Source organism: Microbacterium sp. CH12i (assembly GCF_000685355.1).
Classification (GTDB): Bacteria; Actinomycetota; Actinomycetes; order Actinomycetales; family Microbacteriaceae; genus Microbacterium.
In genome coordinates, this window is sequence record NZ_JHET01000006.1 from 1 (window position 1) to 56687 (window position 56687).

A 56687-nucleotide genomic window follows, 5' to 3' on the forward strand; every position below is an offset into this window, starting at 1 on the left:
GGCACCAGCTCCGGCTCCTGCACCGCTCGCGCCGGCTCCGGCGCTCCCGGAAGCAGCCGCACCGCCGGACGCGGCAGGTGCCGCACTGGACGCAGTTGGTGTAGCCCCACCGGCGGAAGGTCCCGCACTGCCGCCGCCTCCCGCGAATGTGTCGCCGGCGCCATCGAGCACTTTCTTCGCCCCGTCGGTCTTCGGAGCGGACGGCACAGGGACGGGACGGTTGAGCGCGGACTTAGCTTCTTGCTCCGCGCTCAACGAGTGGTACATATCGAAACCGATGAACGTGACGAACTTGTACGTCATGTACGGAGCGAACGCGGCAATGAACATCAGCACGACCCCGGCGATCGGGTCGCTGATCGATGCCAGATCAAGCTCAATCGGAGCACTCACTTGGGTGATCGCGACGAGGAAGATCACCACCAGCACGAGCTTCGACAGGATCAGGGCGATCACGAACGTCGCCCACTTCCCGAACCAGCCCTTGGTCGCATCCCACGAGAACCCAGCGAGAGCAATCGGGGCGAACACGATCGCGACCAGCAGCAGGGCTTTGCGGATCAGGAGGGAGAACCACACGATCGCAGCCGCACTGATGGCAAGGCCGGCGAGGAAGATCGTGACGATCGCCCCGACACCGGGCGCGGCGATGTTGATCCCCGCGAACCCCGCCGCAAGCAGGGTGATCCGGTCGCCGATGGATTCCATCGTGTTCCCCGTGGCCTGCACGATCCCGACCGCGAGTTGATCGGTGATCTCCAAGAGCAGGCCGGTAAGACCGATGGCGACGAAGGAACCGAGGATGCTTTTCGCGGCTCCGAGGGCGGCGCGGGTGAGGGCGGTGGGGTCGCGGTGGATGAGGCCGGTGATCAGTTGCAGGCAGAAGAAGATCAGCACGACGAACACCGCGACCCCGAAGAGGATGTTGTAGACCCCGACGTAGCCTTCGTCGGTGACGTCGACGAGGGTGGTGGTGTCGAACACCGCCCAGACCGCCTCGAATAGCCACGCCGCCGCCCCGCCCATCGCCTGGGCGAGCCAGTCGAACGGGGCGGCGATCAAGGTCGCGGCGCCTTGGCCGACGGTGTCGCACACGGCCGAGATCACCGGCACATCACACACACTCACCGCATATTCCTTCCCTCGTACGCGATGGGGTTAGACGGCTTGGCCGACGCCCCAGAAGAAGTTGATGAGCGTCACCGCTGCACCGCAGATGATCGCCGCCCCGCAGGACACGAGGACGCCGACCTTCCCTCGCGACGCGAGGTGCGGGTTGGAGGAGTTCGCGCCGAAGCCCCACACGATCGCTGAGATGATCAGGGCGAGGACGGAGAGGATCAGGCCGACGGTCATGACCGCGCCGACGATGATGCGCAACTGCTCGATACCGGGAAGCCCGGTACCGTTCGGATCGATATCAATCACAGGGATGCTCCTTCGGCTGACAAGCCGGCACTCGCCGGACTTGTCAGCCAGGTGCACCCCGCGTCCCTCGATACGCTGTGTTGGATGGGGAATCTTGATAGATCAGTTCTTGTAGAGCGGAGTGACGGCTTCGACTACGGCTATGCAATGAACTGCGTCTGCGGGAGCGTTTCGGTTCTGTCAGCGGAGGACTATTTCGCCGAGGCAGATGGGGCTCACATGACGTGCGCGCACTGTGGCGCCAGCATCCACTTCGGGATCGCCGTTGCCGCACTCCGTGATCATGACGATCCTGCGCTTGATGATGAGGCGGTGACCCGCTTTGCCTGGTACCACACGAGCACTGAGCCGGAATGGCCGTCGCCGGACTATGCCCGCCGGTTTGTCGAGGAACTGGAACAGAACGACCATCGTCCGATAAAGCGGGATCACTACTCTCGTTTCACACGACGAAGGCGCTACACCTTGGCACCTACGAGACAGCAATTGAGAACATGCTCCGACGCATGCACGACGAGCACGACGGCGGTTCCCAGTTCTACCTTTACCGTGTCGCGATTCGACTCCAACCAGGCCGCATCAACCCGGGCTATCGAGACGAAAACCACGATGAGGCAGCGCAGCTGAGCATTAGCGACCTCGACAGCGACGACCTCGACGCCGTCCGGTACCTCAACGTCCACGAAGGAACAGGCGTCCTGTCGCTCGCAATCCGCCCCGAGACCATTGATGCTGTCCAGCGCATTGCTATCCCGCCTCATGACCTCACCTTGCCTTTGATCCCTCATCTCCTCGACCGAGATTTCAAGGATCTGGCGCATGCTAAGGGTGAGATGGAAGCAGCACAGGCGAAGGTCGAATCGATCCCGCACAGTCGTCGCCGGATGATGTACTTCGGCGTCTACGATGATCCGGGCGGTCTGGCGAAGAAGGCTGGCGATCTTGAACATCGGTACATCGATCTGTGGCATCAACTCGAGTGCCGACTGGCTGAAAACTACCTGCCGGGTGTATCGCCGTCCATCCAGCGGGATTTCAACGAAGCGATGGCCAGTTGGAAGAGCGCTAACCCGACCGTTGAACCCGAGGAATTCGCTTCGAGATATCGATCAATGACCGCTCTGCTCGAAAGGAGCGTCGACGTGATCGGTCAGGTCTCTCGCCAGCCTTGGCGAGACCTACGCGCTTCTTGACTCAACGGACATATCCAGCGGCCGTAGCTCGCCTCTATAGCGTCTCACCGACACCCAGGAGGAAGTTGACCCAGGCGACTCCGGCTCCGGCGAGGGCTGCGGTGCCGAGCGCCACCCAGACCCCGATCCGTGCTTTGGTGGCGGTGTGTGAGTTTCCGGTCGAGGATGAGATGGCCCAGATGATCGCGGAGACGATCAGCATGAGCACGGCGATGATGAGTACGAACATCAGCAGCGCGCCGACCACCGTACGGAGGTCGCGGGCGGCGCCGACGCCGCCGAAGTCGGGGAACACGTCCATCAGCGTCCACCTCCGCCCAGGGTGCAGGACGCACGGGAGGCGTTGCCGCCGGTGATGCCTTCGGCATCGTGGTCGGTGAGCCATTGGTCGGAGTCGATCGCGGGCTGCCCTTGACCTCCGGGCCGGATTTCGAGGTGGAGGTGGGGTCCGGTGGATTTTCCGGAGGAGCCGACATCCCCGATGTGCTGCCCTGCGGTGACGGTCATGCCTTCGGTGACGTGGATTCCGTGCTCCCACATATGCGCGTAATACGACGCGACACGTTCCCCGCCGACGGTGTGCTCCACGATGATGAGTCCGCCCCAGTTTCCGGTGTATCCGGCGTGGGTGACGATCCCATCAGCGACGGCGTAGATCGGGGTGCCGTCGGCGGCGGCGAAGTCGCTGCCGGAGTGGAAGGCGGACTCGAACGTGATGGGGTCGGTGCGCCACCCGAACGGGCTGGTCCGCACCCAGGAGGCCTCCGGCAACGGGAACACGACTCTGGTGGTCTCCGGCACCACCACCTCACCGCTTCCGCCGCCGCCTGATGGTGCGGGGCGGGTGAGGGCGGTGAGGATCGCTTCGGCGACCCGCTGATAGTTCTGATACCGGTCCGGGTACGCCGACACCTCGACGGCTTGGGCGGCTTCGCCTGGGTCGAGTTGCTGCCACCCCGGAATATCCAACAGCCCTCTCGGTGAGGGGTAGTTGGGGCCGGTGGGTCCGCCGTAGAACGCGCGGGCTTGGTAGTTCGGGTCCATGAGCTCGGCGACGGGGCCCCATCCGGCTTGCGGGCGCATCTGAAACAGACCGAGAGAGTCATGATCGGAGGCATCCCCATCGTTGGGATAGGTGCCGGATTCGGGGTAGGTGCCGGTGTTGGTGAGCATCCGCAGGTGCGACTCCGTGAGCGCTGCCATCAACGCGATCGCCACCCCTGCACGCCCCACCCCATCCGTCTGTCCACCGACGGTGATGATCGTGGCGGCGTGGGTGAGCTGCTGACGATTCAGCGTCACCGTCTCACCGTTGCGCGTGGTCGCGGTCAGTGAGTCCGGGATCGGCCCGACGATCAACGACCCCGGCGCGCACGCGGCGACGGCGGGGTTGGCGAGGACGGCGACGGAGAGGAGAACGGTCGCGGGACCGAAAAATGCGGCAGCGACGGCGAGGGCTGCGAGGAGCTTCTTGAGCATGGCCGGTCACCGCAGCGGGTTGTCGAGCTGCGACAACCGCAACAAGAGACAGGTGTCGGTGATCGGCTCAGCCAGCGATGGCGCGGAGGCGCGTTCGGGGGTGCAGGTGAGGAACACGGTGAACGCAACCGGGTGTGTTGTCGTGACCGGATCGGTGCCCCAGTAACCGGTGCGGTAGCGGGTGCCGGAGATCGTGTACGCGACCGCACCGTCAGGAATCTGCCCCGGAACAGCCTGCGCCACCGCGTCATCCCATGCGGCAGGGATTTCGATGGTGTCGATGGTGAGCCGCTGCCGGGTCTGGTGGGTGCGGAGCTGCGCCCACACCTCTGCCGTCGGCAGGTACGCGCGGACGTCGGATGCTGCGCCGTCTGCCTCGGTGTCGGCGGTGACATCGGCGAGCATCTGCGCGTAATCGGCAGGCCCATACCCGCTGGTCGTATCCCAGGTGAACAGCGCCTCGGCCACCGCCACCGCGAACTCCTCCGGCCCGCCGAGCGCGACCACCGGCTCCGGTTCTGCCGGGACGAGTACCGGGCTCGTTGCCGTCGGGCCATCGGTAGAAGTGGGTTCAGTGGGTTCGGTGGTCTGGGGTCCGCGGATGAGTCCGTAGACGCCGACGCCGATGAGGAGGAGCAGGATGAGGCCGCCGGCGATGGCGGCGATGAGCACGGCGCGGCGGCGGCGAGCGGTGGGGTCCATCCTGGTGTCCTTCCCGACGAGATTCGGATCACCAGACAGGTGCACCACAGCACTCAGGGAGACGGCGGAGGGTTCAGGCGGTTTCGCGGCGCACGTTTCGCGCGGTGCGGGCGGTATCGAGGAACGCGATGGTCGCGGTGACGGCGTTCTCGAACATCGCCCACTGCTCACCCGATAGGGCCGGGCCGATGGTTTCGGGGTTGTAGCGTTCGGTCCAGGTGGAGAGCTCGTCCCAGAGGTACACGAACGACCGCACCGGCAGGAACTCCCGCGGCTGCTCTTCGACAGCGTGGAGCCGTGCTGATGCGAGCTGGGCGGGGCGCTTCTTCGTCGCAGTCTTCGCACGCTCGACAGCGAGCACCGCAAGACGTTCCAGATCTGCCGGCCGTACGGTGTCTTCGAGCTCCCGGAGACGCGCCGCTCCTGCGGCTGCGGTGTCGCGGATGCCTGCCGGTTGGGCGGGGTCGCTGGCGAGGGTGTCGAGTTCGGCGAGGGCTTGTGCGGCGCGGATGCGATGCTGCGCTCCGGTGATCGACTCGCCCGCGTCGATCCGGTCAAGTTCCTCCCGTGCCCGCTGCTGTACGTCGTCGGGCTGCGCAGTGTCAGCGGCAAGGTTCTGCAACTCGTTGATGCGTTCCAGCGAGGTGTACGCGTTGCGGCCGGTGACCATGAGCGCGGCCTGCTGCCTGGTCTCGCCCTTTTGCGGTGCCGCCACGGTGGCGGCACCGTGTGACCTGGGGTTTTCGTGTTTCGAGGTGAACCGTGACGCTTCCTGCCGGCCAGTCGCATCCTCGACCATGAGGGATTTCAGTTCGGCGAAGAGGGTGGCTTCCTCGGTGCGAGTGAGAGGCTTGTGCAGGAGGTTGTCGTCCTGTTCGGCGAGGAGCTGCCCGAGGGTGGTGGAGATGCCGGAGCGTGCCCACACGTTCACCGTCTTCCACCCGAGTCGACGGATCGCGGCCAAACGTCTGGCACCGCAGATCAGCATCCCGTCCGGGGTGATCGTGATCGGCTGCAACAGCCCATCCCGTGCAATCGACTCCACCAGCGCGTCGAGGTCGCCGTAGTCTTCGCGGTGGCGGCGGCCGGCCCAGATCGAGTCCACCGCCCTCTCCAGCTCGATATGCCCCGACTCGGTCACGGCCGTCCCCGCATCACGCCGGGTGCGGCGATCGTGATCGCCACTTTCAGGTCGGCATCGTTGAACAGGTGCCGGAGGGAGTCGCCAATCAACAGCCGCAGCAACACGCCACGGCCCGCGTTCGTACCGGCAAGGTGCGCGTCAGGGGTGCCGAGGATGATCCGCAGCAGCCGGTACCAGGACGGTCCGGGGAGGTCGAGCAGGGCGCGGGCGTGCTGGTCGCGCCGCAGCGACTCGTACGCTCCCGCACGAGAGACGGACTCTGCGAGGCGGGCGCAGATGCACTCGACCGCCGCTCGTGCGACCTCTGGCTCCCACCCATACCAGCACAGCAACGCGATCGTGTCCTCGACCGCCGACTCCACCCCCGTCGACCCCGACACCTTCACGCGGTCGTCATCGCCGTCGTCGTCATCTTGTGCGAAGGGGTCAGCTCGGAATGCGGGGTGGTAGTCGGTGAGGGGGTTTTCGCGGTCGGAGAAGCGTTCGGCGTCATGGAAACTCGAGTACCTGGGCCTGCGGGCCTGATGCACGGAACACAGCAGCCCGTTGGCGCGGTTTTCTGCGATGCAGGTGATCTGCACGGCGCGGGTGATGACCGCCCACGGATCATCCGCGCGCCGCACCGAGGGCGTGCGCATCGCCTCAAACGCGGCAGCCGCCGCCTCCCACGGATCGAGGCCGTGCTTGCGGGCGAGCGCGGCGTACTTGTCGGCCGCGTGCCGCATGAGTACTGCTGCATCGGGGTCCGTCCGCCAGGCGTCGGGGCCGGCAGTGGTGAGGCGGGTGAGGAGCTCGCGGAGTCGTTCTGAGTTCTCGAACCCATGCCCGCGACCGTCACGGCGTGGGGTGTGGGGTTGTGACATGGTGGTACCTCCTGACAAGCAGGTGCGCACCGGCTCCCCACCAACCCCAATCCCGTCGCGCCACTGTCTTCTGCGCATGGCGGCTCACCCCAGCCCGATTCCAGATGGTCGCACCCACGACGGCGAGCGCGGCCGATCCTGCGGCTCGAACACATCGAACGACTCGAACACCGACGACCCCGCAGGTGCCGCTCGTTCCGCTCGGCGATCCCGGATGTCACGGGTACGGTCGCGGGTCATCCGGTAGGTCTGACCCGGCGCGCGGCGGGCACGGTGCGCGAGCTCGGTTTGAAAGTTGATGCCGCGGCCAGCGATCCTGGCGGTACTCGACGCGATCAGATCAGTCGGACGCACCCACGCGATCCCGCGCCCCACCCGCGAACCAGGGGCAGTAGCAGTTCCAGTGAGGGAGGGGTCGCGGTGCACGGCGAGCGCCGATCGCTCCGCCTCCCCACCCCCAACCATCTCTGGCCGCGTCTCCGGTAGTTCCGTGCGGCTCGTCTCTGCGTTCTCGTTCACGAGGTCTCCTCCTTGCTAATGGCCGGGGTGAACCAACGGCGACGGTCGAGGGATGCACGCCCAGATGCCGGGCGATCTGCTTGTTCGACCACCCCTCCACCTCCCGCAACTTGGTCGCCTCCGCCCGCCGCTCACGCACCGACTCCACCGGCAACACCACTGCCTGCGCCGGCTCAACTTCCGGCACGACGATCGGCCCCGAGGAAGTGGTGGCTTCGACCGGAGCATCCTCGATCGCGTTCGCGGCGCGCACGGTGGTGGGGCCGGTGAGGATGACGGTGAGGTGCGTGATCGCCAACAGCACCAGCGGCGGGATCGCAGCGACCGATGCTGCAAGAACCGCCGGTATGTCGGTGTCGGCGGCGATGATCGCGTGGATCGCGTTCGCCGTGACCGACACGACGGCGCCGGCGACGAGGAGCGTCCAGGGGTACCAGGTCGGGCGGGACTGGTTGGCGAGGGCGACGACGGCGACGGTCGCGACGACGATGATGCCGTCCACGATCAACGGCCACGCCCACGCCTGCCCCGCCTCGATCCCAGACCGTCGCGCAAGATCAGCCAGTGCGGTGAACGACAGCCAGAACGCGCCGGCCCCGATGAACACCGTGCCCGTGATCGCCGTGACCACCGCCAGACGGCGGCCCCGCGGCGAAGCAGCTCCAATGGCGGTCATGGCAGCATCCGTCCCGGTGATCCGCGCATCATTCGCCGCTCGTGGACCCCAGGTTCCGCTGTGGTTCGGGGCGTGGGGTGGGTGGTGCGGTAGGCGGAGCGGATCGTGGCCGTGATCTCCCGCGACCCCAGCCCTGCATGCTCCGCGGCAGGCCCCAATGCGTCGAGCGTTGCGTCGGGCGGGGTGCCAGCTTCGGCGAGGCGGCACGCGGCCCAGAACAAGCCCCGGTTCCGTTCACCCTCACCACGACCGGCCAACCATCCGGCGAGCACCTTCGCATCCGACCCCCGCCGGTCAACCCGAGCCGCACGGGTGCGATCAGGAGGCAACGGAATGTGGGGGTCAAGGAACGCGCGCAGGCCTGTCACATCCACCGGCGCGGGAGTGTCGCCAGAGGTGACGATCAGTCGATACCGTGCCCGCACTCCGCCGGGGCGCAGCACCCAGGAAGGCGGGGCGATGACGTAGCCGCCGTCGCCACGGAAATCGACATGCGCCCGTGCCGCCTGCCACGACGACTGCACACGATCCGGGGCTGATGGGTAATAGGCGTGCAAGCCGCCGGACGGAGTGCGCACGAGCGCCGCCCACCCCGCCGTATACCCTTTGCGGTGCGCTTCGCGGAATGCAGGGAATCCGGTGCCGGCCCGGTGCACGTCGACATCGACAACCTCGATCCCAGAGGCGGCACCGGTGGGAATGCCGATGTTCGCCGCCGGCCATCTTGACCACCACGCCCCGACCTGCCCCAGATCGATACTCGCGTCGTGGAACCCGCGGCGTACGAGAGGGCGCTTCTCACCCGGCACGCACGGAAACACTGGCACTCCAACCGAGGCGAACCGCGCGGCAGCATCAGCGAGCGTAATCCTGCTCACCTCAGCAAACACGTCGATCGCGCCCATCACAGACTCCTCACCGCGCTCACTGCGACACGATGCGGCTCCTCCGTCAGAGGGGCATCGCTGCGTGCTCGTTCAGGCGCAGCAGGCTTCCTGGACGGCGTATGGCGGCTCAAACCGGGAGGGTCGCCGTTGCCGACCTGGTCCGTGGGGAGCTGGTCGAGGATCGACGCGGCGGTCCTTCGGACGCGTTCGCCGGTGGCCTGCACCACTTCGACTGGGGACTTCTCCGGCACTGTCGCCGCCCACACCGACACGTAAGGGATCGTGTAGTCGCTGCTGTCCATGCCGTGGGCGGCGGCGACCATCAGCGCGACCGAGTCCGCCTCGACCTCTCCGATCCCGCGATGCGCAACACCGTCCGGATTCTCCGGCCCATGCAGCAGGACATGTGCGAACTCGTGCAGGAGCGTCTTCACCTGCGCCGCCTCGGGCATGTTCTCCCGCACCGCCACCGTGTTCGATTGGAAGTCGGTGAGACCGTTCGCGCCGTGAATTATGCCCTCGTGCGGCACCCGCAACACCGTGAACCCCTCCGCCTCCAACAGCGTGGCGACGCCCTCCCAGAGCCCGTCGGGCGCCTCACCTTTCAGCAGGCGCGGTGATGGAGGTGTGGGGATCGGGTCGCCGCCGGTCTGTGAGACATCCCAGACATAGGCGGGACGGGCGCCGACCATGCGAGACCGCACCGCCTCACCGGGCTTCGCCTTCTCGAACCGGCCGAGCCTGCGCCACGAGTCCGCTTCCTTTGGCGTGAACGAGGCGAACCGGCCGGTGACCGGGGCGAGGATCATATACCCCGGCTGGCCCTTCTCGACCTGTCGACCGAGCATCTGCCATTGCTTGAACCCCGCCACATAGGTCGGTACCGGCTCCGGCACGCGGCCCGACTCGAACGCCGCCTGATGCTGCGCGAAGATCATGAGAGTGTTGTTGAACGAGCGGGCACGGAACCGGGCCGCGAACTCCAACGCTCGTTTCCAATCCTCGCCCGACACCAACGACTGCACCGCGCCGGTGAGCTGTTCATGCAGCGCGTCGAGCTTCGCGTCCCGCGCCGCGTGCTGTTCCTCAGTGGTTGCCACCGTCGTCCTCCCTTCAGCAGGCACCTGCACACGGCGGGTGACCTCTGCGACCAGAAGGTGCGCGAAGGGACTCAGGGAACGCAATCGAGACGGACGACGGACAGACTGTGAGCGACCGTCAGGTGCATCAGTGAACCCGACGTGGTCAGCCCACCTCTACCTCAGAAGTAGCCGACCTGGTGATCCGAGCGCGGGATCATGGTCGTTTCGCCCGGAAGAGCGCGCGTTCCCTCGGGGTTCAACGACTACGGGGAATTGCGGCTGATTCGGCGATACTCGCTCGGAGTGACGCCGATGCTGCGGCGAAACTGTTGCGCCGCAAAGTCAGGATCACCCCACCCGACCGATGCCGCGATAACCGAGATCGGTGAGTTCGTGCCCTTGAGTAAATGCGCCATGTGTTCCGCACGTAGCATCGTCAGATACGCTATCGGCGACTTCCCGAACGCCTCTGTGAAAACGCGCCGCAGTTGTGAGGGAGATAGGTGTACCGCGCCTGCCAACTCGGGCACTGACCAACGGCGATCAAGCTCGCGTGCAAGGAGGTCAGCAGCCGTCCGAGCCTCTGCCCGCAGCGGTCCAAATGCACGTTGCCTGGGCACGGACGGCACGACCGTGCTTCGCTGCGTTGAGGTGATCCGATGCCCAGTGACGGCGAGGTGCGGGACCACGACATCGAGCACTGCGGAGAGGAGCGCCTGCGCCCGGTAAAAGTGCCGCGCTTGCAGGCCGTCAACGCTCAGCGCTGCGAGTTCGTCTAGCCACGGCATCAGTAGCCCGGCACGGTCCTCACCGATACGGACGATCTGCGCCGGTTCCGCGTAATTCGTATCGAGAAAGTCGCTGGCATCGAGGCGGTCCTTGAAGAATGCTGCGTACTGCCAGAACACTTGATCGATCAGATAGTCGCGATCCAGGTACAGAGTTGTCGTCGTTATCCACCCCTCGGGCTCGGCCCCACAGAGAGTGTTCGCCGCGAGAACGACGACGTCACCGAGGTTGACGTGAACGCAGCCGAACTCACTGAACAAACGGGCGCCACCGGCTCGAACGATAATGAACTTCACGCAATCGAATGCGATCGGCGCGACGGAGCGATGATCGCAACGAGTACGCGCGAGGATCGGCACGAAGATCTGCCGAGAATCCTCAGACTTATCGGTCTCCGCGGTGCCTGTCACTCGCTATTTCCTGCGTCGCGAGGGGCCAAGCGTGTTGCCGCCGTTGAGCACGTCGGAAGGCTGTGAATAGTCACGTCGTGCAAGCTTCACGACTCTGGGGTCGTGAACGATCTCTCGTAGGCCGTGATCCAGCGCTGCTGTTCGGCTGTGACTGGATGCGGTTCCGAGTAGACGTGCTCGAACATGCGCTCAGGTGAAGGGTCAGGGAGGGCAAGCAGCCGCTGCCTGATGTCCATCGCGTGTGCGGCGTTGTTCTCGTCGATGCCATCGAACACGTCCTCGGTGACGCCTTGCGCTGCGAGATGTGCCCGCAGGCGTGGGATCGGATCCCTAGCCAGCCAACGGTCGTACTCCTTGGCGGAGCGGTACTTCGTCGGGTCATCGGAGGAAGTGTGAGGGCCAAGGCGGTAGGTTTGCGCTTCGATGAGGGCTGGACCCCCGCCGTCGCGGACCCGGTTCATGACTTCGCGGGTGACCGCGTAGCTGGCGAGGATGTCGTTACCGTCGATCTCGTAGCATCACGAATACTGTCGCCTGATGATGAATCTCGACGAGCCGTGTGTCGCTCATATAACCGTGGAAGGTGACACGTCCGGCCAGCCCAAGGCGACGCGCTAAGTCCTCCAAGCGTGCCCGTTCGACACCGCTGCCGACGACGTCCAGGTGTGCGCGATGTCCCTGCGGGATGAGAGAAAACGCCGTCAAGAGGGTGCTGAGGTTTTTCTCAGGGTCGAGGCGTCCGACGAACAAGATCCGGTTGGTGATCGGGCGTATGGTTTTTGGGATGAAACGGTCGAGGTCGATGCCGCAAGACACCGGCAGCACGTGGCGCAGTCGTGCTTGCGTTTCGAGGTAGCGAGCGGCGGTGGGTGTGGGACTCGTGACGATATCTGCTCGTGAGTAGACGGTGTTGGCGAGGTTCCATCCGAACCGTGTCAGTCGAGGGTGGAGCCGTGCGGGAAGGCCGCTGAATTCGACAACGTTGTCGGGCATGACGTGATTGGTCGCGACGATGGGGACGCAGAGTCGGTCTGCTTCATAGGCGAGGCCGCGGCCGATGTCGATGTCGATGAACGATTGCAGGTGCACGACGGTGGGCCGCACCTCGCCGAGGATGGTGCGCACCTGCCGGCGCACTTCCCAGGGAGGTGTTACTCGGAGCCATTCGTGGAACGGCCACCGCAGGCTCCGCAGCCGATGCACGATGATCCGCTGCCCGCCGTAGATCTCGACACCGGAGGTGGAACGCATGCAGGAGGCGGGGGCGATGACGTGCACCTCGTGTCCGCGGCGGGCGAGTCGGACGGCGTGGTCTTGGGTGAACCGGGCGGCACCGTTGATGTCAGGAAAGAAGGTGTCAGCGCCGATCAGGATACGCGACGGGTTCAGGAAGGAGTCGTTATGCGGCACAGGACTGCTGGTCTTTCCATTCGGTGAGAGCTGTGCGCGCGGCGGCATAGCCGGCGTCAATGATTCTCGGGACATCCGCACGGGACCACTGGGAGGCTCCGTCAAGGTCCGGGCGGATCATCAGCACGTTCCGTGAGGACTCCAGGGTGGCAATGTGCGCCGAGGACGGCACCAGCGGAACGCGTTCCCACTCGGGGCGGAGGCGGACAGCGATCGTGAACGTCGCACCAAGGTGCTGGGCGGCTTCGATAGGGAGATTCGCGGCGAGCCCTCCGTCGACGAGGACCCGGTCGTCGATGACGACTGGGGAGAACACGCCGGGGACCGCGATACTTGCTCGCAGTGCGCGCCCCAAGGGACCGGCCGTCAGGTGGACCGCTCGGCGGCTGCGCAGATCGGTGGCGACCGCTGCGAAACGGCGTGGGAGTTCCTCAATCTGGGGCTCCCCTCCGAGACGGTCGATCGTGCGGAGCAGTGCGGCGCTGTCCAGCAGTCCCAGTCGTGGCGTGGGCCTCAACCAACCGAATGTGGACCAGTCGGCTTGCCGCACCGTCTCCTCGATCTGCGCCAGTGGAAGGCATGCAGCATACGCAGCCCCGACCAGAGCACCCGCGCTGGTGCCGGTCACTACTCGCGGTGAAAGCCGCAACTCCCGCAACGCCAGCAGCACCCCTACGTGCGCTGCCCCCAGGGCACCGCCGCCGCCGAGAGCGAGACCGAGCACGGCCCGCTCACGCGTCGCGAGTCCTGTCACCATCTCGAGCATCTCAGACAGAGGGAAGGCGCTGGGCGGCGGCAGGGTTCAGGCTGTCCAGTAACAGGCTGAGGTACCTGCGGCGCTGCGGACCGGACGGGATCGAACCGAAACCTGCGGCGATCATCGTCAACAAGTTCGGGATGTCTTCCGCAACGATGTCCTCCCGAAGGTTCCCCGCCTCTTGTGCTCGCGCGACCGCCGGCACCAGCGCTGCGATGTTCGCACTCACCAACACGTGCGTTGCGCCAGCCACGTTGCCCAGCGAGACCGCGAGACCGCGCTCACGGTCCAGCACGCCGAGCAATCGCTCTCCGAGCTTTAGCAGCACTTCGCGAGGGGTATTAGTGCGTTCGAACTCCTCGAAAATCGGCTGAATATCGCGGATGAACACCTGCTGGTACACCGCCATCGCCAGTGTCTCCCGGTTCGGAAAGTGCCGATACAGGGTGGCAATCCCCACGCAGGCTTCTTTCGCGATCCGATTCAGTGTTCCCGACCCGTCACCGGCAGCGAACACGCGTTTCGCCGCCTCAATAATCCGAGACACGCTCGCCGCCGCATCCACCCGCATCGTCGACGCATTCACCCCGACCACCTCCAGTTTCGGTTTGACAACCGCCAAGACTTGATAGCAGACTACCACATTGATAGGTGACTATCACTTGTTCGCAGTGGTGCGGCATCTCAAGCCGCGGGCTGGGATGCCCGTGACGGAGAGGCGTGTATCGGATGTCGTCGTTGTTGTATCGGTGGGGGCGTATCGCCTTCCGCAAGAAATGGTGGGTGACAGGGGTCTGGGCGGTTCTGATCGCCGCGATCGTCAGCGTGATCGTGGTGAACCCACCGCAGTTGAGCAACGAGATCCGCATCGACGGGACCCCGGCGCAGGAAGTGATCGATGACCTTGCTGACCGGCTTCCTGATGCCTCCGGAGGGCAGGGGATCCTCGCCTTCCACACCACTGACGGTGAGCGGATCGACGAGGGCGAGAACCTTGCAGCGATGCTGGAGGCGGTCGAGGAGATCTACGGCACCGAGCACGTGATCGATGTGCGCGAACAGTTGGCGGATGAGATCGCTAAGGGGCCCGATAGTCTGTTGTTGCAGTCGTCGGCCGCGATCGCGCAAGCGCAGGCCGCCGGGGACGTTGATACGGACGCACCGACCTCGCTGATCGTGCAGGAGATGCCGGTGCCGGGGATCGTGATCTCTTCGGACGGGGAAACGGCCTTGTTCCAGTTCGTGTTTGACGAGCAGACGTTCGAGCTTCCCGAGGGCACCGTCGATGACACGATCGAAGCCGCCGAGTCAGCGGTCGAGGGTCAGAACATCGAGGTCTTGCCCTCCTCGACGATGATCCAGATTCCCGAACTCGTGGGCGTGGGCGAGATCGTCGGCGTCGCCATTGCCGCCCTTGTGTTGATCGTCACTCTCGGTTCCCTGGTCGCTGCGGGCCTCCCGCTGGTCTCGGCGCTGTCAGGGGTCGCGGTCGGTGTGGGAGGGGCGTTCGCGATCTCTTCGATCGTGCCGATGCACTCCCTGACGGCTGTCCTCGGGCTGATGCTGGGCCTTGCGGTCGGGATCGACTACGCCCTGTTCATCGTGAACCGGCAACGCAGGCTCATCCTCGATATGAAACTCTCCGCCCAAGAGGCCACTGGGCGCGCAATCGGCACGGCAGGCAGCGCCGTGTTCTTCGCCGGCACCACCGTCGTGATCGCGCTCCTCGCGCTCATGGTCGTGCAGATCCAGCTCCTCACGACGATGGCGATCACCGCGGCCGCAACAGTCCTCATCGCGGTGCTATCCGCGCTGACTCTGCTCCCGGCACTGCTGGGAATCGTGGGGGAACGGATCTGCTCCGATTACGCCCGGGCCAAAGCCGCACACACACACCAGAAGGGCTCCTCGCACAGAGTCGCGAACACCTGGTCACGTTTCCTCGTGAAGAACCGGTACCTCGCAGCCGTCGGGGCTCTCGTTGTCGCGGGAGCCATCGCCGCTCCCATGCTGGACATGAACCTCGGACTGCCGTCCGGGGCCAGCTATCACCCGGACACCGCGCAGCGGCAAAGCTTCGAGGTCGTCAGCGACAGCTTCGGCCCCGGATACAACGGCCCACTCGTCCTCGCCGCAACGTCACCGGATGACGACGCGATCCCCGCCGCCGACATCGCGGGGATCTACCGCGACCTCAGCGACATGGACGGGGTGAGTGCCGTCTCTCTCGGGGGTCTCGATGAGGATGGCACGACAGCCGTGTTCTCCGTGATCCCCGACACCGCGCCCACCTCCGCGGAAACCGCCGACCTCGTCACCGCCATTCGCGACCACGCCGACGCGTTCACCAGCGACTACGGTGTGGACGTCGGGGTGACGGGGTTCGCGGCCCTCGCGATCGATGTCTCCGAGCGCCTGGCCAGCGTGCTGCCGCTATATATCGCCGTGGTCGTCGGGCTCTCCCTGATCGTGCTGCTGTTGGTGTTCCGATCGATCATCGTGCCGATCAAGGCCACGATCGGGTTCCTGCTGTCGATCGGCGCGACGTTCGGGGCGACCACCGCGGTGTTCCAATGGGGTTGGCTGCAGCCACTGTTCGGGATGGACGCCTCCGCACCGGTGTTGAGTCTGCTGCCGATCGTCCTCACCGGAGTCCTCTACGGCCTGGCCATGGACTACGAGGTGTTCCTGGTCTCCTCCATGAAGGAGGCGCACGTCCATGGACACACCGGGCGCGAATCCGTGACTGTCGGGTTCGCCGTGGCAAGTCGCGTCGTCGTTGCCGCCGCCATCATCATGATCAGCGTGTTCGCTGGGTTCATCTACAACCCCGAACCCATGATCGCCCAGTTCGGGTTCGCCCTCGCATTCGGCATCCTTGTCGACGCGTTCCTGGTGCGGATGACCTTCGTCCCCGCCGTCATGGCGATCGTCGGAGAGAAGGCGTGGTGGCTGCCACGGTGGCTCGACCGCCTCCTCCCCGACCTTGATATCGAGGGCGACAAGCTCGCCAAGCAACTCGAACGGGCATAGGAACGTGGGGGTGAGGGCTGCACGCTCGCCCTCACCCCCACGTTCCTGACGTCGACACAGGCAAGAGGATGACGCCTAAACCGGAAAGCCCCACCTGTGCAAACTCCTCTCAGTTATCTCATAGCCCCGAACCCAGATCGAAAAGGAGAAGAAAATGAAAGCAGCAGTAGTCCGCGAGTTCGGTGGAGGATTCCACACCGAGGATGTCACTCTGGCAGACCCCCTCGGGCGTGAAGTTCTCGTCGACGTTCAGGCCTCTGGTCTCTGTCACAGCGATGAACTTGCCTCCCAAACCAACCTCGGCTCCGACGTGCCCGCGGTGTTCGGGCATGAGGTTGCCGGAATCGTCCGAGCGGTAGGTCCCGAGGTGACGGACCTCGTCGTCGGCGACCACGTCTTTGCCTGTGTTGTTCAGTATTGCGGCGCTTGCGTGCGCTGCCTCTCCGGCAAGGTGACCTGCCTGAGTTTCTCGGACACCTAGCATCGGGATGAGCCCGAGGAATGGAGTCCGTGATGGCCAGGAAGGACGCGTATCCGCGTGAGTTCAAGGAGCGTGCGGTTGCCTTGTATCGGACCAGCGGCAGGTCGATGGACGCGGTAGCGAAAGAGCTCGGTATCTCGTCAACGTCGCTGGCGAACTGGAACCGACAGGCAGCGATCGATGCCGGTGAACGGCCCGGGATCGTCACCGAAGACCGGGCGAGGTGGTGCGTCTTCGTCGAGACGTTCGACGGTTGGAATTGGAGAACGAGATCCTGAAGAAGGCGGCAGCGTATTTCGCGAAGGAGAACGTCCTCCCAAAAGGACTTACCGACTGATCGCGCAACTGCATCAGCAGGATCCCGCCAGGTTCCGGATCCGCGTGCTCTGTCGGGTGCTGAAGGTCTCCCCGTCCGGGTTCTATGACTGGGCGAAGCGAGCACCGTCGCCTCGAGCAGTCGCTGATCGTGAACTGCTGGCCACGATCGAAGACATTCACGCGATGGCTCGCGGAACCTATGGAGCGCGCCGCGTGCACGCCGAACTGACCCTCGGGCGCAGCGTCACTGTCGGCCGGTGCCGCGTTGAGCGTCTGATGCGGCAGGCAGGACTTCAGGGCGTGCATCGACGCCGTTTCCGCCACGGCGGCCATCGCCAGCCGGCAGTGTTCGACGATCACGTGCAACGCGTCTTCGTCGCCGATGCGCCCGACCGGCTCTGGGTGACGGACATCACCCAGCACCGCACCGGCGAAGGATGGGTCTATTGCGCGGCCGTGATCGACGTGTTTTCCCGCCGTTGCGTGGGCTGGTCGATCGCGGACCATCTGCGCACTGAGCTGATCGTGGACGCGCTGGACATGGCCAGGTGGCGACGCAAACCCGTCGGAACGATCGTGCACTCTGATCGCGGCGCCCAGTTCACCTCCTGGCTGTTCGGTTCCCGTCTTCGCCAAGCCGGCCTGATGGGATCGATGGGGAAAGTCGCCTCGGCGTACGACAACGCGTTGATGGAGTCGTTCTTCGGCTCGATGCAGATCGAGCTGCTGGACCGCCGACACTGGGTCAGCCGTGCCCAACTCGGGCAGGCAATCTTCGAGTGGATCGAGGGGTTCTACAACCCGACCAGGCGACACTCCGCGTTGGGTTATCGCAGCCCGATCGAGTTCGAGAGCCTTCACAAAGAGCTCCAGAAGGCGGCATGATCAAGAACTAAAGAACTGTCCGAGAAACTCAGGGCAGGTCAGACGTTCTCGATCACGACCCACTCCGGTTGCAGTGCGTCGATCGCTGTTGCCATGTGTGCCCATAGGCCGGAGCGAGTACCTGGCTTGAGGCCGGCCATCTTTCCAACGGTCGATACGTCCTGGCAGGGAAACCCTCCGCAGAGAATGTCTACCGGCGGGGTGGCGTTCCAGTCGATGGTGGTGATGTCGCCGAGGTTGGGGGCGTCGGGCCAGTGGTGGGAGAAGACACGAGCGACGGGTTCGTTGATCTCGGAGAACCAGATCGTGCGGGCGTTGAAGATCTCCTCGACGGCGAGATCGAGTCCGCCGTAGCCGGAGAACAGCGACCCGACGCGCAGCAGCGCGGCTGTGTCGGTGGGAGCCGTATCTGCCATCGGCGAGCCTCCTGGGGCGGTGCTCCTCGGAGCCGTGATGCTGCTCCGAGCTGGTCACCAGCCAGGTGCACGGTCCGACCCCACCACCGGACGCTCAGCCCGCCTCCCGAGGACGACGCCGGTCACGGCTGGCGGTCCGCGTCTCACCTCAACCGGTTCGGTCGAACGGGTTGTCACGCGTCTTGCAAGCGAGGAGCGCCACCGTCCGAAAGTGACCTCAGAAGTCACCGCGCCGCGGGCTGCGGAGCTCACCTTCGGAGTGAGGAGAGGTGGCGGCTGGTGACGGTTTCGATGCGGGTGATGTCCGCCGGTGACGGCTACAAGTACCTTCTGCGTACCGTCGCCACCGGCGACGGTGACCGGGTGCTCTCGACGCCGTTGACGAGGTACTACACGGAGGAAGGCACCCCGCCGGGTCGATGGCTCGGATCAGCCGTCCCCTCGCTCGGCGGTGGAACGATCACCGTCGGCGACGAGGTCTCTGAGTTGCAGCTTCAACGTCTGATTGGACAGGGCCGCGACCCGGTGACCGATCAGACGCTCGGAAGCCCGTATCGGAAGTATCCGACCGTGACCGAGCGCATCGAGCACCGCAGGTCAAGGCTCGACGCAGACCTTCCCGTGACCGAGCGTGCCGACGCGGTCGCCGCAATCGCGGCTGAGGAGAGTGCGCGTGGGGTGCGGAAGGCGGTTGCGGGGTTCGATTTCACGTTCTCGATTCCGAAGTCCGCATCGGTGCTGTGGGCGGTTGCGGATGCGGGGACGCAATCGCTGATTGCGGACGCACATCACGCTGCGGTTGCAGAGATGGTTGCATTCATCGAACGCGAGGTTGCCGCAACCCGCGTCGGCGCGGCAGGCCGCAACGGGGCGGTTGCGCAGGCCGATGTGTCCGGTGTGATCGCGAGCGCGTTTGATCACTACGACTCGCGAGCGGGTGACCCGCATCTGCACACGCATGTGGTGATCTCGAACAAGGTGCAGACCGTCCACGACGGCAAATGGCGCTCCCTCGACGGCCGCCCCCTTCACGCTGCGACCGTCGCGCTCTCCGAACTCCACGAAGCCGTGTTCGCCGACCACCTCACGCGCGCGTTCGGCGTCGAGTGGGAAGCCCGCGACATGGGTCGCGACCGCAACCCTGCCTGGGCGATCACCACGGTGCCGGAGGAACTGGTGGCAGAGTTTTCATCCCGGTCACGGCAGATTGATCACGAGAAGAACCGCCTCATCGCCGAGTACGTTGCCCGTCACGGCAGGCAACCGTCGCTTGCGACGGTCATCAAGCTCCGGGCGCAGGCGACGTTGGCGACCAGGCCGGAGAAGCAGGTGCGCTCCCTCGCGGACCTCACCGGTGAGTGGCGGGAGCGTGCGTCGCACCTTCTCGGTGAAGACGCAACCCGCTGGGCCCGAACCGTCACCGCCAACGAAGTCCCGTTGCTGCTGCGCGCCGACGATGTGCCGTTGGAAGTGATCGCCTCGCTGGGTCGCAATGTGGTTGAGGCGGTCGGTGAGAAACGGTCGACCTGGCGCAGGTGGAACCTCACCGCCGAGGCCGCACGCCAAACCATGCCCTATAGGTTCGCGACCACTGTAGATCGTGAAGCTGTCGTGGGAATGGTCGTCGATGCCGCAGAGCGCTCCTCTCTCCATCTGACTCCGCCCGAGCTCGCGTCGAGCCCGGCAGTGTTCCGCCGCTCTGATGACACGAGCAGGTTCCGTCCGATCGCGTCGACGGTGTACTCGTCACCGGACATCCTGGCGGCCGAGGATCGGCTTCTCGAGCGCGCCCGCACCATGAGCGCACCCGCTGTGCCTGTTGAGGTGGTCGAGAAGGTCACTCGCCGCCCGGATCGCGACGGCCGACTCCTCGCCGACGACCAAGCCACAGCCCTCACCGCCGTTGCGACATCAGGCCGTGGAGTCGATGTGCTGGTCGGGCCGGCCGGAGCGGGAAAGACCACCGCCATGTGGGCGCTGCGTACCGCGTGGGAGCGGGAGAACGGGCGTGGCAGCGTCGTCGGCCTCGCCCCGTCAGCGGTCGCAGCGCAGGTCCTCGCAGACGATCTCGGCATCCGGACGGAGAACACCGCGAAATGGTGGCAAGACCACCAGAACGCCGGTGCGTCGTTCCGTAAGGGGCAGCTCGTGATCGTGGACGAAGCATCTCTCGCCGGCACCCTTTCCCTGGATCACATCACGGCGCACGCTATGGAGGTGGGTGCGAAGGTGCTGTTGGTGGGTGACTGGGCGCAACTGCAATCCGTCACCGCCGGCGGCGCGTTCTCCCTCCTCGTCCACGACCGCGCCGACGCCCCGGAACTGGTCGACGTTCACCGATTCGTCAACGAGTGGGAGAAGACCGCCTCCCTTGATCTCCGACATGGGCGTACCGAGGCCATCGACACCTACGCCGAACACGACCGCATCACGGGCGGCGACACCGAGGCGATGATCGACGCCGCCTACACCGCCTGGCGCAACGACACCCTCGACGGAGCTTCGACGGTGCTGATCGCGAACTCGAACGAATCCGTCGACGCGCTGAACCAGCGTGCTCGTGCTGACCTTATCCTCGACGGCACCGTGGATGCCCGTCGCGAAGTCGCCCTCCAAGGTGACGCGTATGTCGGGGTTGGTGACACGATCATCACCCGTAAGAACGACCGCCGGCTCCGCACCCCGCGTGGGTGGGTACGCAACGGCGACCGCTGGACTGTCATCGACATCCGAGACGACGGATCACTCACCGCCCGCCGCGCCGACAGCCGCGGCACCGTGACCCTCCCTGCCGACTACGTCTCCGATCACGTCGATCTCGGATACGCAGTCACGGCACATAGGGCGCAAGGCATCACGACCGACACCTCGCATGTCCTCGTTGACACGTCCACGACCAGGGAGAACATGTACGTCGCGATGACCCGCGGAAGGCACGCGAACCTCGCATACGTCGCCACCGACCTCCCCGACGACAACCACACCACCCCGCACCCCGCAGACGACCTGAATGCGACCGCGCGAAGCGTGCTCTATGGAGTGCTGCAGCACGTCGGCGCGGAGCTCTCCGCGCACGAGACGATCATCGCCGAACAGGAGGCATGGGGGTCGGTGGCGCAGCTCGCGGCGGAGTACGAGACGATCGCGCAAGCCGCCCAACACGACCGCTTCGCCACCCTCATCCGCGAATCCGGTCTCACCCCGGACGAGGCAGAAGACACGATCCACTCCGACGCATTCGGAGCCCTCACCGCAGAGCTCCGCCGGGCGGAAGCGAACCACCACAACATCGACGTGCTCATGCCGCGGCTCGTCGCAGCCCGCGGCTTCGGTGACGCCGATGACATCGCCTCGGTGCTCCATCACCGTCTCGCCCGCACAACCGAAAGGCCGGCTGGTTCCGGACGCACCCGCAAGGCACCCCTCCTGATCGCCGGCCTCATCCCCGACGCGACAGGCCCGATGTCCGCCGAGATGCGGAAGGCACTCACGGAGCGGCGCAAGTTGATCCAGCAGCGTGCCGAAGCCGTCCTCTACCAAGCCTTCACCGAACATCAGGAATGGGTGCTCGCGCTCGGAGACGCACCGGCAGAGACGAGAGCCGCGGCAGCGTGGAACCGGCAAGCGCGAACGGTCGCCGCGTATCGCGACCGCTACGGCATCACCACACGGACGCCGCTCGGTCCAGCGCCCGATAGCGATGCGCAGAGGATCGACGCGGCACGAGCGAAAGCCGCCCTCGCAAGGCTCCGCGACCTCGCTGGCGCCGAAGGACACGACGACCCGGCACGGACGGTGCGGCGTGAAGGTGCGAGCCGGGGCCTGTGACCATATTGCCCTTCCGAATGTCGCCGGTGCGTCATATCCTGATGATGAGGCGGATTTCTCCTTGATATGACGCTCTTCGGGGCAGGCCGCAAGGCCACTCACACACGCACCGCCTTCGACGATCCGTCGTGCATGTGAGAGGAACCCCCGTCATGATCCGCCAGCTCTGGACCCTCAGCGTCCACACCCGCGCATTCCTGCGCCGCTACATGCCCACCAACGTCCTCCTCGACGCCATCCGCACCCGACGAGGACTGAAATGGGGCGTACCCGCGATGCTCCTCGCCGTGCCCTACCTCCTGGCAGCGAGCACCTTCACCACCCTCATCGCAGACGGCGGCCCCGGATGGCTCAACTTCCTCGTGCTCCTCTGCCTGTGGAACACAATGAAGTTCGTCATCATGGGGCCGGTCAGCCTGATCCTGCTTTCCAGCGTCCGTGTATCGGAAGCAGCCGCTGCTCATGCAGAGCAGCGAGCCATGGCTGAGCTGGTCGATCAAGAGGCATGACCACCTGCGAAGACTGCGCGTGCGTACAGCACCAACAGTCAGGAAAGATCGCCCACTTGCGCGCCGGAGGGAACAGGGGCCGCAACGAGGAGACTTAAGACCAGATCCATCCGATACGCCGCCGTAGACCCGCGCGAACTGGAACGAGCGGCTTCGATAGCTCGGCGTGATCGATCGTGCCGGCGAGCGCACAAGCGAACCCAGCCAGTCTCAGGAGAAGGGCTGACTCGCCTTCGTTGAATCGAGACTTGAATCCGTGCGCGCTCAGGTTGCGGATGTTCACTCCGTCAGATAGCAAGGTGGCGCGAAGCGTGCGAACCCAGTCGACGTCCAGGCCGTTATCTTCGAGCGCCTGGACGTAGAAGTCCAAAGCTGGGAATCGACCAGGGCTTGCGCCTCGTTCGGCTCTGTAGAGCGGTTCATCGAGCTTCAGTAGTAGGCCCCGGGCCGCAGCCTCAATGAGGGGCAGGCACACAAGGGACACTCCGGTAAAGTCTCTTTCCCAATGGCGCTTCTGAGCGTCAGCAAGCTGCTCCGATAGAACCGGATCACAAGCAAAGATGCCGGCGAACCAGTTGGCGAACTCTTCACGGCTCGGGCTGTCGAATCTCGAATCAATGAGCTCAAGTTCGAGCGCCAGAATGCTCGCCATAGTACCGATGTTGCTGCCTTCGATCCGATGAAGTTGCTCTTCTTCAGCACTGGCACCTGTTCGGGTGGGCAGGTTCAACGGTCCAAGAGAGATGTTGCTCACCAACGACAGCAAACCCTGACGCCCGGTCTCTGCCTGTGTCACGTTCCTTGCGTGATCACCGGTCGGCGCTGCCCCAGCGAGGAAAACTCGGTAAGCATGACGCCAATCACGCGCATGTCGGTACTTCCGAAGATGACGTCGAAGATGGTTCCTCGAAACAGGTAAGTCATGCTCGAACGTCTGCAACTCGACATCCTCGCCTGCAGCCTGAAGAAAGACGGCTGCATCGTCCCGGAGATCGAACTGCGCGTACCTCTCTGCCAGTTGCATTGCCTCGTACCCGAAGTAAACCTTTCGTAGCCCGTTGCTCTCGCCCCGTGCGTTATCGAGATACCAGGAAATGTGGAGTCGCGCGGCCGCTGTCCGGTCCTCTTCGCTCTCTGCCGCCAGATGGAGCAACCTGACGATCTCATCTATGAACTCGGGCGCTGTCGCAGCGATTCCTCGGAGGGACTCTCGAACTTCGATTCGCTCCGAAGAAGCTGTAGAACCATCTCTAGCCGGAACGCTCAAGAGAGCGAGCAGAGTCAGCGCGGCGTGGCTGTGGCCGAGAGTAAGCATCTCTCGGGCGAGATTCAGCGCCTGCTCTCGCACGGAGGCCTCGGTCGTCATTCGGCGGCTTCGCGCGATCGTGTTAGCTCTCGCAAGTGATATCGCCCGGCGCCTGGTTCGAGGGCATCATCTCTCGCGCAGTTTCGATAATGCTCAACGGTCGCTTCTGCGTGTGCAGGCGAAGCGTCCCGCCTTCCGCTAAGGATCAGATCAGCGACGTGAGCACGAACCATGTGTTCCGATACCGAACTCAGCAGTGCTCCGCGAAGTAGCCAAACTGCCTCCGGGGTCGCGGCGAAAGGGCGGGTAGCGGTCGCTCTGACATTGGACTCCTCGAACGCCACGGTCCCTGCAGCTGTGAAGTCCTCTTGGAGCTCCACACCGAAAAGAAAGTCGAACTCGAGTCGGACCGGGTCAGCCAGCGATCCATAGTCCGCATCCGACCAGGACCTTACCCAAATCTCAGTAGTGTCTGTCGCTCCGGGAGCATGCTTATCCAGGAGCGCACCGATCCGCATCGAATCCGTCTCTTCGAACTCATACTCCACGCGTCGGTCCCCAATCTGTCAGCGAAATGCTCCTAAGCCCTACCTGCAAGATCGTCTGAGGTTGTTACGGTGCGACAAGCTTTAGGGGGCTGGTCTCCGCAGGAACATCCCATTGCTCAATACCAGGACCGTTGCGGTCCCACTTCGTGAAGCGGACGAAGGTGGTTCGGAAGTCGTCACTTACTGGCCGAAGCTTTCTCGCCAGCAACGAGGCGAACGCGTGATCGTGGGTTGTAACGATCAGTTGGCGATGAGGGAGGATCTTGCGAAGTAGGTCAACGAGGCCGAGAAGATGCACGTCGTCTAGGTTCTGGAGCGGATCATCGAGTATTAGTGACTTCACATGAGTAGGGGCGAAGCCGAGGTTGAAGGAGAGGAACAAGGAGACGGCAAGCGCGTTTGCTTGCGATGTGGATAGCGTCTCTCCGGGCTCCGTGACATCAACCTGAACCTCATCGTCACGCAGCATAGGAGTGAGACGGTGTTTCCCACCGAACTGGCGTGTGGCAATCTCAACCGATCGGAACGTTGGATGGGGATCGATTGCTGCGTAGAACTGACGTAGGAGAGGCTTCAACTGCTTCAGGCGGTCGGCAACAAACGTCTCCGCGTCTAGCTTCACTGCATCAAGAAGTGCGGTAGCGACGTCATTTGTGCGCCGCCGATCGGCAATATCTTGCTCCTTGGAAGCCAAAGAGTTGCGGAGCGCCTTGGACTCGATTTCGATTCGATCACGTCGTGTCTTCGATGAGTCCAGTGAAGCTGCCGCATCGAACTCGCGCCCTGCCTCCAATGTTCGCGCGATCTGAGACTTCCGCCTCGCTACACGATCTAGTTCAGATGCGAGTCGTTGGATTTCGCTGCCCGCCTCTGCCGACGCGTCAGGCAGATCATCAGAGAAGCTGGCCAGCACCTCCTGCACTCGGCTCTGCCGATGCTCCTTCGCCGCTCGTGCTGATGCGCGTTGTTCGAGCATGGCGCGGTGCCGGTCAGAGACTGTCTTGAGTTGCAGGGACAGCTCACCCAGACGCTTCTCTGTGCCTTGGAGATTTGCTCGTTGTAGTTCAGACCCTTCTCGGAGAGCTGCATTCTCTGTTTCGTTGGCGATGGCTTGGAGGCGACGACGATACGCTTCCGGATCGACTTCTTGACCACAGGCTGCGCAGCTATCTGCCACGTGACGGAGCAGGATCGACGCCATACTTGCTAGCTCTTCACGAATAGTGGATGCCTGTCTACGCGCCGCGTCTGCTTCCCCAACTGCAACGCGAAATAGCTGGATGTCGCGCTCGACCTGTTCCTTCTGAGCCGTCAGATCAGCGACTTGACGTTCGAGTTCGATGACCTCGGTTTCGTCCGGACCTTCGGGAAGCGGCACGCTCAGCTCTGCTTGAGCCGCAAGCAAGGCCGCTTCATCCTGCTCGATTGTGCTTCGCGCCTGGTTGAGGGCAGCACGCAACTTCGTCAATGTGCTCTCGCTCAGTTCCCAATCTTGGGTGTCCTGGATCGCGACGAGCCCGAGTGCCGCAACGTCGCTGCTCCATGTCCGCCATCGAGCGGTCACCTCGGCTGTATTCGCTTTGGTGATCTCGGTTTCGAGCACGGACAAAGATGCTGCGAGGTCTTCGACCTTTGCGCGATCACCTTCGAGTGCCGAGTCAGCCTGATTGACCGCGCGAACCCATGCTCGCTTGTGCGATTGGAGTTCATCCGCGAACTCTCGTAGACGTCCGGCGCCCACCATGCTTGCGACCGCGTCGAACCGCTCTGTGTCCTGGCGTCCGGTCAGGAACTCGCGCAGCGACTCTTGCCTCAGGTAAATCGAGTCCACGAACGACTGTGCCAGTGTGGCAAAGTCTTCGTTGGTATCCGTGCCCGCTAGATTCTGGCGGAGCCAGACCTCCGCATCGGCACCACGAAGTGACGCATCGTTCACACGCACTCGAAGTGGAGCACGCAGTTTCTTGGCATCGGTCTCGCCCGGATTCTCCAGCGACCTCGTGATGACAACATCGTCACCGTCGAAGTCGGTTCTCAACTCAACCGTCGTAGTTCCGGATTTGCTGTAAAGATTCCGGGGTCCCTGCGTGCTGGTGGTCTTACCCGAGATCGCCCATGAAATCGCGTTGCAGATCGTCGTCTTGCCGTAGCCATTCGCGCCAACGACAATCACCACGTCTGCGTCAAGGTCGATGTCAATCTCGCCCGAGACGCCGCCAAACCCTGTGATGGAAACTCCAGTGACTCTCATAGTGCATCCGTCTCTGTCTGTCGGGTTGCGATCAATCGTTCATGGAGCGCTTCAAGAGGAGGCTCGCCTGCCTCGTACGCAGCGATGACCACTTCGAGGTGCGCACTGCTGCTGAGAGCCCCCGCAACGCGCGATGGGAGCGTGGCCAAGGGGTCCGCCCTCCCTGGCGTGGTGTCGAGATCAAGGTCGAGAATCGGCGCCAGAGTTCGCCTAACCTGGGGAGTCAGCTCAAGCGGATCGAAGACACGACTTGGTAGATCGTCCGCTGTCAGCACCAACTTGCGTACACGTCGCGTATCGGAACGTATGGTGCTCAGATCGGCAGCCAGTTCCTCCGGAACGCCGTCCATCGCGACGAGGATGAGGTATCCATCCCAAGACTTCGGGTCGGTCGCGATTACGTTCGCACCTAGGAAATCGACCACATGATCTTGTGCCGTACCCCATCCGGCGACGAGTTCTTCAACCGACTCAAATGCCCACACCGCGATCACTGAGTACTCGTCTTCGAATGCCATCGAACTGGAAGGCCAGGATCGGTGGCGAGCGCTGTCTACGCGGACGATCTCAGACTCTGCAAGCAGCCTTGTGATCTCGGTGAGGAGCAGTTCGTTCGTTACAACCGCGTCAGTCATCGTCGTAGCTCCTCAACCGCTGACTGCAGGTCAGTCGCGGGTCGTCCTAGGTAATCGTCTGCGAAGATCGGGTGGATGCTGTCGGCGCCCCTAATGAGGTCGCCTGACGTGTCCTCCCGAACAAGGTCATCGACACTTGGCGTTCGCGTATTTCTGGCTCCAGCCACGATGACCAGATTTGTTCGTTGCTGAGGTGCCAGGCTGTTGTTTCGCTCACGAATCTTGGCGCTGATGGCGCTCCACGCGATGGTTCCTCCGCCATGCGCAAGCCCAAAGACGAGCGTCGAACCGCCATCGGTCTTGACCGTGAGGCGGCCATGCTCATCCAGGTCTAGGGAACTCGTTGCGAGCGCTGCCGATAAGTGGTCCGTCGCTACCAGGAGGTGCGCGATCCGCCTATGGTTCGCGGAGTCACCCTCTCCGGCATAGGGGTGCGGACCCAGTAGCCAGGTGGCTCTAGCGCGGCCGAGGTCGAGCAGCGTGATCTCTTGGATAGGTGTTGCGACATCTTGCGACCGGCGCAACGCCATTTCGGGGTCTTCCTCCGCCATTTGACTATGTGCGTCACGCACTCTCTGCAACTGTTCGAGAACTACTCTCTGGGCGAGTCTCGACATGAAGTCGCCCCAGTAGAGGTCAACAGTGCCGGTGAGGTTCGCGCTCAATGCTTCGTGGAACCTTGAGTCTTGATTGCGGTCGACCAGATAGTAAGAGGATTGTGCTTTTGCGGCGAGGTTGCTGACGCTCTCAGTGAGAACATTGGCGGGACTGCCCAGGCCGACGAATACCACGACTGGAGCTGACAGGTTTGCCGTTGCGATCACGCTCTCCCATTCTGCAGCCCAGTCTGTATCGAGCGCGCTCTTCCTGAGTACCCAGGTCTCCTCGGGCTGATTGACGCTTCGGTGAAGGTGCACCACGGAGTGTGAGGCAAGATTTCTGTGTTCGTCAGGACCTTCTACGAATGTGATGTTCGTGCTGTTGCCCAGGGCGGCTACGGCGTGTTGGAAGGCCAAGTCGTAGTTCAAAGTGATCACATGCTGAATCGCGCCTTCGATGAGCAAGGCGGCAGCTATGAGGTGCCCCGAGTTTGGGGCGGCCGTCCGCCAAGCGTCCTTCGGTAGGCGGCTCGTCAGTTCAGTCTGCGATCCGTACTTGTCGTACAGCAGATCAGCGAGAACCGAGAGGTCGTCGGGATCTGTGCACTCTCCGTCGTTCAGAACACCATCTGCAACAAGTCGCCGGTGGGCTTCGCGGGAGTAATGCGCACCACTCGCAAAACCGGTCGGCTTCTCCATCGAGACCCCAGCACCGACAACGAGTACCACGCGACTGCCTGCCACATCTGTGATGCGTTGAAGGATTTCCGCAGGGAAAGCTACTGAGTCCGTCGCCTGGCTGTGGTCGGCTTCCGGCAACACGTCCTCCTCATCGGTGAGAGCTTTCACGTCTACCGGTGAGGTCAGCCGTGGTGATCACATGACCCCCACTCTACTAACTCCACCTCCTCAAGCCGAAGACGCTCGGCGAGCCTCGCGAGGGCGTCTGCCTCGTGGCCGAATCTGACCTCTCTCCTCGACCACAGCGTTCCGGACCGTCTTCTCATCGACGCCAAGTCGTTTAGCGACCTCCTGTAGCGTGAGACCTTCTGCGTATAAGGACGCAGCACGACCGCGGCCGGTAAGACCGAGCCCAGACGTCCTGAGCCGCGCTCCCTCCTTGGTGACGAGCGTGGGGACTGTCCCGCGATGTACTGCATACTTCGCGGCGATCATCCGAACCGGCATCCCCGCTTCGTAATCTGCGACGAGCTCCGCACGCCGCTCAGGGGTCAATCGTGTTTGAGACTTCGTCGGATTTTTCGCGACTGCGCCTCGCGAATCGTGCCTCTTCGGGGTTCTGTTCCGCGGTTCGCGTCGCTCAGAACCCTTGAGGACACGGCGAATCAAAGATTTCAGAGCCGGGCGCGTGTTTGAGAATCGCCTGGGAAGGCCCACCAGTGAAACACTGGAATCACGCGGTTCCCGCCGGGATGACCACATCGGAAATCCCGACGGGAACCCGTCCTCACCCGAATGGCTCAAAATCTCGCCAGGCCCCAGACGAGTCGGTGGTCCATGAGGTGCGATCTCGGCGAGCGTCCCGACCGCTTCGATCAGCGCCGCACGCGCTCAATCCCCCGGCCGGCCCAGCCACGCGCCTGCGGCAACGATGAGCCCCAGTACGTATAAGGAATGCCGAGCGCGCGCGGCACGTCGCTGAAGTCCTCGCTGGCAGTCTGCAGATCGAGTTCCCCCGCGTGATCGCCGAAATGTGCGGAAAAGGCATCCGCCACGCGTGCGGTCACCGACTCGTCGTTCTCGGTGAGCGGGAAGCTGTCGTAGATTTCGATCTCGGGCTCTTTCGGCGAGCCGCTGGCGATGCACTCTCCGCGTACGGTGCGCTCGATGGCTGCCAACATCTGTGTCCTGGTGGCTTCGGTGTAAGTGCGCAGGTTGAGCTCCAGCACCGCATCATCCGGGATGATGTTGCTCTTTGCCCCTGCGCGGATGCTCCCGACGGTGAGAACTGCGGGATCAGTTGGTGCGACCTCCCGGGAGACGATCGTTTGCAGCCGTACGACGATAAGGGCCGCCAGCACCACGGGGTCGACCGTGTTCTGCGGCATCGAACCATGCCCACCGCGGCCGTAGACCGTGATGCGCACGCTGTCCGCACTCGAGAGCACAGGTCCCATCCGTGTCCCGACAGTGCCAGAACGCCCCGGCAGCACATGCTGCGCCAGCGCGACATCCGGGTTAGGAATCTGCGCAGCCAGACCGTCTGTCAGCATGCCTCTTGCTCCGTCGCCAGTCTCCTCTGCGGGCTGGAAAAGCGCGATGACCGTGCCTTGCCACGCATCCCGGTGCTCGGCGAGCAGCCGTGCAGCACCCAGCAGACAAGCCACATGAACGTCGTGCCCGCAGGCATGCATCACCGGGGTGCTCGTCCCATCAGAGGCGACAGCTTCCACCGTGCTGGCGTAGTCGGCCCCGGTTGCCTCTCGAATCGGCAGTGCGTCCATGTCGGCCCTCAAAAGCACAGTCGAGCCTTCGCCGTTTTGCAGCACGCCGACAACGCCCGTTCCTCCGATGCCGGTGTGCACGGTGAAACCCCAGGCGCTCAGCCGCTTCGACACGCCATCGGCGGTGCGCTCTTCCTGGTGCGAAAGCTCGGGATGCTCATGCAGATCGCGATAGAACGATTCCTGGTCCGAACGGATCGATTCGTAGTGCTGCAGGATGTCCGCGGTGGTGCGCATGCGCATTCCCTTCGATCGGATGCGGAGAGTCTCAACGTACGCCGAGGGGCGGGCACTGCGTACAAATCATCGGAGCTGAACAACTGAGGATCCCGGTTCGCGACGACATCTCTCATCAGGCCGCCACCGACTCCGGTTGTTACGCCGAGCAGAAGTGCAGCGACTGGATTCATCCCCTCACCAAGCGCGGTCACCGTTCCGGTGGTGCAAAACAGGGCAAGCCCACCGGCGTCGAAGATCAATAGTGTGCGCGAGTGGCGTTCGACGCGGCTGGCGAGGAAGAACACCAGCAGTGCCGCAGCGACAGGTGCAGCAAGGTGGATCGGCTGGGCAAACGCAGCCGGGGGGACACCGATTATCAAATCGCGGATGACACCGCCGCCGAGTCCGGTGAGGCTGCCCAGCAGTAGCGATCCGATGATGTCGTATCCCCGTTGGGCGGCGAGCAAACTCCCGGAGATAGCGAAGAAAAAAAGTCCCCAGAAGGTCGAGCGTCAGTGCCCACGTCATGAGGATGCTTCTTGGCACTCCGTCAACTGTTGCATGCGGTCAGAATAACAAGTGTGGCCGCCAGCGACACAGATCGCTGACGGCCACTTCTTGCCTAAATACCGAGAACACCCCTCGGCATGTACCGACTTACTTAGCCGGCGGCATCAGCACCGTGTCGATGAGGTACACGGTGGCGTTCGCGGTCTGGACTCCACCGCAGATGATGTTCGCGTCGTTGACCATCATCGAATCGCCGCTGCCGGTGACCTCGAGGTCTGCACCCTGAACGGTGGTGTGCATGCCCGCAATCTCGTCAGGGGTGATCTGGCCGGGAACCACGTGGTAAGTAAGGATCGAAGACAGCGTCGCCGAGTCGGTCTTCAGCGCCTCGATGGTCGCGGGGTCGATCTTCGCGAACGCGTCGTCGACCGGTGCGAACACCGTGAACTCATCGCCGTTTAGCGTGTCCACGAGGTTCACATCGGGGTTGAGCTGACCACTGACGGCAGCAACAAGCGTTGTGAGGATCGGGTTGTTTGATGCAGCGACAGCAACGGGATCCTGGGCCATGCCCTTGATGGATCCTGAGCCGTCGGGGACAGCATCGGCGTAGGCTGCGCAACCGGGACCGACGAGGTTCGCGGCCGGGTCCATCATGTCAGGAGCAGCTTCGGTCGTCTCGGTCGTCTTCGGTGCTGTGGATTCGGTCGTCGTATCGGTGGCGCCGGTGCCCATAGAACATGCGGACAGTGCGAACGCACTTGCCAGCGTCAACGTAAGGACTGCGGTGACCTTCTTCTTGGTGCTGAACATCTCTCTACCTCCGGGATCGGAGCCACGATATCTCCGCGGCGTTGACAGATGTTCGGAACCCGGTCCGCATCGGATGGGAAGAATCTCAAAAAACTTCTGAGCAAGCTGGGTGAGGCGGATACCCGCGATAGGTGGAGCATGCGTCATGCTGGAGGGGATGGTCATCGACGGTATGGACGCACCAGAGGACGGAACGGCGAAAGATCACGCCGCCGAACTCCTCATTCGCGTCGCGAGCGGCGACCAGGCAGCGTTCGCGAAACTGTACGAACTACTCTCCGCACGCGTTTTCGGTCTGATCCTCCGTGTGCTCGTCAACCGCTCACAGAGTGAGGAAGTTCTCCAAGAGGTGTTCTTGGAGGTTTGGCAATCCGCAGCGCGCTTCGCTCCGAACAAGGGGCAAGGACGAACATGGGTTTTCACGATGGCACACCGCAGAGCAGTCGACAGGGTTCGGGCGTCGCAAGCAAGCGCCGACCGGGACGTCAAGGCTGGTATGCGAGACATCGGGGTCGCACATGACAGCGTCGCTGAACAGGTAGAACTCGGCATTGCTGGGCAACAAGTGGTGGCAGCGCTGGGGACCCTTCCTGAAGCACAACGAGAAACGATCGTCCTGGCGTACTACGGCGGCTACAGTCAGAGCGAGATTGCGGCTCTGGTTGGCTCGCCGCTGGGGACGATCAAGACACGGATGAGAGACGGGCTCACACGCCTGCGAAACGAAATGGGGGTGACCGCATGAACGAACAGGAATTCTCTGAACTCGCTGCCGGGCATGCCCTGCGCGCGCTTTCGGATGCTGATGAGCAGAGCTTCGCGGATGCTCTCGCCGCGCACCCCGAGTGGGAACAAGCCGCCCAAATCGACGAGCGAACTGTTGCGCTCCTCGCGGAGTCGGTGGCTCCGGTCGCGCCCCCGCCCACTCTCCACGATGCTCTTCTTGCGCAGATAACGAACATGCCGCAGCAGTCGGCCGATGAGGTCTCGGATGTCGCGAGCGCCCCAGCTACGCCGTCGCCCCGTCGATGGGGACGCATTCTCTTCGCGCTCGCAGCCTCTGTGGCGCTGCTCGTCGGCATTGGTGTCGGCGTCTCTGTACTTGGTTCGCAGCTCACTCGGCCGGAATCGGTCGTTGCTCTCGAGCAGATTGAGTCATCGGCAGACGCGCAGCAGGCCAGCATCGAGCTGGAATCCGGCGCGACGGCAACCGCCCACTGGTCGCCGAGCGTGGGCAACGTGGTGCTCGTCACTGACGGGCTCGACAATCTCGACGCAGGTCGAACGTACGAGCTGTGGTTCGTTCGTGGTGCAGAACCGGTCTCGGCCGGTGTCTTCGAAGCGGATGCCGGAAAGGCAACGGCCCTGCTCGATGGGAAAATGCGCGCTGGCGATGTGATCGCGGTGACCGTGGAGCAGGCTGGCGGCTCGCCGAGCGGACAGCCGACGACCGATCCGATCATTGTGATCCCCACCGCCTGAGGCGAGTAGCCTGGACGAATGGCTGAGCAGTTCCACCGTCCCGTCCGCCGCCCGTCGGCAGCTTTCGACAAGATCGTTGGGTCCGCGGATTCCGCCGAGGCCATGCGAGTCGCCAATGCGACAGCATCCGCGCTACTCAGCAGAGCTCGTGCCGATCAGAGCGGGGAGAGCGCCGAACGGCTGATCGCGTTCAGCGCCGATCATGGAATCGATGACATCGCCGAGCTGTGGGCTGGCGCGCCGGCCGTATCGTTGCCAGGGGCGTTGTGGCGGCTGTATCTTCTACAGCTTGCGATTCACAGTGATGCGCAGACCTCAGCGCTACTGTATGAGCGCGGACGGATCGAACTGCGCTCTGCGGATGCTGCGGTGGCGGGAGCCCCGGCGCCAGCGAGCCCGGAAGAACTCGTGGCACTCATCGACACAATCCTTCGCGGCGTCTTTCGCGGTGATTTCTCGGTGGCTCTTGAGCGAGCTGCAGCATTCTGCCGAGTACAGGTGTCTGGCGCCACGCACGCGGCGGATGACTACGAGGTTACTGAACCTGGTCGGGCTACAGATCTGACGAAGCGGGCGCGCAGGCTGAACATTTATGCGAACGACCTCAGCGCGGCTGCCGCACTCTGGCGCGTCGGCAGCCTGACCTGACACGCGGGCGTTGTGGGGACGGGCCCAGGCATGAAAAGACCGGGCCGCAAAAACGCCTCTCGGCGGGAGGCCGCTCGTAGCGGCAAAATTTGGAGCCCGGGGTTATGCGGCCCGGCCACTCCATTGTACGCCCGGAGTGGGGGAGTATTCCCGACCACACATCAGCCGTAGAGTCATTTCATGACCCGGCGATTTGCTCTCATCATCGATCCTGTCGACGCCTCCGAAGAGCGCGCCGAATACGCAGACACGTTCACCGTGGTTGATGCCGCGGCTCCTGCGCTCAGCGTCGGAGAGCTCAGCACGCAGCGCGGCGACGGAGTGTTCGAGTCGATCGGCGTGATCAACGGGCATGCGCAAGAGGTAGTGCCGCACCTTGAGCGGCTCGCGCACTCGGCGCAGTTGTGCGACCTTCCCGTGCCCAATCTTGAGCAGTGGCGCCACGCGATCCTCGTTGCCGCCGCCGAGTGCCCACCTGGGGAGGCCGTGATCAAATTGATCCTCAGTCGCGGCGTCGAACATGGGCCCACACCGACGGCGTGGGTGACGGCGGCGCCGGCATCCGACTTCTCGGTGGTGCGCGAGACGGGTGTGCGAGTCGTAACCCTTGACCGCGGCTACGATCTCACTGCGGCCGAGCGGGCGCCCTGGTTGCTGTTGGGCGCCAAGACCCTGTCGTATGCGGTGAACATGGCGGCGCTGCGTGAAGCGCACCGGAGGGGCGCGGATGATGCGATCTTCCTCTCCACCGATGGCTTCGTGCTCGAGGCGCCTACCGCGTCGCTCATCCTTCGCTTCGGTGACCGGTTCGTGACGCCCGCACCTTCCGGCGGTATCCTGCACGGCACTACGCAGTTGAGTGTCTACGAATACCTCTCCGGTCACGGCTTCGAGGTCGGATATGAGCGGATCCCGGCATCCGATCTGGCCCGCGCTGATGCTGCCTGGCTGGTCTCGAGCGTGCGCCTCGCCGCGCCGATCACCGCCATCGACGCGACGTCACTGTCCGTCGATCAGGTGCTCACCCCCGCACTGAACCAGTACCTGCTCTCCCCGCGCGACTGATCGCTGATCGGCTCACCTGGCGGCGCCGTCCACAGCCCTCAGATTGGAAAACCCGGATCATCCGTCGTTCGACCGGCGTGTCTGGTCGTGACCCGCCGCTGCGCGACCAAATCGTCCTGGTTTTCCGGTGAGGTTGGGTGCGATCTCTCTGAGCTTTGCCAGGATTGCAGCCTCGACCGTCGGCCAGTCGTGCACAATCATGGCGTAGTCGAAGCGCAGAGTCTCGTAGCCGAGCGCCGCCGCCCGCGCGTCACGCAGGAGATCCTTGTGTCGCCGAGAGCTCAGTACCGGTTCGTCGGGAGAGGTCGCGGCGTCGTCGTGGTTTTCTTTTCCGTCGGCTTCAATGATCAGACGATCGCCGATGACGAAGTCGACTTCGCCTACGCCACGAATGTGCACCTGAGTTCGCACGGAAATGCCAAGGCGATGCAGACGCAGTCGGACGAGCGACTCCAACCCGCTGTCGGCATCCGCTCGCGCAAATCCTACGAGCCAGCGCAGTGTGACAGGGAGATGCGCCCAAAGCCAGGCGATATCCCCGGGTGGTAACTTCTGATGCCGCAGTGAGGACTCGAGTGCCGCGAAGAAGGTCTCCTCGCCTGCGCACGTGGCGATCTGTAGCAGGACATTAGCAACCGGCGGCAGCGTGCCGACCTTGATCCTTCCGTCATCCCAGTGGATGCGGCATTTGTCGCAGTCTGATCGAGCTGTGCCTGCCCGGCCGAGCCAGATGTGATGCACGTCCGGGACTTCGAGGATCCACAGGCCGTGCAGTTTGCCTGCTTCGGAGCAGCCGAGTGCACCCCCATGTTCGGCGGCGTGCACCAGTGCTTCATCGGCATCCGCAAGTGCGTAGACACCCTGACGTGGGCGGACCACTTCGCCGGCGCGAGTCGCGCGGGTGAGCTCGCTCTCGGTTACACCGAGGCGTTTGAGCTCTGACGTTCGAGCCATCCGGGCGAGTGAGCGCAACACCGCGGCAGCAGATACGAAGGACATGCTGCGAGCCTGGATGCATCCGCCGCGGGCTGGAGGCCAAAACGCAGCATCCGTGGACAACCGGGCGATCCGACCCAGTGTGCAGGATGAGTCGCGAGACGGGAAAACCCGGACCATCTGCTCCGTGTTCGGCGTGTCAGTGAGCGACACACCGGCGGGAGACAGATCGTCCGGGTTTTCCAAGAAGCAGGGGCGCGCGAGACCTACCCGAAGCGGCCGGAGACGTAGTCCTCGGTAGCCTGCACCGAAGGAGTGGTGAAGATCGTCGCGGTCTGGTCGTACTCAATGAGCTTGCCCGGCTTGCCTGTTCCGGCGATGTTGAAGAAGGCCGTCTTGTCCGAGACGCGCGAAGCCTGCTGCATGTTGTGCGTCACGATCACGACCGTGTACCGCTGCTTGATTTCGGCGATGAGCTCTTCGATCGCGAAGGTCGAGATCGGGTCGAGAGCAGAGCACGGCTCATCCATCAGGATGACGTCGGGGGAGACCGCGATCGCGCGTGCGATACACAGACGCTGCTGCTGTCCGCCTGAGAGACCCGAACCGGGCTTGTCGAGGCGGTCCTTGACCTCGTTCCAGAGGTTCGCGCCGCGCAGGGACTGCTCGACGAGAGCTTCCTGGTCGCTCTTTGCCATCCGAGAGTTGTTCAGCTTGACGCCGGCAAGCACGTTCTCCTTGATGGACATCGTGGGGAACGGGTTGGGACGCTGGAACACCATGCCCACCTGGCGACGAACGAGCACCGGGTCACGCCCGGTCCGTACAGGTTCTTGCCGTCGATGAGCACTTCACCCTCGACGCGTGCGCGCGGGATGACCTCGTGCATGCGGTTGAGGGTACGCAGGAATGTCGACTTGCCGCAGCCAGACGGACCGATGAACGCTGTCACCGTGTTGGGCTTGATTTCGATGCTGACGCCTTCTACCGCGAGGAAGTCGCCGTAGAAGACATTGAGGTCGTTTACTTCGATGCTCTTTGACACCTGAGGGATCCTTCTTCTTCAGTCGGGAAAGGGAGACGGCTTAGCGGCCGGATATCTTGGGCGCGAACACCTTGGCGATCAGGCGGCCGGCCAGGTTGAGAACCATGACGATCAGGATCAGCGTGAGCGCAGAAGCCCATGCGCGATCGAGGAAGGCATCTGCGGGAAGCCCCGGGTACTTGGCCTGCATATATGAGAACACCGGCAGAGTTGCCATCTGTCCGCTGAACATGTTCAGGTTCATGCCCTGCACGACTCCGACGGTGAGCAGCAGAGGTGCAGTTTCACCGATGACGCGGGCAATGGCCAGCATGATGCTGGTGGTGATGCCGGCGATTGCGGTGGGCATGACGACCTTGAGGATCGTCAGCCACTTCGGCACACCGAGTGCGTACGCGGCCTCGCGCAGTTCGTTCGGCACGATACGAAGGAGTTCTTCGGAACCGCGCACGACGACCGGAATCATGAGCACACAAAGTGACAGCGAGCCCATGATGCCGATGCGGGTTCCTGGTCCCATGATGAGCGAGAACACCGAGTAGATGAACAGACCCGCGACGATCGACGGGATGCCGGTCATGACATCGACGAGGAATGTGATTCCTCGCGCGAGCCTCTTGCCCTGCCCGTATTCGACGAGGTAGATCGCTGTCATCAGACCGATCGGCACCGAGATGACCGTGGCCCACAGGGTGATGAGCAGAGTGCCCCAGACGGCGTGGATCGCGCCGCCGCCACCACCCACGACATTGCGCATCGACGAGCTGAAGAACTCACCGTCGAACCGTGCAAGGCCGTTGACCGCGACTGTGAACAGGAGCGAGATGAGGGGAAGCAAGGCGATGACGAACGCGGATGCGACGAGGGCCGTCATCAGTCGGTCGGTCGCGTGGCGTCGACTCTCCACGACTGTGGAGACGATGAAGATGAGCGCCAGGTAGAAAAGCAGCCCAACGACAACTGTCATCGCGATGTTGAAGTCGGCGACTTCGCCGCCGCTGTTGGCGAATGCGAAGATCGCGGCGGCAATGACGAAGCAGGCAAGGAGCAGTGCCCACGGGCCCCACTTGGGCAGGTGGCCAGCAGTGGTCGTGTGCGTGGTCTGGACGGTGGCGGTGGCGGTGGCGGTGGTGGTGGTGGAGGTCATATCAGTTGGCTCCAGAGAACTCGGCGCGACGTGAGACGATCCAGCGGGCGATGAAGTTGACCGCAAAGGTCACTATGAACAAGATCAAACCGGCCGCGATAAGTGTGTTGACGCCCTGGTCGTGAGCCTCGGGGAACCGCAGCGCAATGATCGCGGGGATCGTCGTGGGGTTTTCTGGGTTGATCAGGTTGAAGGTGACGATGCCCAACGGGGAGAGCACGAGTGTGACAGCCATCGTCTCGCCCAGAGCGCGTCCCAGACCCAGCATCGCGCCCGAGACAATGCCGCTGCGGGCGAAGGGGAGAACCGCCATACGTACCATCTCCCAGCGGGTCGCTCCGAGAGCGAGTGCGGCTTCCTCGTGCAGCTTTGGCGTCTGGAGGAAGATTTCGCGGCAGATCGCCGTCATGATCGGAAGGATCATGACGGCAAGCACGAGGGATGCCGTGAGGATTGTCTTTCCGGTGCCCGACGGCGTGCCGGAGAAGAGCGGGATGAATCCGAGGTTCGTGTTGAGCCACTTGTAGAACGGAACGAGCATCGGGGCGAAGGTGAGAGCACCCCAGAGGCCGAACACCACTGAGGGGACGGCTGCGAGCAGGTCGATGATGTAGCCGAGTAGCCCGGCGAGCCGACGCGGTGCGTAGTGCGAGATGAACAGCGCGATGCCGATGGCGATCGGGGCGGCAATGACCAGCGCGATCAGGCTCGACCACAGCGTGCCGAAGACAAACGGCCACACCCATGAGATGAACGATTGTCCCTCAAGAATGTGATTGTCGGTCGTGTCGCCAGAGAAAGCCGGGATGGCCTGGACGACCAGGAAGACCGCGACGGCGGCCAGCGTGAAGAGGATGACGATACCGGCGCCGAGCGCGGTGGCGGAGAAGATCCGATCGCCTGGCCGGAGGACCGGCTTTGTTGACGCGGGCTTTTTGGAGCCTCGGTGGCCGTCCTGGTACTGGTCATCTGCGCGGCTCCACGGGTACGGGGCGGGAATTGCGGGGTGTTTTCATGCGGGTGCCCCCACGGTGCTGATCTGATCTACTCGAACAGCACGTGGGGGCGTAAGCACGGGTCTCAGCCTAGAGCCGAGAGCCCGAATTACTTCGTGACGATTGCGTCGATCGCAGCGTCGACCTTCGTGCGGAGGTCGTCCGAGATCGGAGCGTTTCCGGCGGCTTCTGCAGCAGCGTCCTGGCCCTCAGCCGATGCGACGAACTGGAAGTACGCCTTCACCAGCGAGGCGGTGTCAGCGTCTTCGTACTCGACGCAGCCGATGAGGTACGACACGAGAGCGATCGGGTAAGAACCGGCGGCAGCGGCTGCCGGGTCAACGGCGAACGCGAGGTCGTGAGCCGAGCGGCCCTCCTCGAGCGGCGAAGCGGCAACCAGTGCGGAAGCTGCATCAGCCGAGTAGGGGACGTACTCGTCCTCGACCTTGATGGCGACCTGGCCGAGCTCGCCAGCCTGCGATGCGTCGGCGAAGCCGACGTAGCCGACGCCGTTCGTGATGGCGCTGATGACACCCGAGGTGCCGTCAGCGGCTTCACCGGTCGCGAGGGGCCACTCGTCGCTGGCTTCGTTCGTCCACACCTCGGGCGCGACGGCCTCAAGGTACTTGGTGAAGGTCTCCTGCGTGCCAGACGCGTCGGCGCGGTGCACCGGCACGATGACCTGGTCAGGTAGCTTGACGCCATCATTCTGTGCGGCGATGGCCGGGTCGTTCCAGTTGGAGATCGTGCCAGCGAAGATGCCTGCGATGGTGGCGCCATCGAGGTTGAGGCTGTCGATGCCCTCAAGGTTGAACGCGACGGCGACCGGCGAGATGTAGACCGGAACCTCGACGATTTCGTCGGATGCGCAGGAACCGAAGCCGCCCGCGGCGATCTCCTCGGCGTGAACGCGCGGTCCGAGCCGATGAAGTTGGAGGAGCCAGCGAGGAAGTTCTCGCGGCCGGTGCCGGAACCTGTCGAGGTGTAGTTCACCGTGGCCTCGGGGTTGGCGGTCTGGAATGCGGCGACCCAGGCCTGCTGGGCAGCTTCCTGCGAGGAGGCGCCGGTGGCTTCAACAGAGCCGGAAACGGAAGAGGTGGACGGCTCGCCGGACGAAGCTGGGGTTCCGCCTTCGTTTGCGGCGCAACCTGCGAGAGCGAGAGCAGCAACTGCGCCGATGGCGCTGATGCGAGCGATTCGGGAGATCTTCACTGTGGATCCTTCGATCGTGGATGGTTGGGGCCCGGTGCAGGGCACACAGTGACGCTAAGCGCGGCGGTTAACGAGATTTGCCCGTGCAGGTAAACGGAAGGTGAACGGCTGTCGACCCCTTGGGGGCGACTCACACCTTCGGAACGTGCGTCTCGATCGAGATAATTCCAGAGCCAGGGTTGGTTGCCGACATATGAGCGACTGAGAACGCACCGACTTCGAGCGCGGATGCGCTGCCAAGATAGGAGCCCGGTATCGTGCCGGTGGCGAGGGCGAGCTCGGCGAGAAGGTCGGGCAATACGGGTCCGTGGCTGCAGATCACCGCGGGCTTTCGTGCACGAACACGCTTGCCGATGATGGCGCGGGCGTCAGAGCGGCCCTCTTCCCAAGCATCCTGGCTGATCAGCTCTGTTTCGCTGATCTTGCGATCAAGTGCTCTGGCAAGCGGTGTTACCGTCTGGACGCAGCGCACCGCGTCGCTGGTGACGATTTTGCGGATGCCGAAAGCGCGCAACGGCGCGACGATAGCCTCCGCCTGCTTCTTCCCCTTCTCAGTGAGAGTGCGCGAAGCATCCGACATCTCCCAGTCCGAGCGTGAAACAGCCTTCGCATGCCGCAGGGCGATGATCGGGAAGGTGTGCAAGACGCCATCGTCGACCAATCGCTCGAACTCGTCGAGGATTTCGAGATCGATCGGATAGCTGAGGTTCTTACGCGCCTTCTTCAGACTCACCCATTCGAGTGCGGCGATCTCGTTGTTGGGGACGAAGGTGGAGTTGCGGATGGCGTCTTCGGTTGCCTCTGCGGCCCAGTAGTGCACGACTTTCTGGCGCTGGGCGCGCATGAAATAACGGCTGACACCCACCGGCACACCGAGATTGACCCGGATTCCGGTCTCCTCATGCACCTCGCGCACCGCGGTCTGTGCCAGCATCTCGCCGGGGTCAACCTTTCCCTTGGGCAGGGTGACGTCGCGATACTTTGTGCGGTGAATGAGAAGGATGCAGAGCTTGTCCTCAACGAGACGCCACACCACAGCGCCAGCCGCGTAGACGGCCTTGTCGTCGCGCACGACCTGCGTTGCTCCCTGAGCCTGTCGAGAGGTCATCGCACCGTTCGCGTCCGGCGTCGGCGTCGCACCTGACTCATGGTCTTATCCTGCAGGTCGATGAGTGGTTTGCCTTCGGCGCTTACGGCGTGGCGCTCCCAGACCCCGTCTGCCCCGAGGTGCCAGGAGACCGTGCCGTCGTCCATCGCCAGATCGAAGAACTCGAGGAGCTCCTTGACGTGGTCAGGGTCGGTGACGCGAACGAGTGCTTCGACACGACGGTCGAGGTTGCGGTGCATCATGTCGGCGCTGCCGATGTACACCTGCGGGTCGCCGTCGTTCTCGAACGCGAAGATCCGGGAGTGTTCGAGGTATCGACCAAGGATGCTGCGCACGGTGATGTTGTCGCTCGTGCCGGGGAGGTCGACCTTGATGCTGCAGATGCCGCGCACCCAGACATCGACCTTCACGCCGGCCTGACTGGCACGGTAGAGCGCGTCGATGATCTCCTCATCGACGAGCGAGTTGATCTTGATGCGGATATGAGCGGGTTTGCCGGCCACGGCGTTGTTGCGCTCATTGTCAATCTGGCGCAACAGTCCCTTGCGCAGGTGCAACGGCGCGACGAGAAGTCGCTTGAACTTCTTTTCAATCGCGTAGCCGCTGAGCTCGTTGAACAGTCGTGTGAGATCCTTGCCGACCTGCGCGTCTGCGGTGAACAGGCCGAAATCCTCGTAGACACGGCTGGTCTTCGGGTTGTAATTGCCGGTGCCGACGTGCGAGTAGTGCCGAAGCATCCCGCCTTCTTCGCGGATGACGAGGGCGAGCTTGCAGTGCGTCTTGAGCCCGACCAGGCCGTAGACGACGTGGACGCCGGCCTTTTCGAGTTTGCGTGCCCAGACGATGTTGTTCGCTTCGTCGAAGCGCGCCTTGACCTCGACGAGAGCCAGTACCTGCTTGCCCGCTTCGGCGGCATCGATCAGCGCCTGTACGACCGGGCTGTCACCGGAGGTGCGGTACAGGGTCTGCTTGATGGCGAGCACGTGCGGATCGCGCGCAGCCTGCTCGAGGAAGGCCTGCACGCTCGTCGCGAAGGACTCGTACGGGTGATGCACCAGCACATCGCCCTTGCGGATCGCGGAGAAGATATCCGCGCGATTGCTCGACCCGGTCGGCTGGAAAGCCACCGCTGTCGTGGGCACGTGCGGCGGGTAGCGGAGGTCTGGGCGGTTTACCTGGGACAGCGAGAACAGCCCACGCAGGTCGAGAGGGCTGGGGAGGCGGTAGACCTCCTGGTCGGTGATATCGAGTTCCTTGATCAGCAGGTCGAGGGTGACATCGTCCATGTCATCCGTGATCTCGAGGCGGATCGGCGGGCCGAACCGGCGTCGCAGCAGCTCGGCCTCGAGGGCCTGGATGAGGTTCTCGCTCTCGTCCTCCTCGATCTCGACGTCTTCGTTGCGAGTGAGCCGGAAGGCGTGGTGATCCAGCACCTCCATGCCGGGGAAGAGATCGCCGAGGTGGTTCGAGATGAGATCCTCAAGCGGCAGGTAGCGCGCAATCTCACCGGTGCCGGGTACTTCCACCAGACGGGGAAGCATGGGCGGCACTTTGAGGCGGGCAAACTCTTGACGCCCTGTGCGGGCGTTGCGGATGCGTATCGCGAGGTTCAGCGACAGGCCAGAGATGTAGGGGAACGGATGCGCGGGGTCAACCGCGAGCGGCATGAGAACCGGGAAGACATGCAGCTGGAAGTACTCGGTGAGCGCCGCGTGCTCAGCCTCGGTCAGCGTGTCCCATTCGGTGATCTCGATACCGGCATCCGCCAGGGCCGGCCGCACCTGGTCGGTCCAGGCAGCCGCGTGACGCAGCTGCAGAGCGTGTGCTTCGTTGGAGATGTCAGCGAGGACATCGGCAGGCGAGCGACCCACGTTCGTGGGGACGGCAAGGCCGGTGACGATGCGACGTTTGAGTCCCGCGACGCGAACCATGAAGAACTCATCGAGATTGCTCGCGAAAATTGCCAAGAAGTTCGAGCGCTCAAGCTCCGGCAGGCTCGAATCTTCGGCTAACTCCAGCACGCGCTGGTTGAACGCCAACCAGCTGATTTCACGGTCGTGATAGCGGTGGTCTGGCAGCAGGGAGTCCGGGGATTCAACGGCGTCGAAGTCATCATCTTCGGCGTCACCGAGGCCAGCATCGGTGAGTGCAGGATCGATCATGGAATACATCTTGTCACCGAGAGGTGACGTCTGCGTTAACAAGTGCCTGTACCTCTACAGCGCGGCGGCAACAGTCTGATCGTCGTCGTGCACGTTGAATCGGTATCCGACGTTGCGCACCGTGCCGATGATCTGCTCCTGGTCGCCGAGTTTGGCGCGCAGACGGCGAACGTGCACATCCACCGTGCGGGTGCCACCGAAGTAGTCGTAGCCCCACACTTCGCTGAGCAGCTGCTCTCTGGTAAAAACCCGGGACGGATGCGTGGCGAGGAAGTGCAGCAGCTGAAATTCCTTATAGGTAAGGTCGAGCGGTTTGCCGCGGATCTTTGCCGAGTACGACTGCTCGTCGATGGTGACGCCGGATGCTTGCACGCGGGATGGCTCGGCTGTGGCCTCGCCGCGCGCGATCGCAAGGCGGATGCGAGCATCGGTCTCAGCGGGTCCTGCATTCGTGAGAAGTACGTCGTCGATGCCCCAGTCGCCTGAGACCGCGCTCATGCCGCCCTCGGTGACGACGAGGAGGAGAGGCGCGTCTTGACCAGTCGTGCGCAACAGCTTGCACAGCGATTTCGCGCCAGCGAGATCGTGGCGCGCATCGACAATGACGATGTCTGTCTCTGGGGCGCTCACGAGTTGAGCGGGTTCCGCCGAGATCTGACGCACGCGGTGACTGAGAAGCTCCAGGGCGGGCAGCACTTGCTCCGAAGAGGGAGCGGAGGTGAGGACGAGGAGCAGAGCCACGCAATTCCTTTCGGGCAACGAGACCGTCGCCCTGCACGACGATCTGGTACGACGTCGTGCGCCAATGATACCCAGCCAGACGCGCCGCCATGATGCGGAGGGGTGTAACCGGTGCGAATGCGTAACAATGGAGGCATGTCACAACCCGCTCTCGCGCCGCGCAACCCATTCGGCGGTGTCGTCGTTGTCTGGGGCGTAGCCTTCGTGGCCGCGATCGCGATCGGCATCTTCGTGCCGGAAGAATGGCGCGTGCAGTGGTTGCTCATCGGCTTCGGCGGATCGATTCTGTTGACCTTCGCCTCACAGCTCTGGTACGGGCAGTCGGCAGGTTTCATCTTCCGTACCGCGGCGAGCGTTCTGGGGGCCTTGCTGCTGCTCGGTGTGGTCTCGGCAGGGTTCGGGCTCGCAGCACTGGTACCCGCCTGATCTGCCCGCAGTCGGGGGTAGAGTGGGACGCATGGATCTTGTCGCTCTCGAACTCTTCTTCATCGGTCTGCTGGGCCTTGCGAGTCTCGCGATCGTCTTCGTGGCTGGCGTAGTGCTGCGGAATCTGTTCCGCGGCCAGCGCTGATCTGAAGACAGATGCTGATTGGAAAGCTCCATGCGTGAGCTGCCCACCGAGCTCCCGGCTGATCTCGCGCCCTTGAGCTGGCTGATTGGGGTCTGGGAAGGCACCGGAGTCATCGAGTACACCGCCGGCGAAGAGCGCTTTGAGGGGGAATTCACCCATCACGTGAGTTTCAGCCACGACGGCACAGGCTTCCTGAACTATTCCGCGACGGCGTGGATGGTCGCTAGCGAAGGTGCGGAGTCGATTCCGCTCGTCGCCGAGACGGGGTTCTGGCGGATAGCGCGTCCGGCGACTGCCGCTGACGCTGGCCCCGCTCTGCTGCCTCCGACCGAGGATGCGCCCGCACGCACCGTGCATGACGTTGAAGCGCTCCGTGCAGCGTCAGGCGGGTTCCCGATCGAGGTCTCGCTCGCGCATTCGGACGGCGCTCTCGAGCTCTACCTCGGTGAGGTCAACGGTCCGCGCATTGACATTGCAACGGACGCAATCGTGAGAAGTGCTGGCGGCAAAGAGTATGGCGCAGCCAGCCGTATGTATGGTCTCGTCGACGGCCACATGCTCTGGGCGTGGGACATCGCAGCCCTCGGCGCCGAACTGGCGTCACATGCTTCGGCACGCCTGGCGAGGGTCTGATCATGACTGCACTCGTAGCGGCGTTCACAGCACTTCCCGGCGCGGTCGCCGCAGACGCTGTCATCCTGCACTTCGGTGACCCGATGCGCGAGCAGCGGCGGTTGAGTGCTGGTACCGCAGTTGCGGCGCTGGGCGATCGACTCGTCATTGAAGTGGCGGGCGAAGACCGGCTGAGCTGGCTGGATTCGATCACGTCGCAGTCTGTCGCCAGGCTGCGCGCCGGCGACAGCACAGAGCTCCTGATCCTTGACCCGCAGGGCCGCGTCGAGCATGCCGCCGGTGTGTTTGAGGACGGGACGTCGGTGTGGCTGATCGCGGATGCTGCCGATGCAGAGCCGCTTGCCAAGTGGCTGCAGCGGATGGTGTTCCGCTCTCGCGTCACGGTGACCGTGCGCCCTGAACTCGACCTCGTCGGCTTCTTCGCCGGTGGTGCTGCCGAAACCGCGGTGCGTGAGCTCGCTTCGGCACCCAATGACACTCCTCTGGTGTGGAGCGATCCGTGGTCGGCCGTGCAAGCGGGGGGACATCAGTACGCGAACGTCGACACCCACCCGTCGGTCGAGTACACCTGGCGCGTGGCAATCGTCGATGCGGATGCCGCGGCATCCCTCACGGGAGCAATCGCAGACGGCCGACTCGATGTCGCGGGAATCCTCGCAACCGAGGCCCTGCGTATCGCGGCGTGGCGCCCGCGCTGGGCGAGCGAGGTCGACGATCGATCATTGCCGCATGAAGCGGACTGGATTCGCAGTGCAGTGCATTTGAGTAAGGGCTGTTACCGCGGCCAAGAGACTGTGGCCAAGGTGCACAACCTGGGCCACCCTCCGCGCCGGCTTGCGGCGCTTCACCTCGATGGCAGCGACGACGTGCTCCCGATTTCTGGATCGCCTATCTTCTCGGGTGAAGACGAAGTCGGCCACGTGACATCAGCGGCGCGTCATCACGAGGACGGTCCGATCGCGCTGGCGATCCTTTCACGACGGGCACCGATCGGTGACCTGATCGTGCGCGTCGACGGCACCGACATCGCCGCGGCGCAGCAGGTCATCGTGCCCGCAGATGCCGGGGCGACCGCCGACGTCCCGCGCCTGACGCGTCTGTCTCGGCGTCCTGCCGGCGAAGACCCACGTAAGGCCTAACCGGGCTGCACCCCCGGCTGCTTAGCGTGGGGCGACCGCTGACCACGGCACCGTGAGTTCACCAAGGCGCCAGCGTGTGCGACTGCCGAGCACGGGCCAGCCTTGCTGCCTGAGCGCCGATGCTGCGGCAAGAAAGCGTTGAGTCGCACCGAACGTTGACAGCGGCGCCGCGCGCTCCCACTCCCGGTCGAGCTCGACGAGCAGGGCATGGACGCGCTCACCGGGCACGTTGCGGTGGATCAGCGCCTTCGGCAGCCGCTCGGCGACGATGCTCGGGTGCTCGAGTTCCGCGAGGCGCAGCGAAATCGTGAAGCGGACGGGTGCGCCTGTCGTATCGACGTCGATCCAACTCGCGACGCGGCCTATCTCGTCGCAGGTGCCCTCGAACAGTAGCCCTTTTGGTGCGAGCCGCGAGGACATCGACGCCCACGCCGCAGGTACGTCCGCCTCGTCATACTGACGCAGCACGTTCATCGCCCTGATGACTGCCGGTCGCCTTCCGCCGGTCAGCGGCACCTCGAAGCCACCGCGGGCGAAAGATACCCGCAGGTCGGGGGAGAAGGGCGTCTGTCCTGCCCGCACCTCTTCGAGCTGAGCCCGCGCGGTCGTGACGCGTGCCGGGTCAAGCTCGAAACCGATGACCTCGCGATCGGTCGCACGCGACCCAACCTTGCCGCGAGCTCGAACGCCGTCACTCCGCTGGCTCCGTAGCCGAGGTCGATCACCAGCGGGTCTGCGGCACCACGGAAGGCGGCGCTCGCAGCGATCCAGCGGTCATTGCGACGTAGTCGGTTCGTCCCCGTGGTACCCCGGGTGGGGTGGCCGAGAGGAGATGACGCCATACGTCCATTCTCTCATTCCGTCGCATGCAGGCTGGAGGCCGCTGGATAGACTGAAGACATGACGCGCACTCTCATCCTGCTCCGCCACGGCCAGAGCGAGTGGAACGAATTGAACCTCTTCACCGGCTGGGTGGATGTCCGCCTCACCGAGCAGGGCAAGAACGAAGCCCGCCGCGGTGGTGAAATGCTCGCCGAGTCGGGATTCTTGCCCGACGTGCTGCACACATCGCTGCTCAGTCGTGCGATCCAGACCGCTGACATCGCGTTGGACGCCGCCGACCGCCTGTGGATCCCAGTGGTGCGCTCCTGGCGCCTCAACGAGCGTCACTACGGTGCGCTGCAGGGCAAAGACAAGGCCCAGACGTTAGAAGAGTTCGGCCCGGAGCAGTTCCAGCTGTGGCGTCGCTCGTTCGACGTGCCGCCGCCCCTCCTCGATGACGAGAGCGAGTTCAGCCAGGTTGGCGACGCGCGCTACGCAGATATCGACGGTGAGGTGCCTCGCACTGAGTCACTCAAACTCGTCATCGACCGACTGTTGCCTTACTGGGACAGCGCGATCGTCCCCGATCTTGAAGCCGGAAAGACCGTACTCGTCACGGCGCACGGCAACTCGCTACGCGGCCTCGTGAAGCATCTTGAAGGCATCGGCGACGACGCCATCGCCGAGCTCAACATCCCCACCGGCATCCCGCTGATCTACGAGCTCGACGACAACAACGTACCCACGGCGCCCGGTCGCTATCTCGACCCCGAGGCTGCCGCAGCTGGCGCCGCAGCGGTCGCTGCGCAGGGCAAGAAATAACAACACAAACGAAGAGGGGGTTCGGATGCCGTGGCATCCGAACCCCCTCTTCGTTTTTCTGGCAACTACGCCAGATCCCGGCCTTCGCTCGCCTGCGCCTGGAGCGCGAGCGAGATGTCATCTTCAGCGACGTCCCAATCGCCAGTGGCGAGGTAAACGACCTTCTTGGCGACGGCCACCGCGTGGTCAGCGAAGCGCTCGTGGTAGCGGCTGGCAAGGGTTGCGTCGACTGTGGCGCCGGCCTCGCCCTTCCAGTTGTCGCTGAGCACTTTCTCGAAGACCTTGGCGTGCAGCTCATCGACGTCGTCATCCGAGTTGCGGATGATGTCGGCGAAACGCAGATCCTGTGTGCGCAGGAGCTCGCTGAGCGTGCGGGCGATTTCGACGTCAAGCTCGCCCATCCGGGTGAAGGTGCCCTTAAGGCCCTTCGGAATGGCGCGCTCCGGGAAACGGAGGCGCGCGAGCTGAGCGATGTGCTCCGCCATGTCGCCCATGCGCTCTAGTGACGCGCTCACGCGGAGCGCAAACACCAGAATGCGCAGGTCACGTGCGACCGGCTGCTGTCGAGCGAGGATTTCGATGGCGAGTTCGTCTAGCGTGACGGCGAGAACGTCGATCTTGGCGTCATCGGCAATCACCTCTTCGGCGAGTGCGACATCGCCGGTGGCGAAGGCACGGGTGGCCTTGTCGATGGCGACCGTGACGAGGTCGGTGATCTCCACGAGACGGGACTGCAGGTCCTCAAGGGACTGGTGGAAGACTTCGCGCATGTGCGGCGCAACCTTTCATTCGGATCTCGGGCGGTTCCGGCCGGCCGATGGAGAGCGCTGCAGTATGCGCACGCTCGTATTGATTGTGTTCGTCGAAGGTTAACGAACGGTGCCCACTATATGAATAGTACTTCGCGGCTCTGCGTGCTGGCGCGGAAACTTGCCGAACTCGAGGTGAACGCGCCCTACGCTATAGGCATGACCACCCCGCAAATCGCGCTGCTTGCCCTCGCCATCGGGCTGGCAATAGGCATCGGGTTGGCTGCGCTCATTTTTTGGGCGTACCAGGCTCGCGCCAAGGTTGTGGAAGACGCCTCCACGGAAGTCCCGCAGGGGACTGCGGATGTGCTCGACAGTATGGACGACGCCGCATGCGTCATCGATTCGTCCGGACTGGTGCTCGCGATATCGCACGCGGCAACCCGTTTCGGCATTGAGATCGGTACCACTCTTGACAATCAGGAGCTACGCCAGCTGGTGCGTGCGGTGCGCTCGTCCGGAGCATCCGCTATCGAAACGATGCGGCTCACGCGTCCAGGTGTGAGCCTTGACCCGCGCCTGGTATCGGCCAGAGCCAGCAGGCTTGGAGCGCGGCTGACGCTGCTCATCATCCGCGACGTCACCGAACAGGAGCGCCTCGACCAGGTGCGCCGCGACTTCGTCGCGAACACCAGTCATGAGTTGAAAACTCCGGTTGGTGCGGTAAGTCTTCTCGCTGAGGCGGTCGAGTCCGCTGCCGATGACCCCGCTCAGGTGCGCATCTTCGCCGCTCGACTCTCCGCTGAGGCGGCGCGCCTCGGGCAGCTCACCGGCCGAATCATGAGCCTCTCCCGGCTGCAAGCAGCGACGGCATCACCGACTTTGACCCGGTGTCGCTGGACGAGGTCGTCACCGCGTCCATCGAAGCACATTCGGTCCAGGCGGACTCCGCCGGTGTCGACCTCACGAGAGGCGGAGATCGCGGCGCATTCGTCCGCGGTGACGCGCAGATCCTCATCGAGGCTGTCGGCAACCTCATCGCCAACGCGATCGTGTATTCGCCGAGCGGATCGCGAGTGGCTATCGGGGTGAAGACTGAGGGCGACGTCGTCGAGATTGCCGTCTCTGACCAGGGAATTGGCATCGCGGAGTCCGATCGTGATCGGATCTTCGAGCGCTTCTACCGCGCAGATGAGGCCCGATCTCGGCGTACCGGAGGCACGGGGCTCGGCCTTTCGATCGTGAAGCACGCGACGCAGCGTCACGGCGGCGAGGTGCGGCTGTGGTCGCGCCCGAGCCGCGGATCGACCTTCACGATGGTTCTGCCTCGAATTGACGCCCCAGCGCACGAGGAAGTCGTCCCAAAGAAGAAGAAAAAGAAGAAGCGTGAGCGAAAGGCAGCGAAAGCCGCCGTCGCCGAGCACGTCCGAAACGGAGAGAACGCATGACCCGCATCCTTTTGGTCGAGGACGAGCCTGATCTCGCCGACCCGCTCGCTTATCTGCTGCGCCGGGAGGGCTACGAGGTAGAGATCTCGGAGGATGGCCCGGGAGCGCTCACCGCGTTCCGTGAGCGTGGCGCCGACATCGTGCTGCTCGATCTCATGCTTCCAGGGATGCCGGGAACCGAGGTGTGCCGACAGATTCGCTCTACTTCCGCTGTGCCGATCATCATGCTCACCGCCAAGGACTCCGAGGTGGATATCGTCGTGGGGCTCGAGCTCGGGGCGGATGATTACATCACCAAGCCCTACTCATCCCGTGAGTTGCTTGCGCGCATGCGCGCGGTGCTGCGCCGGGTGGTGCAGGCGGACAGCGACCTCGACGAGCGGGTGCTTGACGGCGGCCGCGTCTCGCTCGATATTGATCGACACACCGTGACGGTTGCGGGCGAAGAGATCAACATGCCGTTGAAAGAATTCGAACTTCTCGAAGTGCTGATGCGCAACTCAGGCCGAGTGCTCACTCGCGGCCAGCTCATTGACCGCGTGTGGGGTAGCGACTACTTCGGCGACACGAAGACGCTTGACGTGCACATCAAGCGCATCCGCTCTCGCATCGAGTCGAACCCCGGCGAGCCGGTCATGCTCGTGACCGTGCGTGGACTCGGATACCGCTTCGAAGGCTGACGGCTTCTATGAGAAGAGGCCGGCCACCCTCGCGGGTGGCGGCCTCTTCTCATAACGTCAAGCAGTCTCAAGCACCCTTTTCGGTGGGAACCAGATCTGCGTAGTAGGGGAGCGTGCCGTCGAGAACCGGCACCTGCGCGGCCGTCCCGGTTGCGTCACCCGACTGGAAGTAGATTTCGACAGTCGCGCCCGGCATCGTGTCGAGCCCATCGATGCGCAACGGTTCTGCGCTGGCTCCGAGGCTCAAGGTGTCGCCCGCGCCGACGCGGACGGTAAGGGGCTCAAGCCCCTCGACCTCAACGGTAAGGGTTGCGCCCTTGTCAGTGGGGTTCACGATCGCGGCGACCAGATTGCCGGTGGAACCGTCTTCGGTCGCGATGACCATCGCGTTACGGATCTCTAACGGACCGTCCGAATCGGCGATGTTGATGCCGTCAGAAGCCGAGTACTTGATCTCGGTCGACTGCGGGGTGATGAATGTGCATCCCGTGGCGCCGAGCAGAACAACGGCGCTGAGGGCGGCAGACGCTACAAGGCGCGATTTCACGAGTCCTCCTGGGAAGCATTTGGGATATCCGCATCCATTCTATGGGTAAACGCCAATCGACTTTGGGACGCTGCGGCGGCAAACCTTAGTGCATATTCCCTGTGGTATTCTGGAGGTTGCCGAAAGGACACGATTTTATGCTTTTTGAGGTTGGCGAAACGGTCGTCTATCCGCACCACGGGGCCGCGACGATCATTGAGGTCAAGGATCGCGTCATCAAGGGCGAGACGAAGAAATATCTGAAGCTCAACGTCACCCAGGGTGATCTCATCATTGAGGTTCCTGCTGAGAACGTCGACCTTGTCGGCGTTCGTGACGTTATCGGCCAGGAAGGCCTCGACAACGTGTTCGAGGTTCTGCGTGCGCCGTTCACAGAAGAGCCCACTAACTGGTCGCGTCGTTACAAGGCGAACCTTGAGAAGCTCGCTTCAGGCGATGTCATCAAGGTCAGCGAGGTCGTCCGCGACCTATGGCGTCGTGATCAGGACCGCGGTTTGTCTGCGGGCGAGAAGCGCATGCTTGCCAAGGCGCGTCAGATCCTCATCTCCGAGCTCGCGCTCGCCGAGAAGTGCGACGAAGACAGGGCGGGCGCGATACTGGACGAGGTTCTCGCTTCCTGACGTGCGTTGCGGGCACCGGTAGCCTGAGAGCGTGACTCTCCTGCCTGTGCCCACTACGGCGATCATTGTGGTCGCCGCCGGTTCTGGAACACGCCTCGGTGCCGCAGCACCAAAGGCGTTCGTTCGCATCGATGAGCATTCGATGCTTCGTCATGCGCTCGACGGCGTATTCGCTGCGAACCCTATGCAGGTCGTTATTGTTGCGCCCGCAGAGTACGAAGGCGATGCAGAGACCGCACTTCTGGAAGCAGCAGGCGAGCGGAGCGGCCTTGGTCGCGTCGTCGTCGGCGGGGCGACACGGCAGCAGTCGGTTGCCGCGGGGCTCAGCGCGCTGTCGGATGACATCACCACCGTGCTCGTTCACGATGCTGCGCGTGCACTTACTCCGCCGGTGCAGATCGATACCGTCGCCGCGGCCGTCTCGACCGATGCTGGGGTGATCCCTGCTCTGCCTGTCATTGACACCATCAAGCAGGTGGATGCCGGTGACATCGTTGCCGTCGTGGACCGCTCCGTGCTCGTCGCCGCACAGACGCCGCAGGGATTTCCCCGCGCGCTCCTCGACAGGGCGTACGCCGCGGCGCTCGCATCCGGCGTGGAATACACGGATGACGCGGCTCTCTTCGCGGCCGCAGGCCACGCCGTGCGGCACGTCACCGGCTCTGCGCGCGCTTTCAAGATCACCACACCAGCGGACCTCGAGCGCGCTCGACAGATCCTCGCGGGGCCGACGGCATCCGCACCAGTGGTCCCTCGCATCGGGGTAGGCACCGATGTGCACGCTTTCGGCGGCGTGGGAACTCTGTGGCTGGCAGGAATCGAATGGCCTGGGGAGCCGGCGCTTTCCGGACACTCGGATGGTGACGCCGTCGCTCACGCGATCGTTGACGCGCTGTTAGGAGCTGCAGGGCTCGGCGACATCGGCGAGCACTTCGGCACCTCGCATCCGGAGTACGCCGGTGCCCACGGCGAGGTTTTCCTGATGCGCACAGCAGAATTGCTTGCTGAGGCGGGATTCACGATCGGAAATGTCTCGGTGCAGTTCCAAGGCAATCGGCCGCGCTTCAGCGCGCGTCGCGCTGAAGCCGAAGCCGTTCTTTCTGCGGCGCTCGGCGGCGCACCTGTTGCGATCTCGGCGACGACGACGGACGGGCTAGGGTTCACTGGCCGTGGTGAGGGCATCGCCGCAAACGCGATTGCACTCGTGCATCCGATCCGGTAGGAAACGCTCAGCACCGCCCCGGTACTCTAGAGCAGTGACTCTCCGTATTTACGACACCCGCGCACAGCAGCTGCGCGAATTCGTACCGCTCGACCCCGGAAACGTCACGGTGTATGTCTGCGGTCCGACGGTGCAGTCAGGACCCCACATCGGGCATGTGCGTGCTGCGCTGAGTTTCGACATTCTTCGCCGGTGGCTTACACACACGCACGGTCGAGTGACGTTCGTGCGCAACGTCACCGACATCGATGACAAGATCCTTGTCAATGCGAGTGAGACCGAGCCGTGGTGGGCGCTGGCGTATCGGATGGAGCAAGAGTTCTCCGTTGCATATGCCGCGATCGGAATTCTTCCCCCGACCTATGAACCGCGGGCGACGGCATCCATTCCTCAGATGCAAGATCTCATCGCCACACTCGTCGAGCGGGGCCACGCGTATCCTGCGCCGGACGGCTCCGGAGACGTCTACTTCGATGTGCGCTCGTGGGCAGAGTATGGCGCTCTCACGCACCAATCGATTGACGCGATGGAAGCCGCCGAAGATACCGATCCGCGGGGTAAGCGCAACCCACAGGACTTCGCGCTCTGGAAGGGCTCTAAGCCCGGCGAACCGGAAGACGCAAAGTGGAGTTCGCCGTGGGGCGACGGGCGACCGGGATGGCACATCGAGTGCTCCGCTATGGCGAAGCGCTACTTGGGCGCGGAGTTTGACATCCATGGTGGCGGTCTCGATCTGCGTTTCCCGCACCACGAGAACGAGTTGGCGCAGTCTTCCGCGGCCGGTGACGGTTTTGCACGGTACTGGATGCACAACGGCTGGTGACTGTCGACGGTCAGAAGATGTCGAAGTCGCTGGGGAATTTCACGCTCGCCGCCGACGTGCTCGCCGGCCACGAGCCGCTGGTCGTGCGTTATGCCCTCGCGGCGGCGCACTACCGCTCAAGCCTCGACCTCAGCGAGTCGTCGTGGGATGAGGCGGAGGCTGCACTCGCGCGCATCCGCACCTTCCTGGAGCGCGGCAGCCGGGTGGCTCCCGCGACATGGTCAGAACACAAAGAAGGATTGCCGACGGCGTTCTGGAATGCGATGAACGACGATCTCGGGGTGCCGCGCGCACTTGCGGCGATTCACGAAAGCATCCGATCTGGCAACGCGCACATGGATGCCGGGCGCATCGATGAGGCACGCCAGGACGTGTCTGATGTGCAAGACATGACGCTCGTCCTCGGCATTAATCCGCTGTCGTCGGAATGGGCGACTACGCGCGGGGGAGCCGAGGCATCCGCTCTCGACGCTCTCGTGCAAGCAATGATCACACAACGGGCCCAGGTACGGGCCGACAAAGACTGGGCGGCAGCCGACCGCATCCGCGACGCGATCGCGGCCGCCGGCATCGTCCTCGAAGACACCTCAGACGGAACTCATTGGAGCATTGATGGTTAAGCCAGGGCGCCCCGGCGCAAACAACGGCAAGAAGAAGGGCCCGCTCAAGGGCACCGGCGGACTCGGACGCAAGTCCCTCGAAGGTCGCGGTCCGACGCCGAAGGCTGAAGACCGCGCCTGGCACCCCGCCGGAAAGCGCAAGGCTGCCAACGAGCGTTACGCGGCAGCGGGCGGCCGGGGCAAAGCACCCGGGCGTCCGGCATCCGGTAGCAACCCGAACCGGTCTCCGAAGGCAAAGTCCGGCGATGACACCGAGAACGTCACCGGGCGCAACTCGGTACTCGAGGCGCTGCGGGCAAAGATCCCCGCGACCGCGTTCTACATCGCGCAGCGCGTCGAGATGGATGACCGCGTAAAGGAGATGCTTTCGCTCGCGACAAACCGAGGCATCCCCGTGCTTGAGGTCACCCGCCCCGAGCTGGATCGGATGGCAGGCTTCGACGGAGTCCACCAGGGCGTGGCCCTCAAGGTGCCGCCGTACGAGTACGCGCACCCCCAGGACCTGCTTGAGCAGGTAATCGATCGCGGGGACGTTCCGCTCTTCGTGGCTCTGGACGGCATCACCGACCCCCGTAACCTCGGCGCGATCATCCGCTCGACTGCCGCCTTCGGTGGACACGGCATCATTCTGCCTCAGCGTCGCTCGGCGGGCGTGAACTCGGCAGCGTGGAAGACGAGCGCGGGAGCCGCGGCGCGGATCCCAGTGGCGATGGCCACGAACCTCACCACGCAGCTCAAAGAGTTCAAGAAACAGGGCGTGTTCGTGATCGGCCTCGACGGGGGCGGCGATGTTTCACTGCCGAATCTGCAGCTTGCTGATCGCCCAGTGGTCATCGTGGTCGGTTCGGAGGGCAAGGGGCTTTCACGCCTCGTCACCGAGAACTGCGATCAGATCATCTCGATTCCGATCTCAGCGGCGACAGAGTCCCTGAATGCGGGAATCGCCGCATCGGTGGCGCTGTACCAGGTCTCGACGATCAGGGCACAGCAGGCCGGGGAATAATTCTTCAGCCGTAGACGCTGGCTCTGAACGACCATATCGCTGTTCTACAAGGAGAAATTATGACCCGCATCGCTGTCATCGGAGGAACCGGTTACGCCGGTTCGAATATCGTCGCCGAGGCGGTTTCGCGGGGCCACTCCGTCGTGTCCGTGGCGCGTTCTGTGCCGGCCGAGCGGGTCGAAGGCGCGGTCTACCTTGAGGGCACGATCCTCGATGTGCCAGGGCTGCTCACACAGATCCAAGAGGTCGACGTCGTGATTCAGGCGCTTTCGCCGCGCGGCGACATGGCGGG

58 protein-coding genes and 4 pseudogenes (1 of these 62 running past the window's edge) are annotated in these 56687 nt (G+C 63.8%); 23 read left to right on the forward strand and 39 right to left on the reverse strand.

Going from position 1 to position 56687, the window contains the following annotated elements; all coding sequences use genetic code 11:
* The 3 genes from DC31_RS06425 to DC31_RS18410 all read right to left on the reverse strand — a co-directional run.
* Positions 1-1128: conjugal transfer protein TrbL (locus DC31_RS06425; protein WP_036278398.1), on the reverse strand; the 1128-nt coding region annotated here is incomplete at its 3' end.
* Positions 1129-1158: 30 nt separating this feature from the next.
* The gene (locus tag DC31_RS06430; RefSeq protein ID WP_036278399.1) at positions 1159-1428 is read right to left on the reverse strand and encodes a DUF6112 family protein; all 270 of its coding nucleotides are present in this window, start codon (positions 1426-1428) and stop codon (positions 1159-1161) included.
* A 180-nt stretch (positions 1429-1608) separates the two neighbouring features.
* On the reverse strand, positions 1609-1839 hold the full coding sequence (locus DC31_RS18410) for a hypothetical protein (RefSeq protein ID WP_036278400.1): 231 nt from the start codon (positions 1837-1839) through the stop codon (positions 1609-1611).
* Positions 1840-1934: 95 nt separating this feature from the next.
* Here DC31_RS18410 and DC31_RS06440 point away from each other — a divergent pair, with 95 nt between their 5' ends.
* Positions 1935-2621, forward strand: a complete 687-nt coding sequence (locus DC31_RS06440; RefSeq protein WP_152545361.1) for a hypothetical protein — start codon at positions 1935-1937, stop codon at positions 2619-2621.
* A gap of 34 nt (positions 2622-2655) precedes the next feature.
* On the opposite strand, the gene DC31_RS06445 is transcribed toward DC31_RS06440, so the two are convergent.
* The 14 genes from DC31_RS06445 to DC31_RS06510 form a co-directional block, all read right to left on the reverse strand.
* Entirely contained in the window at positions 2656-2922 is a 267-nt protein-coding gene (locus DC31_RS06445) for a DUF6112 family protein (protein ID WP_036278404.1), read from the reverse strand.
* Positions 2922-4100, reverse strand: a complete 1179-nt coding sequence (locus tag DC31_RS06450) for a M23 family metallopeptidase (protein WP_036278406.1) — start codon at positions 4098-4100, stop codon at positions 2922-2924. The genes DC31_RS06445 and DC31_RS06450 overlap by 1 nt, the downstream gene beginning before the upstream one ends.
* A 6-nt stretch (positions 4101-4106) precedes the next feature.
* Positions 4107-4802, reverse strand: coding sequence for a hypothetical protein (locus DC31_RS06455; RefSeq protein ID WP_036278826.1), 696 nt, complete (start codon positions 4800-4802; stop codon positions 4107-4109).
* Positions 4803-4875: 73 nt separating this feature from the next.
* Complete coding sequence (locus DC31_RS06460) at positions 4876-5907, reverse strand: ParB N-terminal domain-containing protein (protein ID WP_051606514.1); 1032 nt, start codon at positions 5905-5907, stop codon at positions 4876-4878.
* 32 nt (positions 5908-5939) lie between these two features.
* Positions 5940-6809, reverse strand: coding sequence for a hypothetical protein (locus DC31_RS06465; RefSeq protein ID WP_036278408.1), 870 nt, complete (start codon positions 6807-6809; stop codon positions 5940-5942).
* 84 nt (positions 6810-6893) lie between these two features.
* Positions 6894-7163: a hypothetical protein gene (locus DC31_RS20490; RefSeq protein ID WP_442921866.1), complete on the reverse strand. Its 270-nt coding sequence runs from the start codon at positions 7161-7163 to the stop codon at positions 6894-6896.
* Positions 7150-8004, reverse strand: coding sequence for a DUF2637 domain-containing protein (locus DC31_RS06475; protein ID WP_442921867.1), 855 nt, complete (start codon positions 8002-8004; stop codon positions 7150-7152). The genes DC31_RS20490 and DC31_RS06475 overlap by 14 nt, the downstream gene beginning before the upstream one ends.
* Complete coding sequence (locus DC31_RS06480; RefSeq protein ID WP_036278409.1) at positions 8001-8909, reverse strand: bifunctional DNA primase/polymerase; 909 nt, start codon at positions 8907-8909, stop codon at positions 8001-8003. Before DC31_RS06480 ends, DC31_RS06475 begins: the two co-directional genes overlap by 4 nt.
* Positions 8909-9991, reverse strand: coding sequence for an ArdC-like ssDNA-binding domain-containing protein (locus DC31_RS06485; RefSeq protein ID WP_036278411.1), 1083 nt, complete (start codon positions 9989-9991; stop codon positions 8909-8911). Before DC31_RS06485 ends, DC31_RS06480 begins: the two co-directional genes overlap by 1 nt.
* Before the next feature lie 245 nt (positions 9992-10236).
* Complete coding sequence (locus DC31_RS06490; protein ID WP_235201379.1) at positions 10237-11172, reverse strand: AraC family transcriptional regulator; 936 nt, start codon at positions 11170-11172, stop codon at positions 10237-10239.
* Between the two features lie 86 nt (positions 11173-11258).
* Complete coding sequence (locus DC31_RS06495) at positions 11259-11633, reverse strand: thiamine pyrophosphate-dependent enzyme (protein ID WP_051606518.1); 375 nt, start codon at positions 11631-11633, stop codon at positions 11259-11261.
* A gap of 37 nt (positions 11634-11670) precedes the next feature.
* Positions 11671-12582, reverse strand: coding sequence for a glycosyltransferase (locus DC31_RS06500; protein ID WP_051606520.1), 912 nt, complete (start codon positions 12580-12582; stop codon positions 11671-11673).
* The gene (locus DC31_RS06505; protein ID WP_160173213.1) at positions 12572-13339 is read right to left on the reverse strand and encodes a patatin-like phospholipase family protein; all 768 of its coding nucleotides are present in this window, start codon (positions 13337-13339) and stop codon (positions 12572-12574) included. The genes DC31_RS06500 and DC31_RS06505 overlap by 11 nt, the downstream gene beginning before the upstream one ends.
* Before the next feature lie 10 nt (positions 13340-13349).
* Positions 13350-13925, reverse strand: a complete 576-nt coding sequence (locus DC31_RS06510) for a TetR/AcrR family transcriptional regulator (protein ID WP_152545363.1) — start codon at positions 13923-13925, stop codon at positions 13350-13352.
* A 143-nt stretch (positions 13926-14068) separates the two neighbouring features.
* On the opposite strand from DC31_RS06510, the gene DC31_RS06515 reads away from it, so the two are divergent.
* The 4 genes from DC31_RS06515 (at position 14069) to DC31_RS06530 (ending at position 18056) form a co-directional block, all read left to right on the forward strand.
* On the forward strand, positions 14069-16372 hold the full coding sequence (locus DC31_RS06515) for an MMPL family transporter (RefSeq protein ID WP_036278413.1): 2304 nt from the start codon (positions 14069-14071) through the stop codon (positions 16370-16372).
* A gap of 154 nt (positions 16373-16526) precedes the next feature.
* The gene (locus DC31_RS17525) at positions 16527-16853 is read left to right on the forward strand and encodes an alcohol dehydrogenase catalytic domain-containing protein (RefSeq protein ID WP_081813753.1); all 327 of its coding nucleotides are present in this window, start codon (positions 16527-16529) and stop codon (positions 16851-16853) included.
* A gap of 32 nt (positions 16854-16885) precedes the next feature.
* A complete protein-coding gene (locus tag DC31_RS06525; protein ID WP_160173214.1) occupies positions 16886-17131 on the forward strand; it encodes a transposase in 246 nt (81 codons plus the stop codon).
* Complete coding sequence (locus DC31_RS06530) at positions 17034-18056, forward strand: IS3 family transposase (protein WP_081813755.1); 1023 nt, start codon at positions 17034-17036, stop codon at positions 18054-18056. The genes DC31_RS06525 and DC31_RS06530 overlap by 98 nt, the downstream gene beginning before the upstream one ends.
* 38 nt (positions 18057-18094) lie before the next feature.
* On the opposite strand, the gene DC31_RS06535 is transcribed toward DC31_RS06530, so the two are convergent.
* On the reverse strand, positions 18095-18472 hold the full coding sequence (locus DC31_RS06535; RefSeq protein WP_200872877.1) for a DNA cytosine methyltransferase: 378 nt from the start codon (positions 18470-18472) through the stop codon (positions 18095-18097).
* Positions 18473-18763: 291 nt separating this feature from the next.
* On the opposite strand from DC31_RS06535, the gene mobF reads away from it, so the two are divergent.
* Together mobF and DC31_RS06545 are read left to right on the forward strand one after the other, a co-directional pair.
* Positions 18764-22300, forward strand: a complete 3537-nt coding sequence (gene mobF / locus DC31_RS06540) for a MobF family relaxase (RefSeq protein WP_036278843.1) — start codon at positions 18764-18766, stop codon at positions 22298-22300.
* Positions 22301-22452: 152 nt separating this feature from the next.
* Positions 22453-22809 (forward strand): hypothetical protein, encoded by a 357-nt coding sequence (locus DC31_RS06545; RefSeq protein ID WP_036278420.1) that lies wholly within the window; start codon positions 22453-22455, stop codon positions 22807-22809.
* 94 nt (positions 22810-22903) lie between these two features.
* Here DC31_RS06545 and DC31_RS18090 read toward each other — a convergent pair whose 3' ends face one another.
* The 9 genes from DC31_RS18090 to DC31_RS06580 all read right to left on the reverse strand — a co-directional run bounded on the left by DC31_RS18090 (position 22904) and on the right by DC31_RS06580 (position 32155).
* Positions 22904-23605 carry a hypothetical protein gene (locus DC31_RS18090; protein ID WP_152545364.1) on the reverse strand — a complete coding sequence of 234 codons (702 nt, stop codon included), beginning with the start codon at positions 23603-23605 and terminating at the stop codon, positions 22904-22906.
* Entirely contained in the window at positions 23602-23733 is a 132-nt protein-coding gene (locus DC31_RS19875) for a hypothetical protein (protein ID WP_268748219.1), read from the reverse strand. The genes DC31_RS18090 and DC31_RS19875 overlap by 4 nt, the downstream gene beginning before the upstream one ends.
* 994 nt (positions 23734-24727) lie before the next feature.
* Positions 24728-26914 carry an AAA family ATPase gene (locus tag DC31_RS06560; RefSeq protein ID WP_036278426.1) on the reverse strand — a complete coding sequence of 729 codons (2187 nt, stop codon included), beginning with the start codon at positions 26912-26914 and terminating at the stop codon, positions 24728-24730.
* The gene (locus DC31_RS06565) at positions 26911-27549 is read right to left on the reverse strand and encodes a hypothetical protein (RefSeq protein WP_036278428.1); all 639 of its coding nucleotides are present in this window, start codon (positions 27547-27549) and stop codon (positions 26911-26913) included. Before DC31_RS06565 ends, DC31_RS06560 begins: the two co-directional genes overlap by 4 nt.
* A complete protein-coding gene (locus DC31_RS06570) occupies positions 27546-28997 on the reverse strand; it encodes a hypothetical protein (protein WP_036278430.1) in 1452 nt (483 codons plus the stop codon). The genes DC31_RS06565 and DC31_RS06570 overlap by 4 nt, the downstream gene beginning before the upstream one ends.
* A gap of 60 nt (positions 28998-29057) precedes the next feature.
* Positions 29058-29591 (reverse strand): helix-turn-helix domain-containing protein, encoded by a 534-nt coding sequence (locus DC31_RS20495; protein WP_442921868.1) that lies wholly within the window; start codon positions 29589-29591, stop codon positions 29058-29060.
* 113 nt (positions 29592-29704) lie between these two features.
* Positions 29705-30829: an amidohydrolase gene (locus DC31_RS06575; protein ID WP_442921878.1), complete on the reverse strand. Its 1125-nt coding sequence runs from the start codon at positions 30827-30829 to the stop codon at positions 29705-29707.
* Entirely contained in the window at positions 30712-31299 is a 588-nt protein-coding gene (locus DC31_RS19260) for a trimeric intracellular cation channel family protein (protein WP_442921869.1), read from the reverse strand. The genes DC31_RS06575 and DC31_RS19260 overlap by 118 nt, the downstream gene beginning before the upstream one ends.
* 190 nt (positions 31300-31489) lie before the next feature.
* Positions 31490-32155 (reverse strand): fasciclin domain-containing protein, encoded by a 666-nt coding sequence (locus tag DC31_RS06580; protein ID WP_036278433.1) that lies wholly within the window; start codon positions 32153-32155, stop codon positions 31490-31492.
* Positions 32156-32300: 145 nt separating this feature from the next.
* Here DC31_RS06580 and sigK point away from each other — a divergent pair, with 145 nt between their 5' ends.
* From sigK to DC31_RS06600, 4 genes are all read left to right on the forward strand, one after another.
* On the forward strand, positions 32301-32900 hold the full coding sequence (gene sigK / locus DC31_RS06585; RefSeq protein WP_200872878.1) for an ECF RNA polymerase sigma factor SigK: 600 nt from the start codon (positions 32301-32303) through the stop codon (positions 32898-32900).
* Positions 32897-33637: an anti-sigma factor gene (locus DC31_RS06590; RefSeq protein ID WP_036278434.1), complete on the forward strand. Its 741-nt coding sequence runs from the start codon at positions 32897-32899 to the stop codon at positions 33635-33637. Before sigK ends, DC31_RS06590 begins: the two co-directional genes overlap by 4 nt.
* A gap of 18 nt (positions 33638-33655) precedes the next feature.
* Positions 33656-34285 (forward strand): hypothetical protein, encoded by a 630-nt coding sequence (locus DC31_RS06595; protein ID WP_036278435.1) that lies wholly within the window; start codon positions 33656-33658, stop codon positions 34283-34285.
* Positions 34286-34465: 180 nt separating this feature from the next.
* A complete protein-coding gene (locus DC31_RS06600) occupies positions 34466-35350 on the forward strand; it encodes an aminodeoxychorismate lyase (protein ID WP_036278436.1) in 885 nt (294 codons plus the stop codon).
* A gap of 57 nt (positions 35351-35407) precedes the next feature.
* On the opposite strand, the gene DC31_RS06605 is transcribed toward DC31_RS06600, so the two are convergent.
* The 9 genes and pseudogenes from DC31_RS06605 to DC31_RS06640 form a co-directional block, all read right to left on the reverse strand.
* The gene (locus tag DC31_RS06605; protein WP_081813775.1) at positions 35408-36349 is read right to left on the reverse strand and encodes a type IV toxin-antitoxin system AbiEi family antitoxin domain-containing protein; all 942 of its coding nucleotides are present in this window, start codon (positions 36347-36349) and stop codon (positions 35408-35410) included.
* Between the two features lie 203 nt (positions 36350-36552).
* Positions 36553-37331: pseudogene (locus DC31_RS06610) on the reverse strand (phosphate ABC transporter ATP-binding protein).
* A 40-nt stretch (positions 37332-37371) separates the two neighbouring features.
* On the reverse strand, positions 37372-38478 hold the full coding sequence (gene pstA / locus DC31_RS06615; RefSeq protein ID WP_036278438.1) for a phosphate ABC transporter permease PstA: 1107 nt from the start codon (positions 38476-38478) through the stop codon (positions 37372-37374).
* 1 nt (position 38479) lies between these two features.
* On the reverse strand, positions 38480-39370 hold the full coding sequence (gene pstC / locus DC31_RS06620; protein WP_051606527.1) for a phosphate ABC transporter permease subunit PstC: 891 nt from the start codon (positions 39368-39370) through the stop codon (positions 38480-38482).
* Positions 39371-39582: 212 nt separating this feature from the next.
* Positions 39583-40506, reverse strand: a complete 924-nt coding sequence (locus DC31_RS06625; RefSeq protein ID WP_327036846.1) for a substrate-binding domain-containing protein — start codon at positions 40504-40506, stop codon at positions 39583-39585.
* A pseudogene (locus DC31_RS20215) lies at positions 40431-40730 on the reverse strand (hypothetical protein); the annotation flags it as partial. The gene DC31_RS06625 and the pseudogene DC31_RS20215, both read right to left, overlap by 76 nt.
* 85 nt (positions 40731-40815) lie before the next feature.
* Positions 40816-41793 (reverse strand): NUDIX hydrolase, encoded by a 978-nt coding sequence (locus DC31_RS06630; RefSeq protein WP_051606529.1) that lies wholly within the window; start codon positions 41791-41793, stop codon positions 40816-40818.
* A complete protein-coding gene (locus tag DC31_RS06635; protein WP_036278440.1) occupies positions 41790-43955 on the reverse strand; it encodes an RNA degradosome polyphosphate kinase in 2166 nt (721 codons plus the stop codon). Before DC31_RS06635 ends, DC31_RS06630 begins: the two co-directional genes overlap by 4 nt.
* A gap of 54 nt (positions 43956-44009) precedes the next feature.
* The gene (locus tag DC31_RS06640) at positions 44010-44696 is read right to left on the reverse strand and encodes a winged helix-turn-helix transcriptional regulator (protein ID WP_036278443.1); all 687 of its coding nucleotides are present in this window, start codon (positions 44694-44696) and stop codon (positions 44010-44012) included.
* A 135-nt stretch (positions 44697-44831) separates the two neighbouring features.
* Here DC31_RS06640 and DC31_RS06645 point away from each other — a divergent pair, with 135 nt between their 5' ends.
* The 3 genes from DC31_RS06645 to ygfZ all read left to right on the forward strand — a co-directional run bounded on the left by DC31_RS06645 (position 44832) and on the right by ygfZ (position 47039).
* On the forward strand, positions 44832-45122 hold the full coding sequence (locus tag DC31_RS06645) for a hypothetical protein (protein ID WP_036278444.1): 291 nt from the start codon (positions 44832-44834) through the stop codon (positions 45120-45122).
* Positions 45123-45297: 175 nt separating this feature from the next.
* Positions 45298-45900: an FABP family protein gene (locus DC31_RS06655; protein ID WP_036278448.1), complete on the forward strand. Its 603-nt coding sequence runs from the start codon at positions 45298-45300 to the stop codon at positions 45898-45900.
* Positions 45901-45902: 2 nt separating this feature from the next.
* Complete coding sequence (gene ygfZ / locus DC31_RS06660; RefSeq protein ID WP_036278449.1) at positions 45903-47039, forward strand: CAF17-like 4Fe-4S cluster assembly/insertion protein YgfZ; 1137 nt, start codon at positions 45903-45905, stop codon at positions 47037-47039.
* 21 nt (positions 47040-47060) lie between these two features.
* On the opposite strand, the pseudogene DC31_RS06665 reads toward ygfZ, so the two are convergent.
* Positions 47061-47881, reverse strand: a pseudogene (locus DC31_RS06665) (class I SAM-dependent methyltransferase).
* A 58-nt stretch (positions 47882-47939) separates the two neighbouring features.
* Here DC31_RS06665 and DC31_RS06670 point away from each other — a divergent pair.
* The gene (locus DC31_RS06670) at positions 47940-48683 is read left to right on the forward strand and encodes a phosphoglyceromutase (RefSeq protein WP_036278451.1); all 744 of its coding nucleotides are present in this window, start codon (positions 47940-47942) and stop codon (positions 48681-48683) included.
* Positions 48684-48748: 65 nt separating this feature from the next.
* Here the strand turns inward: DC31_RS06670 and phoU are convergent, their stop codons facing one another.
* Entirely contained in the window at positions 48749-49453 is a 705-nt protein-coding gene (gene phoU / locus DC31_RS06675) for a phosphate signaling complex protein PhoU (protein WP_036278452.1), read from the reverse strand.
* Positions 49454-49651: 198 nt separating this feature from the next.
* Between phoU and DC31_RS06680 the strand changes: the two genes are divergently transcribed.
* Genes DC31_RS06680 through DC31_RS06685 form a run of 3 tightly spaced genes read left to right on the forward strand, consistent with a single transcriptional unit; the run spans position 49652 to position 51560 of the window.
* On the forward strand, positions 49652-50524 hold the full coding sequence (locus DC31_RS06680; protein WP_327036830.1) for a histidine kinase dimerization/phospho-acceptor domain-containing protein: 873 nt from the start codon (positions 49652-49654) through the stop codon (positions 50522-50524).
* Positions 50485-50880 carry a sensor histidine kinase gene (locus DC31_RS20220; RefSeq protein WP_327036831.1) on the forward strand — a complete coding sequence of 132 codons (396 nt, stop codon included), beginning with the start codon at positions 50485-50487 and terminating at the stop codon, positions 50878-50880. Before DC31_RS06680 ends, DC31_RS20220 begins: the two co-directional genes overlap by 40 nt.
* Positions 50877-51560, forward strand: a complete 684-nt coding sequence (locus tag DC31_RS06685; RefSeq protein WP_036278454.1) for a response regulator transcription factor — start codon at positions 50877-50879, stop codon at positions 51558-51560. Before DC31_RS20220 ends, DC31_RS06685 begins: the two co-directional genes overlap by 4 nt.
* Before the next feature lie 67 nt (positions 51561-51627).
* Here the strand turns inward: DC31_RS06685 and DC31_RS06690 are convergent, their stop codons facing one another.
* Entirely contained in the window at positions 51628-52107 is a 480-nt protein-coding gene (locus DC31_RS06690) for a hypothetical protein (RefSeq protein ID WP_036278457.1), read from the reverse strand.
* Positions 52108-52244: 137 nt separating this feature from the next.
* On the opposite strand from DC31_RS06690, the gene DC31_RS06695 reads away from it, so the two are divergent.
* The 5 genes and pseudogenes from DC31_RS06695 to DC31_RS06715 form a co-directional block, all read left to right on the forward strand.
* Positions 52245-52727 carry a CarD family transcriptional regulator gene (locus DC31_RS06695; RefSeq protein ID WP_036278459.1) on the forward strand — a complete coding sequence of 161 codons (483 nt, stop codon included), beginning with the start codon at positions 52245-52247 and terminating at the stop codon, positions 52725-52727.
* A 31-nt stretch (positions 52728-52758) separates the two neighbouring features.
* On the forward strand, positions 52759-53949 hold the full coding sequence (gene ispD / locus DC31_RS06700; protein ID WP_036278461.1) for a 2-C-methyl-D-erythritol 4-phosphate cytidylyltransferase: 1191 nt from the start codon (positions 52759-52761) through the stop codon (positions 53947-53949).
* 34 nt (positions 53950-53983) lie between these two features.
* Positions 53984-55392 (forward strand): annotated as a pseudogene (gene cysS / locus DC31_RS06705) (cysteine--tRNA ligase).
* On the forward strand, positions 55385-56395 hold the full coding sequence (gene rlmB / locus DC31_RS06710; protein WP_036278463.1) for a 23S rRNA (guanosine(2251)-2'-O)-methyltransferase RlmB: 1011 nt from the start codon (positions 55385-55387) through the stop codon (positions 56393-56395). The pseudogene cysS and the gene rlmB overlap by 8 nt, the downstream one beginning before the upstream one ends.
* A gap of 59 nt (positions 56396-56454) precedes the next feature.
* Positions 56455-56687, forward strand: the 5' end (the start) of a protein-coding gene (locus DC31_RS06715) for an NAD(P)-dependent oxidoreductase (RefSeq protein ID WP_036278465.1). The gene runs 406 nt beyond the window's last position; 233 of the gene's 639 nt are visible here — the first part of the coding sequence; the start codon lies at positions 56455-56457; the stop codon falls past the right edge of the window.

What these genes read in the sequence shown, in the direction of transcription:
- mobF (WP_036278843.1), top strand. Translation starts at nt 18,764, where the DNA reads ATGCGGGTGATGTCCGCCGGTGACGGCTACAAGTACCTTCTGCGTACC.
- DC31_RS06525 (WP_160173214.1), top strand. Translation starts at nt 16,886, where the DNA reads ATGGCCAGGAAGGACGCGTATCCGCGTGAGTTCAAGGAGCGTGCGGTT.
- DC31_RS17525 (WP_081813753.1), top strand. Translation starts at nt 16,527, where the DNA reads ATGAAAGCAGCAGTAGTCCGCGAGTTCGGTGGAGGATTCCACACCGAG.
- DC31_RS06590 (WP_036278434.1), top strand. Translation starts at nt 32,897, where the DNA reads ATGAACGAACAGGAATTCTCTGAACTCGCTGCCGGGCATGCCCTGCGC.
- DC31_RS06475 (WP_442921867.1), bottom strand. Translation starts at nt 8,004, where the DNA reads ATGACCGCCATTGGAGCTGCTTCGCCGCGGGGCCGCCGTCTGGCGGTG.
- DC31_RS06595 (WP_036278435.1), top strand. Translation starts at nt 33,656, where the DNA reads ATGGCTGAGCAGTTCCACCGTCCCGTCCGCCGCCCGTCGGCAGCTTTC.
- DC31_RS06670 (WP_036278451.1), top strand. Translation starts at nt 47,940, where the DNA reads ATGACGCGCACTCTCATCCTGCTCCGCCACGGCCAGAGCGAGTGGAAC.
- DC31_RS06450 (WP_036278406.1), bottom strand. Translation starts at nt 4,100, where the DNA reads ATGCTCAAGAAGCTCCTCGCAGCCCTCGCCGTCGCTGCCGCATTTTTC.
- DC31_RS06645 (WP_036278444.1), top strand. Translation starts at nt 44,832, where the DNA reads ATGTCACAACCCGCTCTCGCGCCGCGCAACCCATTCGGCGGTGTCGTC.
- DC31_RS06560 (WP_036278426.1), bottom strand. Translation starts at nt 26,914, where the DNA reads ATGAGAGTCACTGGAGTTTCCATCACAGGGTTTGGCGGCGTCTCGGGC.
- DC31_RS06600 (WP_036278436.1), top strand. Translation starts at nt 34,466, where the DNA reads ATGACCCGGCGATTTGCTCTCATCATCGATCCTGTCGACGCCTCCGAA.
- DC31_RS19875 (WP_268748219.1), bottom strand. Translation starts at nt 23,733, where the DNA reads ATGACTTACCTGTTTCGAGGAACCATCTTCGACGTCATCTTCGGAAGT.
- DC31_RS06655 (WP_036278448.1), top strand. Translation starts at nt 45,298, where the DNA reads ATGCGTGAGCTGCCCACCGAGCTCCCGGCTGATCTCGCGCCCTTGAGC.
- DC31_RS06685 (WP_036278454.1), top strand. Translation starts at nt 50,877, where the DNA reads ATGACCCGCATCCTTTTGGTCGAGGACGAGCCTGATCTCGCCGACCCG.
- DC31_RS06515 (WP_036278413.1), top strand. Translation starts at nt 14,069, where the DNA reads ATGTCGTCGTTGTTGTATCGGTGGGGGCGTATCGCCTTCCGCAAGAAA.
- DC31_RS06695 (WP_036278459.1), top strand. Translation starts at nt 52,245, where the DNA reads ATGCTTTTTGAGGTTGGCGAAACGGTCGTCTATCCGCACCACGGGGCC.
- DC31_RS06580 (WP_036278433.1), bottom strand. Translation starts at nt 32,155, where the DNA reads ATGTTCAGCACCAAGAAGAAGGTCACCGCAGTCCTTACGTTGACGCTG.
- DC31_RS06605 (WP_081813775.1), bottom strand. Translation starts at nt 36,349, where the DNA reads ATGTCCTTCGTATCTGCTGCCGCGGTGTTGCGCTCACTCGCCCGGATG.
- DC31_RS06480 (WP_036278409.1), bottom strand. Translation starts at nt 8,909, where the DNA reads ATGGGCGCGATCGACGTGTTTGCTGAGGTGAGCAGGATTACGCTCGCT.
- DC31_RS06445 (WP_036278404.1), bottom strand. Translation starts at nt 2,922, where the DNA reads ATGGACGTGTTCCCCGACTTCGGCGGCGTCGGCGCCGCCCGCGACCTC.
- DC31_RS06545 (WP_036278420.1), top strand. Translation starts at nt 22,453, where the DNA reads ATGATCCGCCAGCTCTGGACCCTCAGCGTCCACACCCGCGCATTCCTG.
- phoU (WP_036278452.1), bottom strand. Translation starts at nt 49,453, where the DNA reads ATGCGCGAAGTCTTCCACCAGTCCCTTGAGGACCTGCAGTCCCGTCTC.
- DC31_RS06440 (WP_152545361.1), top strand. Translation starts at nt 1,935, where the DNA reads ATGCACGACGAGCACGACGGCGGTTCCCAGTTCTACCTTTACCGTGTC.
- sigK (WP_200872878.1), top strand. Translation starts at nt 32,301, where the DNA reads ATGCTGGAGGGGATGGTCATCGACGGTATGGACGCACCAGAGGACGGA.
- rlmB (WP_036278463.1), top strand. Translation starts at nt 55,385, where the DNA reads ATGGTTAAGCCAGGGCGCCCCGGCGCAAACAACGGCAAGAAGAAGGGC.
- pstA (WP_036278438.1), bottom strand. Translation starts at nt 38,478, where the DNA reads ATGACCTCCACCACCACCACCGCCACCGCCACCGCCACCGTCCAGACC.
- DC31_RS06565 (WP_036278428.1), bottom strand. Translation starts at nt 27,549, where the DNA reads ATGACTGACGCGGTTGTAACGAACGAACTGCTCCTCACCGAGATCACA.
- DC31_RS06530 (WP_081813755.1), top strand. Translation starts at nt 17,034, where the DNA reads ATGCCGGTGAACGGCCCGGGATCGTCACCGAAGACCGGGCGAGGTGGT.
- DC31_RS06535 (WP_200872877.1), bottom strand. Translation starts at nt 18,472, where the DNA reads ATGGCAGATACGGCTCCCACCGACACAGCCGCGCTGCTGCGCGTCGGG.
- DC31_RS06635 (WP_036278440.1), bottom strand. Translation starts at nt 43,955, where the DNA reads ATGATCGATCCTGCACTCACCGATGCTGGCCTCGGTGACGCCGAAGAT.
- DC31_RS18410 (WP_036278400.1), bottom strand. Translation starts at nt 1,839, where the DNA reads ATGGTCGTTCTGTTCCAGTTCCTCGACAAACCGGCGGGCATAGTCCGG.
- DC31_RS06630 (WP_051606529.1), bottom strand. Translation starts at nt 41,793, where the DNA reads ATGACCTCTCGACAGGCTCAGGGAGCAACGCAGGTCGTGCGCGACGAC.
- DC31_RS20495 (WP_442921868.1), bottom strand. Translation starts at nt 29,591, where the DNA reads ATGTGGTCATCCCGGCGGGAACCGCGTGATTCCAGTGTTTCACTGGTG.
- ygfZ (WP_036278449.1), top strand. Translation starts at nt 45,903, where the DNA reads ATGACTGCACTCGTAGCGGCGTTCACAGCACTTCCCGGCGCGGTCGCC.
- DC31_RS06455 (WP_036278826.1), bottom strand. Translation starts at nt 4,802, where the DNA reads ATGGACCCCACCGCTCGCCGCCGCCGCGCCGTGCTCATCGCCGCCATC.
- DC31_RS06465 (WP_036278408.1), bottom strand. Translation starts at nt 6,809, where the DNA reads ATGTCACAACCCCACACCCCACGCCGTGACGGTCGCGGGCATGGGTTC.
- DC31_RS06505 (WP_160173213.1), bottom strand. Translation starts at nt 13,339, where the DNA reads ATGGTGACAGGACTCGCGACGCGTGAGCGGGCCGTGCTCGGTCTCGCT.
- DC31_RS06495 (WP_051606518.1), bottom strand. Translation starts at nt 11,633, where the DNA reads ATGAACCGGGTCCGCGACGGCGGGGGTCCAGCCCTCATCGAAGCGCAA.
- DC31_RS06680 (WP_327036830.1), top strand. Translation starts at nt 49,652, where the DNA reads ATGACCACCCCGCAAATCGCGCTGCTTGCCCTCGCCATCGGGCTGGCA.